Here is a 57671-nt window from a genome sequence, read left to right as displayed (position 1 = left end):
CTAAGGGAAGTGCTATCCTTTAAAGCATTATATGGTGGTTTGCGGAATGAAAATAATCCGAATTTTCAAACCGGATTGTACCGTCTTCCGGTTTACGAAAATGGTGCACAAAGAACTTATGCACTAGGCAACCAGCCCTATATGGAAGGAAGTATTGGCGTAGGTAACATCTTTAAACTATTGAGGGTAGATCTGGTGAAACGCTTCAATTACCTCAATAATCCTGAGGTTTCAGAGTGGGGGATAAGGGCAAGGGTAAAATTTGATTTTTAAGAAATAAGCTATGAAAACTAAATTAAGGGACAGTCTGCAACAAGGCATATATAAGGTAATTAATCCTTTTGTAAAGGGGTTAATTAAAATCGGCTTAACACCTAATGCGGTAACCACCATCGGTCTGATCCTGAATATTGGCGTGGCCGTAATTTTTGTGCTCGGTGCCGAAAAATCGAACCGGGGCGATATGTCTTACATTGGCTGGGGAGGTGCGCTGGTACTTTTTGCTGGTCTTTTTGATATGCTCGATGGTCAGGTAGCACGTTTAGGCAACATGAGCTCGAAATTTGGAGCCCTGTACGATTCCGTACTCGACCGCTACAGCGAAATGATTATGTTTTTAGGCATTTGTTATTACCTTGTTGCACATCATTACTTTCTGAGTTCGCTGTTTGCTTTTATTGCGCTCATCGGTTCTATGATGGTGAGTTATACCCGTGCAAGAGCCGAGGGATTAGGGGTGGAATGTAAGGGAGGTCTAATGCAACGGCCAGAGCGTGTGGTAACTATCGGCGTTTTTGCCATTGCCTGCGGCATTGCCGGTCACTTTATTGGTGGCGATTACAAGGTTTATGCGCCAGGGATTTCTTTCCATGTATTCGAAACCATGTCGATTTTTACCATGCCCATAACGGTAATGGCCGTTTTAACCAATATTACAGCTGTTAAACGTTTACAGGAAGCAAAAAAAGCCCTGGAAGCGCAAGAATTTAACGAAAGAAAAGGAAATAACAAGGCTGCATTAATTGCTGGTTTGGTATTAATGGGAAGTTTAACCGGAGCACTTTCCTTTAGTGCAAGCGCACAGGGCTCAGATCCTTCTCCGATTACTTTTCCTACACCAAAAGATATCAGCAATCAATTGTTTTATTTACAGCGCGATCCGAATACCAATACCATCATTTGTCAATTAAATGTAGATAAACATGGTGTAGTGAATAAGGATCAGCCTGTAAATGTGTTTTGGATGCGTTATGGAGATAAAGGCGAGAAGAAAGAATTGAGTTATATCCAACGCAAATTTGCTTATGGCATCATCAGCAAAAACCTCGGAAATGATCAGTTCGAACTTCGGTTTACCTCGCATAAAAAACTGCCTATGTACCTGAATAAATCTGCTGCAGATAAAAAATACCATGTTTTTGCGACCATCAATAATAAAAAAATGCAGATAGAACGGATATTCCTCCGGATTGAGGGAGGCACCTTTTGGTTTCCGAATGTAAAATATGTAGAAATAAAAGGCTTTGATGCTGCGGAACCTTCAAAAGTGTTAGTTGAAAGGATTAAGGTTTAAGATAGATCGTCATTCCCAACTTGATTGGGAATCGTAATGCCATAAGCTTTAAGATTCCCGCCTGCGCGGGAATGACGACTGTTTCTACTGGAATCCTTCATTTTTGAGCGGGGTCGAAGACATTGTGTTTAGAGTAACAAACCTGTTTGATGAGAAAGATCCTGAAACAAGTTCAGGATGACGATTAAATGATAGCGGGGTCGAAGACCAGTTAAAAAATATGATCAAATGAAAAAGAATTTTGTTTCAAATTCCACCGCATCCATCAGGATGTTTAAGAACGACTTTTTGGAAAGTTTATCAAAAGTTCAATTTTATGTACCGCTGATTGTGTATGTTCCGGTTATAGTTTTTCTTTTTTGGAAAGCATTTTGGGAGATAGAAATGCCCGTTTTAAGTTTTGCAGGGTGGTTTTTGCTCGGTCTTGGCATTTGGACCATTACCGAATATGTGCTGCACCGTTATGTTTTTCATTTCGAACCAGATGCAGAGTGGGGCAAAAAAATCCACTTTATTTTTCATGGGGTACATCACGATTACCCTAATGATGCCAAAAGATTGGTGATGCCACCCTCGGCCAGCATCCCTATGGCTTTGGGTTTTTACTTTCTTTTCGACTGGTTATTGCCTGATACAATGGTTTATCCATTTTTCTCGGGCTTTATAATCGGTTATCTGTTTTACGATATGGTGCATTACGCTCTACACCATGCTAATTTTAAAAGCGGCTTCTGGAAAAAGTTAAAGCAACACCATATGCTTCATCACTATTCTGATTCGACCAAGGGTTATGGAGTAAGCTGGACTTTTTGGGACCATGTTTTTAGGTCTAATTTTGATAAAAAATAACATGCAGCAAGAATTATTGCTTAACAACAGTTTTTATAATATCCGGAATATTTATCTAACGGTTGCGATATCTGTTGGATATCTGTTGTTATCGGTATTACTGGTCGGTTTTAAAACCGATCAGCTGGTACTGATTTTTATCTTTAATACTTTATTCTTTATCTCCAGGGGAACAAGACGCTTTATCCTCGGTTTTTCGATCTTCATCGTATACTGGATCCTGTTTGATTATATGAAAGCCTTTCCAAACTATCTTTTTAATCAGGTGCATATTGGAGATCTGTATACGCTTGAAAAAGAGTTGTTTGGTGTTCATTATCATGGGCTAATACTTACCCCGAATGAGTATTGGAAGATCAACAGTACTGCATTTTTAGATGTATTGACAGGCTTTTTCTATTTAATGTGGGTACCCGTTCCTTTGGCATTTGCTACCTATCTTTTCTTTAAGAATAAAGAACAGTTTGTTCAGTTTTCGCTCACTTTTGTTTGGGTAAATTTATTGGGCTTTGTGGTGTACTATGCTTTCCCGGCAGCGCCACCCTGGTATGTGCAGGAACATGGCTTCGAATTTATCGCCAAAACAGCAGGCAATACTGCCGGATTGGCCCGTTTCGACCATTATTTTGGCATTACGCTTTTTCAAGGGATATATAGCAAAGGCTCTAATGTATTTGCTGCTATGCCATCATTGCACTCCTCATATCCCGTTATTGTGGTTTATTACGGGCTCAAAAACCGCCTGGGAAAAATTAATATTTTCTTTTTTACCGTAATGCTCGGAATCTGGTTTTCGGCAGTTTATACCAGTCATCATTATATGCTTGATGTGCTGGCCGGAATAACCTGTGCATTTCTGGGGATTGTTTCTTTCCGTAGGTTAATGCATTATGCTAGGTTTAAGCGTTTGATAACGAGTTTGATACGTGCTATTGACGGTAAGGCCCAATTATAAAAATAACCGGGTTATATAAAGATCCGCAAATAAGGCCGATTCAGGCAGATTATAATAAAGGAAAAAGGGGAATACCTGTTGCAGTGCGCTTTGGTTTTCCCTTATTTCCGTGTAATGATTGTAAATCTTATTGAAAATACTGTGAAAGATCAGTTAATCTTCCACCAGATACATAAACGTTTCTTGCAGGCGAAGTAACTATAGTCCTGGCATCAGTAATGACAAATAATTTTGATTTTCCGGCTTCAAAATTAATTCCGTTATCAGCAAATGCACTCGTAATCCTGCCTTCATTGGGTTTAAGTGTATAACCTGCTAATACTAACGGAGAGCCTGAATTATAGGGATCATTATTGGTACCTTTTTCTACTATATCAAAGCTGTAAATATAATTCGGGCCAGGTAAGGGTGGAAGTTCTATCGAATTGAATGAGCCACTTTTTGGTAAGGTAAACCTGATCTCAGGCAATACTTTTGAGCCAACCGTTGTGTTTGATGCGGTTTTAAGCCTGGTGTAAAAAATAAGATCTACATCTACATTTTTAAACTGATTTGGGAAAGTGGTTTCAAACTTAGCGGTCAGCATCATATTAGCTGGATTAACAGGAAGATCGAGTTTTACATTATCTACTAATTTAGTGCCGTCAAAAAAGTAACCGATATTTTGTTGGGCTATTGTTGATTCGATTGTTTTGGTTAACAAAATGGCAGTTTCCCCCTTTTTTCTGATCGAAATTTCTCTTGTGGTGCCCTTATCAATAAGGATGGAATAGGGTTTGTTTACGGCACCTGTTGCCGAAAATAATAAATTTCCATCTAGTAAGAACTCGAGTTCGCCGGATAGTGCATAACCCTTAAACTGCAATGAAATGGCATTATTGTATATTTTTTTACCATCGTAAAAAACATTGATGTTTTGATCAAATGGGGTTGCAGTAATCGTTTTGGTCAGTAATATTTCGGCAGTAGCCTTATTTCTGATTTTTAAGGTGGAGTTCTGATCTTGTATAGCAAGCAGGGTTTTTACACTGATGCCACCTGTACCTGCCTTGGTATTGGCTATAATACTGTCTCTATACAGGTATTCCAGGTCAACATCAGTAGTGCCAGTGATGTTTAACTGGACAACTTTAGTGGTTTCCGGCTGGAGAAGTTCTGCTTTGCGACAAGATAAACTTAAAGTCGTAATAGCAGAAATTAAGAAAAGGGTAAAAATTTTTAGTTTCATAAAAAAGGGTATTACAATGAAAAACAGCTCTGTGTTTTTTATAATAAAGAGACCATACCCTTAGGGTATAGCCTCTTTCTGTTAAGAGAGAAAAAATTAGAATACAAGTTTTGACCAACCAGCTGCCCAGCTTGGTAAAGTAACTGTAGCCGGAGAACCTGGTGTGTTGTACCATGGTTGGCTAACACCAAAAGCGCTTGCGTTACTAGCATTAACAACCAATGAGTTACCGCCACCATCAACGTAAGTGCCAGATGCTGTAGTGATTGCGTTAACGAAACCATGAACAGACGTAGTGCTGATACTGGAAACACCTGCAGGAGCATCTGCATCGAAAGCGATACCAGTGTTATAACCAGATACAATTACATCAATTAAGTCAACCTCAGAACCTCTGCGTTCGCGGATACCATTACGGTAACCTAAACCTGAAATACCGCTGGTGTTTTCAGTTCCGAAGATGCTTACGTTAATTAAAGTTGGGTGTGTTTTAGGCGTTAAGCTAAAGGTTGCATCTTCAGCTGGTGCATTGTTATCTGATTCGATACCATTTGAATCGCTGTTACCACCGCTTGTGCTGTGTGTAGAATTTTTGTCAGCAATAGCTACTGCATCAGTCAATGTTCCGGTAAAACCATTATCGAAATCAAACTGATCATCGTCAGAAGCTAAAGCAATTAAATTGCTTGGGCTAACTGTACCACCAAAAAATTCGAATCCATCATCTAAACCATAAGAAACCTGTACGTGATCGATAGTAGTACCGTTACCAACACCACCTAAAGTTAAACCATTAACTTCGATGTTTGGAGCCAGTTGGAAACCTGCATACTCAATACGTACATATTTGAAAGTACCACGGTTATCTTCGTCATTTGTACCTCCGTAGTGGAATTTAGGATCATCTGCTAAACCTTCAATCAGTTTATCGCCAACGTTGATTTTAGCATTACCTAAAATAATTACACCACCTAAATCGCCTGGTTTACCGGTTGTGCTGGCATCACCATCTAAAAGGTAACGGCTGGTAAATACAATTGGGTTTTCAGCCGTACCTGCTGCATTGATGTTACCATCTTTAGCAACAACCAATACACCATTTTGTACACCCGGAGTATTTACCGATGCTTTGATATAAGTACCTGGTTGGATAGTTAGAGTTGCACCGTTTCTAACGGTTACTACACCACTTAATTCATAAACGTTTCCTGCTGTCCAGGTAACAGAGCTGGTAATGTCTCCGCTAACGGCCACAACTGGCAAGGATGATTGTGAATAATCTGCTGCAGAAGTGCTGCGGTTACCGAATGCATCAGCACCACCTTCGTTTTTCTTACAAGCTGTAAATGAAACAGCAACAATTGATAAAAGACCGATTAAGTTTTTGAAATTTTTCATTTTCATTTTTGTTTTTCATAGGATCTTATAGGTAGGATCCATGTTTTTTCAGGTTGATTTTTTCAAAGTCATTCAGGCGAACTGGCCAATTATCCAATGTTTTTAAGGAAATAAAAGCATGTTTATACCTAAATGTTATGTTTTTTTATATCTTAGTAATTCATATCGATTTAACTAAGTAAACCTGTTAGCTACCCTTGGTTTTTAACAGTAATTTTTAAATAATTCAGGTTGATCCTGATAGGCCGTTCTGCTAGAAATGATCGGTTTAAACGAAGGGTTCTGGTACAACCTTTCGTTTTTTTATGGCTATGCAGGAAATAATTTTCCTCCTTTCTTGCTAAATGGTGTAACCTTATTGAAGCTGTTTTTCATGGTCGGGTTTAAAAATTATAGGTAATGGAAGTGCTGTAGGTACGGCCAAATTTTTGCGAAAACATGATTTGGTCTCCATCTTCCAGATTATTGGTAAAACCAGGCTTTAGACGCAATTTATTACTGTAATCAGAGCCCGGCTGGTAATCGGGATTAGCTTCGTAACTCCCTGTATTTCTATAAATCAATGAAGCTTTATTGAGTAAATTACCCGCGTTTAACTTTACTTCGAACCTGTTTTTATAAAACTTATAACTGATCTGCGCATCAATCTGATCGCGTGGGTTTTCATATTCGATGTTATTCAATTCCGGACTAACCAATGTAGTTTTACGCCCCGATTTATTATAGGCCACATTAAAACCAAAATGCTCATCTAAATATTGTAAACCCGCATTAATAAGATAAGGTGCCTGCCCATACATGTTTCTCTTGGCTTTGGAACTTACCGTAATACTCTCACCGTTGGCACCTGTAGCTTCGTAGGTTCCAACAACATTAGCTGTTTGTAGTGTGAGGTTACCGTAAAGTGTTAACCGCGATAATAGGGGATTGCTGGTAAAAAATCCCAGATTTTTCCTTAATTCCAGTTCTACTCCGTAAACCTTGGCTTCATCAGAGTTTTTGATATAATAAAAACCGCCGCCATTCGAAATGCTGTAAACTACTTCAACCGGTTGGTCGAACTTTTTATAAAAGGCACTTGCCGAAATAATTTCCCCCAGGCCCGGAAACCACTCTACTTTAAGGTCGTAATTTTTAATTTGTGTACTGGCCAATCCTTCGTTACCAAACTGGGCATCGAACATTGGGTCGTACCTGAAAAACTGGCTATTATCCATTAATTCGGGTCTTACTACGGCGTTTGAAAAGGCCGCTCTGATGTTAATTTCTTTTGCTGGGCTATATGTAAGGTTAGCTGACGGCAACCAGCGCCATTTTTTTTCATCCGGAAGCACAAAGCTACTTGTCCCCCTAACGTTCAGGTCGTTACGCAGCTCAGTATATTTATAATATTCGGCCCTTAGCCCCCAAACCAGGCGTAATTTTTCTGCAAGGCGGTTGTCGAGCATCACATAACCTGCCTGGGTAATGCTTTTTCCTTTATAGCCATTTAAAAAATAAGGGTTAATAAAATAGTTGTAGCCATTATTGCCAATTTTGGCTGGATCGATTATTTGGCTGATAGGAATGTACTTCAGGCTATCGGGTATTGTTGCGCTGCGAACAAGTGATGCGATTTCCCAGGTTAATGATCCTTCTTTGTGTATGCCAAAATAACCCGTTTTTATGGTGTTATTTAGCGGACCAATTTTAAAAGGCATACTGGCATCGCTACTCCAGGCAAAATGGTGTTCATTATTGCTGTAGTTATGCCGTGAGGTAGGTTTAATATAGCCCTCCCTTTGCCCGCTTGCCTGATAAAAATATTCGTAATCATTACCAAATTGCTGCAAATTCTGCGTAGCAATACTCAGGTCTTTCTCTTTACGGTCTATCGATGTACGCGATAAATTCCATTCGAGCTTTACTTTACCCGCCTGGTGCTGCCCGTTTAGTTTATTCTGTAACAGGTCGGTGTAGGTAGGGTCATCTGCTTCTACAATGGCATTTGGTTTTATACCCTTGGTAAAGAATTCGAATCCATTATCGGCATCGTAACCTATGGTTCTTACCAAATCATTATTATAAATGTGCGTATAGGTATTGCGGAAACTAAACCTGTTTTTATTAAGTTGTAAACCCACATTCAGCATGGCGGCTAGAGTAGTGTTGAACAGGTATTTCGCACCGGAGTTTGGGGTGTTAACATTCCATTCACCTCTTATTTGCTGCTCGATGGTGTTAATGTTCTGATTATTGCGGTAACTTAAAGATGTGGTAAACCCCAGTTTTTTATTATTTGCGGTATCAATCCCGATTATTCTACCCATGGTAAACTGATAATTTTGAGATGGGGCGGTTTTATATTTGTACATCGTAAAATTATCATTGGTAAATTTTTGACTTTGGGCAATCAGCTTTTGCTGATACTGTTCATCTGTTAGGGTATTGTTGGGCGCTGTAGTACGCTCCGTTTGTTCTAAACCAGTCGGAAATTTCCTCCGGCCATCATCAAAGCCGAAATAATCATATTTACCACGTTTATGGCTTAAAAAATCTTTACCGGTACTTTGATCGTTATATGAAGCACCTGCAGTAAAGCCCATGAAGTTTTCGGTAGGTATATCTTTGGTGTTGATCTGTATTAAACCACCACCAAAACTGCTGTTCATATCAGGTGTAACTGTTTTACTAACCACCACGTTATCAACCAAACTTGATGGAATTAAATCAAAGGAGAAGTTACGGGTTTGTGCTTCGGTACTGGGCAGGGTAATTCCATCCAGTTGGGCGGTATTGTAACGTTCGCCTATTCCGCGAACCAAAACCATTTTATTATCTACCGAGCTTACCCCGCTAATGCGTTTCAAACTTTCACCGATATTTTTATCTGGTGTTCTCGAAATCTGTTCAGCACTGATTCCGTTACTGATTTCAGAGGCATTTTTCTGGCGGGCCAGTAAACCCTCAACCGAAGCTTTTTTGTAACTGGCGGTTACCACAACATCCTGCAGGCCTGTTGCATCTGGTTTAAGGGCGATGTTAAGTGGCGTGCTTTTATCGGCTTTTACTTCCACATCGCTAATGCGCTGGGTATTAAAAGAAACATAACTGATTTCTATGGTGTATTTACCCGGATCGGCTACCAAAGTAAAGCTGCCATCGCTGGCCGTTTGTGTGGCTTTACCGGTCTCTATAATTTTTATAGATGCACCAGGCAGGGTTTCGCCTTTTTCGTCAAACACTTTTCCTGCTATTCTTCCCGGTTTCACCGGATCAGGGAGTTTGTAAAGCAATATGGTATGCGTATCAGCAAAGCGGTAGGTTACCCGGGTTCCCGAAAGTATTTTTTTCAGGACCAACTCAAGCGGCATATTTTTTACCTCAAGGCTTATTTTACTGTTTTCGTTAAAAATAGACCGGTTATAATTAATAGAAAAGCCCACTTTTTCTTCTAAAAGACTAAGGGCATCCGAGATGCTTAGTCCGGCTATTTTGATGCTTACATTATTTTCTTCAGACGTTTGCGCAAAGCTTTTAGCCACGGTCTGGTTAAACAAAAAACCGCATAGCAGCAATGTAAATGCTGCCGGCCGGTAACCGAAATTGATAATATATTCTTTTATATATTCATAAAATCCTATTTTCATAGGTTCAAGACGTTTTTTAATTCTCACGGGTTAAAAACTTTTGTTTAGGAGCTGGATTGTTCGAGCAATCCGGCTCCTTATTTGTGTTAAGAGGTTTAATTTATTTTTCATAGGTATAAATCCGATTTACTGCGCTTTTTTAGCGCTATAGCATATGGCTAACTCATCATTGACAGCCCTCCCCCCATACGGTAATTGTTTTGTTCGCAGCGTTTATTTTATATTTCATCTTTTTGCCGCTCATTACGCGGATTTCTTCCATTACTTCGCCAATGCTTTTATTCGTAAATGTGGCATTAAACCTGCATTGATCTAATTTATGGGCCTTTAATTCGAAATGCACGTTGTAATACCTTTCCAGAGATTTGAGCATATTCGGAAGGCTTATATCTTTAAAGGCAAAGCTGTTTTTAATCCACGCATTAACTTCAGTAATGCGCTCGTTACTGATCGCATAATCGCGCGCTTTTAAATGGTATAATAATTTCATTCCGGGGGTAAGGAGCGAAAGTTGTTTTAATTTTCCTTCACTGCTCTCCGAAACCTTTACCTTACCGGTACGTACGGCCACACTGAAAGTCCCGTCTTTTGGATAAGCATAAATGTTAAATGAAGTACCCAAAACCCTGGTCAGCATGTGCCCGCTGTGTACGATAAAAGGACTGGAGGCATCATGTTTTACTTCAAAAAATGCTTCGCCTTCCAACCGGATATTTCTTAAGCTTCCTTTAACAAAGTGCGACGGCCAGGTAAGCTTACTGCCCGCACCGAGGTATACGATAGAGCTATCGGGCAGGATTAACTTTACTTTTTCACCTTTTTGAGTGCTTTTACTTAAAAAGGAAATACCTGTTTGTATAGGTTGCTGTGCTTTCTTATAGGCATACCAGCCAAGCGACGCAGAAATGATGACCACAATTGCTGCGGCATACTTTAGGAGCGGGAAGAGTGACCTGCTTTTTGGCTGGCGTTCTTCTATTTTTTCCCATAGCGCTGCCAGTCCACCAACAGCAGTCGCAGAGTAATCGGATTCACTTGCCTGCTCTGCCCAAGCCTTTTCCATTACATCGTGAAACTCGCTATCGGCGTTTGCCGGATCGGCCAGGTAGTCCATCAGGATTTTTTCTTGCTCCAGACTAGTTTTACCCGCTAAATAATGTTCAAATAGTATTTTAATGTTTTCTTTCACTTTAACGTTTCTGAGCTTTTATGCTGCGCGCTACTGTATATATGCACGAAACTTTGCATACAGCTATTGGAAAGTGAAATTTTTTTTAAAGAAATTATGAAAAACGGAAAATGTATGATGTAAGAGGGAATGAACAGGTAGTTTACAATAGAATAACGCAAAATGAAAACTGTAATAAGTACAGGAAGGCAGGCCACCCGGGCTTGCTAAAAACCTTAATGTGCTTAACTTCTTAATGATGGAAAACGGAAAACGGAAGATGGAAAACGGAAAATGATATCGAGAGGCTTATCTTAACACACCACCTTAACCCATCAACAAAACATGATCAATATAAAAGATAGTATCGTTTCCGGAGAATATGTTCTAAAGTACTTACGCATAATTCCAAGCGATTTTTTAAGGTGATTGTTTACCGTGTTTTTGGAAATGCCCATCAATTGCGATATTTCTTCATGCGTATGGTGGTCATTTCTACTCATCAGGTATATTTTTTTTACCTGGGGAGAAAGGCTTTCTATTGCCTCTTGGGCAATCTGTCTGGTATCTTTGGCATTAAGTTCGTCTTCTATGGCATTAAAAGACTGCTCTTGCTTAAGGTTTTCGTTGCTATAAGCTTTTTCTCTGGCTTTTTTACGGAGTGTGGAGAGGAAATTATTGCGGATCAGGGTATAAAGAAAGGCATCAAAATTTCTTTCCGGATCGATCTTCGACCTGTTTTCCCAGAGCCTCACAAAAACATCCTGGGTAAGTTCTTCCGCTTCTTCTCTGCCCCGGGTGAAATGATAAGCATAACCATATATTTTTTTGTGGTACTGGTGGTAAATTTCATTAAAAGCAGCTGAGTTGCCAGTTTTTACTGCATTGAGGAGTTTTGCATTTTTAAAATCTTCCAACTGTTCCATAAGTACCGGTTATGGGAGGCAAGTTAGTGGTCGCGTTTAAAGTTAATGTTAACAGAATGAAAACCTTTTCTATTATCTTAATCGGTGAGCAATTACAGTACTTTGTTGAGCAGATTGTGCCCTCGAATCCATTAAAATACGGTTGGCCCGGAAACTTTCAGTAGTGAAATTAGTTGACGCAACCGAAGTTTTGATGGCTTTACCTGTTACCGTGTTAATTGCCGCTTTTATCAACGGATCTGCAGCATCACCTGGCTGAAGCAGGGGCAGGCTACTCATTTCGTTGACGGTGATGTCAGGGTTGATCCCTGCACTGTACCCTCCGCTTCCCATCGCATTAAAAAGTTTATAAACGATAGGGTGCATTTCCCAGTTTACCAGTTTAGGTCGCCGGGCATCAAATATCCTAAAAGAAGCTTCATCTTTCCCTCTGGTTTTTTCGCCGATTAATACCACCTGGATAAAAGGTTTAAGATTATTGATCATGACTTCGGATGCCGATGCTGTAGCGGCTGTTGATAAGATATAAACCCGGCTTAGGCCAAGATTTTGTTGGAGGAGCGTATTAAAATTCACGGTGCCATCGAAAGTTGCCGCAATACCAATTGATTCGGTTTTAGTACCTCCGTTTTTATTGCCTCTGTAAGTAATAAATGGTTTATCGAACGATATATTTTTAGCAATCATGGCACATACACCGGCAGCTTCTGCCACTTGGCCACCTGCATTATAACGGAGATCGAGGATAAGTTCAGATATACCTTCAGCTTTAAAATTACTAAAAACAGGAATGAGCGAACTGGCCAAACCCCCATTAAAATCGAGAAAATACAGGTAGCCGATTTTTTTTCCGTCGCTTTCTATTACCTTGCTGATTTCACGCTGGTCGAGTATAATCCCTTTACTTAACTCAACAGTGCGGGTATCTGTCCAGATATTGTTCACCAGCTCAGTTAAACCTAAAGAAAAGCGGTCGCTGCTTAAAATCTCGGTTTGTAAAGCCTGCGCATTGGTGGCGGTTAAAGTTTTGCCGTTAATTTTACTGATGTAATCACCCCGTTTTAAACCAGCCCTTGAGGCCGGAGAATCTTTTAGTACCACTTTAATAACCCCAATAACATTTGTACTGTTTTGGTCGCTTAACACTACATAATCAAAGCCGAAATTTCTATTGCTGGGTACTGTAGTAGTGGGATCGTTAGGAATACTGATATAGGAAAAACGATCGGATAAATTGCGGATGGCATTAAAGAAATCTTTTGGCGGTAAACTAAGGTTGGGATTAGCGGGTAATTGCTCATTCCAATAATAGTAGCGTTTAAGGCTATCGAGTATCCAGGTATTAATGTGCTCATTGCTCCCAATGGGATAATCAGGATTTTTATTGCCCTTTTTGCAGGACGACAGAACGGCAAAAAAAAGAAATACAAAATAAATGAAGTTGTAAATTGTTATTTTTGAGTGGATTATGGGGTTTGTCATCGCCTTTCCTGATTTTACGACAAACTTAAAACTACTATTGTTAACCCGGTATTAATTTTAAAGGTGGATTTTATTTATGGCATCTGGCTTTAAAATCATCAATTTTTAAGCTTAGCAGTGATTATGCCCGGCATATTGTTATTATAACCGGGCATAATTTTTATTTTATGGCACCAAATGCTGCGAAATAGGAGTTTTTGTGCAGGATTTCGGTAGCACTAAATCCAACTTTTTGTAGCAAGGCCAATTGATAGTTTAAAGAACGTGGGGTATCTTCATATTCAATATAGTCTAATACCTTTTGTTTGTATGCTTCACCACCCAATGTTTCAAGGTAGGCCCCATAATGATTTCGAAACAGGTTATCGATCAATACCGAATCGTGCGCAATAAGGTCTGAAATCCAGATACTGCCTCCTGGTTTTAAAGCGCGGTAAACTTTAGTAAAAACGAGTTCCCAATCGGAATCGGTACGTAAATGATGGAAGGTTGCTGCAGCAAGTATAATGTCGAAATGGTTATCGGGCAAATTAAGGTTGCGCATATCATCCTGTATAATTGTTATTTTTCCGGTAGTTTGTGCTGATACCCTGCTCCTGGCACGTTCCAACATCGGTAAACTCAGATCGTTAAGTGTGCAGTTAAGGTTCGGGATCTTACTGAGCATTTTTAGCGTGTAATTGCCTGCGCCACATCCAATATCCAATAGTTCTTTTGCATTGGGGTTAACGCATTCAGCTGCACCTGTACAAAGCTCCATGGTTAGGGGTGCATCTATAGTAGTTTGCTGACCGCTTTCTAAGTTTGAGAAACGTTCAACGTCGTTATCAAACCTGGTTTTGATTTCTTCATTTGTTGCCTTACGCGAATAATCTTTATGCATTGCTTTAATTTTTTTTCGTAAAGTTAGGGCTGTTTATCATATTTGTAAAATATCAATTATTGCATAATTTGATACTTTTTAGGTATTATTAAAATGGAACTAAGACATTTATTATATTTTAAAACCGTTGCAGAGGAGCTTCATTTTACCAAAGCAGCAGCCAAACTTTTTATTTCGCAACCTCCTTTGAGCAGGCAGATTAAAGAACTGGAAGAAGAACTTGGTGCAGAGCTGTTTGTAAGGAATAATAAGCGGGTTACGTTAACAAACGCAGGAAAGTATTTTAAGGCTGAAGTAGCTGCCTTATTTGCCAAACTGGAAGAAAACAAAGAGGTTGTTCGTAAGATCCACGGCGGAGTTAGCGGCGAATTAAAAATCGGCTATATCAGTTCCGTTTACCAATCGCACCTCGCAGAAATTTTAAAGCTAATGCACCGGGAATTTCCTTATCTCAAGACGAGTTTGTTCGAAGTACCTACGCTTACCCAGATTAAAGAGTTAGAACATGGAACTTTAGATGTGGGTATTTTAAGGGCACCTGTTATATCAGAACAATTAAAAGTAGAATCGTTGTTTTTTGATCCTTTTGTGGTGGTTGTTCCTTTAACAGAACAAAAAATTAATAACCAGGATGAACTTGCCGATTTTTTGAAGAAAAGTCCGTTTATCTTCTTTAATAAAGATTTTGCACCCCAATATAACCAGAAACTGATCGAGATCTGTCACCGAATGGGCTTTAGCCCAGACATTACCCATGAGGCCAATAACGTACACTCCATATTACAGTTGGTAGAAGCGGGCCTGGGTGTATCTATTTTACCTTTATCGTTAAAAAGGCAATATGAACAGTTAAAAGTAGCTTTTATCGAATTTGAGGCTATCCCGGTTAACACCGAGGTGGTACTGGCTTATAAAGAATCGAATAAAAATCCTGCATTGGCCTGGTTTATTAAACATTATGCCGCATTAAAAAATAACCTTTGATGATCAACATCAGCTGATTTCTCCTAAAAGGGAATGTCAGTTTTACATATTTCAAAAATACTGCAGAAAAACTGGTGTATTGTTTCTTGAAACGAACATTCTATTGCCTGAAACATCGAATGTAAACACATTGATACGTAATTACACCTTAAAAGGCGGTTAATTTCCGATTTTCTACCTTATCCTTTATAATTTTCACCCTTTTTAAACTTGTAAAAATACAAATTTGCCCAAATCAACAATCAAGAGCCTGTTAAGGCTTAATATAAGAATGTATTATACAAATTTACCTAAACGATGAAGAAGTTATTGCTCGGCATAAGTTTTATAGCTACAGTAATAATGGCTAAGGCACAACAATTAACTGATGAAAAAAAAGCAATGAAAAACCTGCTCGACAAGCAGTTTGAATTTGCACTGAAACAATATCGCGTATTGGCCAAAAATACACCGGCAGACCGTATGCCAAAAACTTATTATGCAAAAACGAATAAGCTGGAAACCAGCGATACCAAGTGGTGGTGCAGCGGTTTCTACCCGGGTTCGCTATTATATATTTACGAATATACGAGGGATTCAGGCACCTTAAAAGAAGCCGAAAAACGCCTGGCCATATTAGAGAAAGAGAAACATTATACCGGAAACCACGATTTAGGTTTTATGATGTTCTGTAGTTTCGGAAATGCCTACCGCATTACGGGGAATGCCAGCTATAAACCCACTATTGATACTGCTGCAGCTTCGCTTGCCACCCGCTACCGTCCGGGTGCTAAAGTAATTCAATCGTGGAACAGCAATAAGCAATGGAAGGGCCCGGTTATTATTGATAATATGATGAACCTGGAGTTGCTTGCCTGGGTGTCTGATCATGGCGGAGATCCGAAATACAAAGAAATAGCTATCAATCATGCCAATGTTTCGCTTAAAAATCATTTCAGGCCAGATTATAGCTCTTACCATGTAGTAGATTACGATATGAATACGGGCACAGTACTTAAAAGGGGGACCGCCCAGGGTGCCTCTGACGAATCGGCCTGGAGCAGGGGGCAGGGTTGGGGATTATACGGCTATACGATGATGTACCGTTTTACCAGGAACCAAAATTACCTTAAACAGGCAAAAAACATCGCTAAATTTATACTCAATAATCCGAACATGCCTGCCGACCAGGTTCCTTATTGGGACTTTAATGCGCCTAACATTCCAGGTGCCTATCGCGATGCCTCCGCCGCTGCGGTTATTGCCTCTGCTTTGTTGGAATTGGGACAATATGCAACAAAAAGTGAACGGAAATTATATGTAAGCGAAGCAAAAAAGATGATTGTTTCACTTTCTTCCTACGCATATTGTGCAAAGCCAGGCGAAAACGGCGGTTTTTTACTCATGCACAGTACAGGCGCTTTACCACTCAAATCAGAAGTCGACGTTCCGCTTAGTTATGCCGATTATTATTATCTCGAAGCACTAATGCGTTATAAAAACTGGTACTTATAATATACAAAAATGGAAAGAAGAAAATTTATAGGAGCCTTGTCGTTAACCGGCTTATTAGGATTATTTAATTCTAACGAAGTTTTATCAGCAACAAAAATCAGTGACGTTGCAAGAGATCAATCAACAAACGACAGGGAATATTGGTATAAGCTGCTATATAAAATTGCCAGCCCCGTTGTTTCCAATTTAGCGAATGGAACACTAATTAAAAATATGCCAGTGGTTACCGCGCCGAAATTCGACTCACGCACACCGGCCGTTTCGTATTTAGAAGCTGTTGGCCGTACCTATGCCGGAATTGCACCATGGCTTGCACTACCTGACGATAACACCGCTGAAGGCGTTTTAAGAAGCAAATTCAGGTTACAGGCCATTCAGGGACTGGATAGCTGCTTTGCAGCCAATAGCCCCGATAAATTAAATTTTAGCAAAGATTATCAGCCCATTGTAGATTCTGCCTACCTGGCGCAAACTTTTTTAAGGGCGCCTAAAGCACTGTGGGAGCCTTTGAAACCCGAAACTAAACGCGAAATTATTGCATCATTTAAATCATTGAGAAACAGAAAGCCTTTTAGAAATAACTGGTTGTTGTTTGGTTCCATTACTGAAGCTTTTTTGTTATCCATAGGTGAACAGTACGATGAAGGCCGCTTAAATGAAGGTGTAGATACATTAAATTCATGGTATAAAGGGGATGGCTGGTATGGAGATGGCGTAAACATGGCTTTCGATTATTACAATTCTTTTGTCATCCACCCGATGATGGTTGATACACTTGCAGTGATGCTTGATAAAAAGCTAATCAAAAAAGAACGGTATGATCTTGCCCTGAAGAGGATGCAGCGTTACGTAGTAGGGCAGGAACGAATGATTTCGCCAGAGGGTACCTACCCGCCAATTGGACGATCCATTACCTATAGAACAGGTGCTTTCCAGGCGTTAAGTCAAATAGCGCTTATGCATAAATTACCAGCCACTATTCAACCTGCACAGGTACGTTCTGCCTTAACCAGGGTTAAACAGAATATCTATAACTTACCCGGAACTTTTGATTCAAAAGGATGGTTACAGCTTGGCTTTTGCGGCCATGACCCTGAAATAGCTGATTATTATACTTCTACAGGCAGTTTGTACATGGCTACCTTATCATTCCTGCCCTTAGGCTTACCAGCTACCGACGAATTTTGGGCAGCACCTCCGGCAGAATGGACATCGAAAAAAGCCTGGGCAGCAAAACCCTTCCCTAAAGATTATCATGTAGATTTTTAACCTTATTTAGAAAGAGCGATACAGCAAGTTAAATCCAGCTGGAAATGCCAGGATATTTGTTTTCATTTTGCGCTTTTTGATTAGAATTTTTACTACGGGATTTGTACTTTTTTTGATAATCGCTGGGCGCCTTTCCTGTCCATCGTTTAAACAAACAGAGACAGAATGCTTGGGCCTCGGTTAAAGCAATCGATCTTGAAAAAATTGGCCAGTTGTTGTCTCCCGAAGTAAATTGGTCGCAGCCTGGCAACAAGGAGATCTCGGGGTTAAAAGGTTCACAGCGGGAGGTATTCGGGATGGTAGGTAAGATGTTCGAGATTTCAGGTAACACCTTAAGGCTGGATGCTTATCATTCAATTTGCTTAAACGGGCAACCTGGCTGCGTGCGTATTGCACTGGATGGCAGAGAAAAACTCGATGTTTACAATACCGATATTTACACAGTTGAGAATGGTAAAATCTGCAATGTAGAAATTTTTTCTGCTGATCAGGCGCAGGAGGATGGTTTCTTGGTAAGCTAAGCAAAATCAGATGGCCGGCAGACTATCAGGTTCCATACCGTTCGGCCTGAAATTATAAAAGTATTAAAGTCATCAGGTATTGGTCATAACCTAAGGCAGCGGCATTGACGCTGCCTTAGAGATATTTCTTTCCCTTTGCCTATGGGTTTATTTTAGCTGATAAATGTTTACAGGCACTTATTGTTTCTTTTTTTGCTTAAAGTTTAACAGCAATTTTATGTCCACTATAATTGAATGATTTGTTAATGGTTTGATGATCAGTGTTTATCCCGTTTTGATTGTTGACCACCACAATGTTAAATTTCCGCTTGCCCAACATGCCTTTAAACTGTCCTTTTCTATCTTCAACAGTAAGTGTTTTTGAGGCATCGTTCCATTTAAAACGGATTTCTGAAAATTCTCCCTTCTCGTAGTTGTAATTGTCGTTTTCATCTTCATACAAAACAAAATCTCCGTTATCGCCAGGGTATATGCGGATATCGAGGTCATTCCATTTCTTTTCTGTTGCGTATTGTACCTTCGGCCCCCAGGGTACAATTGAGCCAGCTTTTACGTAAATTGGTATAATCTCCATCGGTGTTTCACGCTTAACCGTCTGGCCGCCGGTAAAAATTTCACCTGTCCAGAAATCGAACCATTTACTGGCTGATGGGAGGTATATTTCCTGGTTTGCAACACCCTTATCGGTAACCGGTGCAACCAGAAACGAACTTCCATACATATATTCCGAGCTGTTTTCAAAACCGGCAGGATCATTCGGAAATTGCGAGTATAGCGGTCGCATAATCGATCCTGCATGATGCGTTACTGCCCATGCAGTTGCATAAGTATATGGCAGTAAGCGGTAACGGAGGTTGATAAATTTCTCCTGGATATCGAATACCCGATCTCCTTTTTTGCCAAACTGATATATTTCTCTTGGTATATCAGTGCCGTGCGAACGCATCATCGGGGTAAAGGTTGCAAACTGCATCCAGCGGGTATATAACTCCTGAAAATCGGGATTTTTTGCGCCACCCCCCTTCACAAAAGCACCGGCAAAAAAGCCACCAATATCTCCGTTCCAGTAAGGTAAGCCACTTAACGAGAAGTTTAAGGCTGCTGGTATTTGTTTTTTCAGGGTAGGCCAATTGGAACCAACATCACCGCTCCAGGTATTTGCTGCGTATCTTTGCTGACCTGCAAATGCCGACCTTGTTAACAGCAGCACGCGTTTATTGTTACTTACTGCTCTTTGATGGGTATATACACCCCCGGTGTGTTGAAGTGGGAAAGCGTTCTGCACGCTTCGGTAACTGCCCAGAAAAGTAGGCTGATCGAAGTCTTTCTCCTTAACATTAATATGGTCTGGTTCGGTCGAATCGAGCCACCAGGCATCTATACCCAACGAGAATATGCCTTTACTTAAATAGTTCCAGTAAATGTTTCGGGCAGCAGGATTGTATACATCATAAGGTTTGGTATTTGCTTTCGGTGGCCAGGTATCGAAGTTAATCAACATGTTCTTTGAGTTAAATTCTTGGTATTGAGGTGTTTTTGGTGCAAACCCTGGCCACGAAACAATAAAAAGATGGGCATTAAGCTGATGCACACTATCTACCATTGCCTGCGGTTTTGGATAATTAGTCGGGTCAAAACTCATGGCGTTCCAATTATCGTCTTTCCCCCAATATTGCCAGTCTTGTACAATGCCGTCAAGGGGTACTTTTAACGATCTGTATTTTTTTACCACATCAACAAGTTCAAACTGGGTTTTATAACGCTCGCGTGATTGGTTAAAGCCGAATGACCATAATGGCATCATAGGAGATTGTCCTGTAAGTTCGCGCATTTGAGCAACCACGCCATCACCGCCTCCACCAAACATAAAATAATAATCTGCACAGTTTGCCACTTCCGAATCAAATGAAGTTTCTTGTGCGTTATCCGCAAAAATAGTTGGCGAGTAATTGTCCCAAAAAATGCCGTATCCCTTAACCGACTGGAAAAAAGGTACGGCAACTTTCATGTTTTCCTGCTTGAGTGATAATTTCTGTCCTCTTTGGTTCAATTTTCCGTTTTGTTGCTGGCCAAGTCCATAAATAATTTCATCATTGTCCAATAAATAAGCCTGCTTAACCTTGTAGGTTGCATTTCCTGCATCGTTTATTGCAGTAAACTGGGTGCCATAGTCTTTTTCTGTAAATAACTCCTTTCCATTCGGGGCTTCAAATAAAACTTTTCCCGTTTCTAGGTTAACCGTTACAGATATCAATTTACTGCTAATGGTTACATGCTGCTCCTTATTCTTAACATCAAGTTTTAATTGTTCAGGGAGTTTTATAACGGATAGGCTTTCTTTTTTTTGTTGGTTACCTTCCGGCCTTTTAAAAACGCGTACAATAGATGGTGAATAAAAACTTATCTCTACGTCCATTGATTGGATAAGGGCATGGATGCCTTGTGATGTCTTTTGAAAAGACTGGGCATACAGGGAAATGTGGGCGGTTAAAAATAGTATAACAATGGCAGTAAATTTTCTTTTCATATTTAATACAATTTGCCTGGTGATTTTATTTTACCGGACATGGTAAGTAATAGGGGCTGGTATCACCCTTGGTGGTAAATTAATGAGGTTTTTTTTTGCCTTGAAAATCAGGTTGATATAACTTGTTTTGTGTTTGGTTATCAACAGATCAACTATGCGAATGTAATAACACTTGTTAAATAAAAAAATAATCTCGTAAACTTTTTAACGTATTTATGACGTTTATCTTTTGCGAGACTTTCGGTAAATCAGAAATTTATCTAATTTCGTGTAATCAGCTAACCAAAAACAACCTGAGCAACATGTTGTTGCCAAAAACCTTATAAAAAAAATATGACAATGTTGGTCATTAAGTAAACTATTAAATTTCTAATATCGATTATGTTTAACCAAAAAATAAAAATTGCCGTAACCGGGCTTGTATTAACATTCGTGAGTTATTCTATGGCTGTAAAGAGCCAGGTGATGGGCGAAGCAGAAAAAAAATCAATGGAGAAGGGGGCAATCTATCCCTCATTAAAGGGAGGAGGCGAAGGCGTATCGGGTCCCGGTTCCAATCTTCCGCCCGAAAAGATGAAATGGTGGGAAGATCAGAAATTTGGGATGTTTATACATTGGGGTTTATATGCCATCCCCGCCAGTGGCGAGTGGACCATGTTTAATGAAAAAATACCGGCAGATGAATACGCAAAATTAGCTAATCAGTTTAATCCGAAACATTTTAGCGGTGCAGAATGGGCAAAGGTGGCGAAAGAAGCCGGAATGAAATATATGGTAATGGTTGCCAGGCACCACGATGGTTTTGCCCTTTGGAACAGTCCTTCAAGCTATAAGCACTTTAACAGCTGGGAAACGGCCGCTCATCGCGATTTTGTAAAAGAGTATACCGATGCATGCCGTAAGGCAGGTCTTTATGTGGGTATTTATTACTCCCCGCTTGATTGGCGCTTTCCCGGTTATTTTGACCCTAAAGGACTTCCTGAAAATGCAGCACTGCTTAAAAAACAGACTTATGGGCAGGTAGAAGAGCTCATGAAAAACTATGGCAAAGTAGATATTCTGTGGTACGATGGTGGTTGGTTAGCCCATAAGGGTAGTGATGCAGATGCCGCATGGTTCTGGGAACCGCTAAAGCTTAATGCAATGGTACGCCGCTATAATCCTGATGTAGTGATTAACCCCAGATCTGGAATGGTTGGTGATTTCCAGACCGACGAGGGTGGCGGGGATGTTAAAGGGCCTATTATTCCTTTTCCTTGGGAAAAAAACCTGAACCTTAATGAAACAAGCTGGGGCTACAACAAAGCACAGAATTTAATGCCTTTGAAACGGGTTATCGATATGCTGGTGAATACAGTTGACCGTGGTGGAAATATGTTGTTAAATGTTGGGCCAGACCCTGATGGTGTTATTCCACCTACCCACGTAGAGCGGTTGAAAGAAGTAGGCGCATGGTTAGCTAAAAATGGCGAAGGAATATACGGAACACGTCCGGGACCTTTTCAGCCTGTTGATGGTTTATATGGTGCTACACACAAAGGCAATAACATATATATCCATTTGTTGAAAGCTCCTGAAGGATCTACCATTAAATTACCGGCAATTAAGCAGACAGTTACAGCATGTTCTGTACTAAATGGTGAAAAAGTTAAATTTCAGCAGGATGCAACAGGTATCACGCTTGACCTTGCTGGGGTAAAATTAGATCCGGTAGTAAGCACATTGCTATTAAAAACAAAAAACAAATAGCGGTTATGAACATTTTAAATGACCGGATTAAAATGCTGCTTATCGTATTGTTGATAAGCTGTTATAACTTATCTTTTTCGAATGAGGTACATTCATCGATTGATACCCTGTTTAAGGGCAATAATACATTAATCGATACTGATGGAAAGCCGGTTAATGCCCATGGCGCAGGTGTGTTATATCATAAAGGGGTTTATTATCTTTTTGGTGAAGTGAAGAAAGGAAAAACATGGCTTGTTCCGGATCAGCAATGGGAAGATTTCCGGGTTCCGGCCGGAGGTGTTTCATGTTATTCTTCTACAGATCTTAAACATTGGAAAAACAGGGGAGTGGTTTTAAAGCCAACCACAAACAATCCTGATTACGACCTCGATACAGGCAGGGTTATTGAAAGACCCAAGGTGATTTATAACGAACGCACTAAGAAATTTGTGATGTGGATGCACATTGATAAGAATGATTATAGTTATTCAAGGGGAGGAGTGGCGGTAAGTGATAATCCTTTCGGTCCTTATAAATACCTGGGCAGTGTTGCACCTAACCATCAAATGTTAAGGGATATGACTTTGTTTAAAGATGATGATGGGAAGGCTTATCTTATTTATTCGTCTGAAAATAACAACACCATGCATGTTTGTTTGCTAAGTGATGATTATTTGAAGCCAACAAAAACTTATACGCGGATATTGGAAGACAAAGGAAGAGAAAGCCCCGCTATTTTTAAAAATAAAGGCAAATACTTTTTAATTACTTCGGGTTGTACCGGCTGGTCACCTAATGCGGCTTCTTATGCAGTGGCTGATCATATAATGGGCCCATGGACAGTACATGAAAATCCATGTAAAGGACCAAATGCCGAAGTGTCTTTTTTCTCGCAGGGTGCTTTTGTGCTGCCTGTAGCGAACAAACCTGGCACATTTATTTTTATGGCCGATAGGTGGAATAAAACAGACCTGGAGAAATCAAGTTATTTATGGCTTCCGATTCGCATCAGTAACGATAAAATAGAAATCCATAATATATACAAGCGGTAATTGAGAAGTTATTTTCAAACCTGTAACATAGAGATATTGCTTATCAAATGACCATTGCCGAGTTGTTATTTTTTCTCGTTTTTGATACGCCATAATATCCAGTTTTTATTGGAGCAGACCGGATTTAGCGAAATTCCCTTTACACGTAATGTTTGTACCGTATTGGTGTTCAGTAAGCCAAAGGGGCCGTATTCGCTTTCTTTTTTGGTCGCCAAGAGGTAGGATACGTGGTTTACGGGTTGAGCAAGTGCGGCCAAAAAGCTATTTTCTCCCGGGGTCAGAAAAATTTTGGCAGATCCTGTCAATGCAATGATCTGATAGGCATTGGCATCATCTGCTAGTATGCCGTCATTAGAGCTGATCCTTTTAATGTAACTCGATAGTATTTCATCATCGTCTCTTTCAAGCGGCTTTTGCTTTATTATGGATACCAGTGCACCCAGGTATTTTTTTTCTTCCGGCACATGGCTTGAATTCATGGTAAGGTATGCGGTAACAAGCTGTAAAATGATAATCGAGAGATAAAAATGTTTACTGAACCTAAGTGTTCTGGTACTTTTTGCGTTTGCTATAAGCGCCCAGCAAAGGCATATAAAAGCAGTGTAAAAATGAATGGGAATATAAACACTGGGATATTTTATCTTTAAGAATTCCATGAAGAAGAAAAGGGAAAAAACCACAAAGATATTGCGGTTGATGCTCTTGAAAATACCCAGGCAGAACAGTAACAGGGGTGCAAACAGTAGTATCCTTACGGTTAATAAAAAATGTACTTCAGGAAATATGCGCCCAAGTTTGCTATCCGCTAAATTATTGAGGTTATCTGTCTGATCTATAATTGCGCTATAATTTGCATAAGGACTGTTTAAATAATAATCGGCATCTCCTGTGTAGGTCTGGTTCAGCATTCTGAATATCAATATCGCGGTTATTGGAAGAGCAAATATAATGAGGTATACGGCCAGGGTTTTATTAACCAGTTTACGTCTTATTGAATTGGTATTGAGTGCGATAGCGATCTTGTCCATTGGGTCGTTGTTTGCCACTATCATGGATTGAAGAGCTACAAAAAAAATAATGGGAAGGATGAACAGCATCAGCCACGAAAATTTGAACGAAGAGAAAATAAGCAGTGTGAAATAGATACTGGCCACAGAAATATGGTAAGAGGTATTGGTACGGAAATACCTGAAAATGCTCATTACAAAAAGATAGAAGAAGATGAGCACCATGTACGAACTTTTTCCCGATACAGCGAAAAAAATGAATGCTGGATGGAACATAAAGGTAATAAGGATGCCCAAAAACAACCAATTCCGGTACTGGTGTGCCCTGATCGAAGTTGTAACAATGAAGAAAAGCACAGAAGTACCTAATGCGGAGGCAAGAACCGGAGAAAATCCCATGCCCAGAAAAGAGAAAATCCAAGATAAAATGAAAGGCAACTGTGGAAAAGTAAGCCCGACAAGCTTGATCCCATCCACATCGCCCTCGTGCAGGAGAGCAGATTTTTCGGTAAAAAAAAGTGCTTCTTTACTGTGCACCCCTCCCGAATAAAGCAGGTAAGCGATATAAAGATAATATCCGAACAATAAGAACGATATCAGGCATATGGATTTATTTGGTTTTGCGCTCATATACTCTCCGGTTTTGTATCCCTGCTCATCTGCACCTTACTTAGGCCATGATCTGTTTTTTCCCAATAAAAAGGTTTGGTAATCAGCTGCCAAAGGCCTTTATAAGCAGCAATGGAGTGCATTAACCAGTAAAATGGATTGAGAATGGAAAACAGAATGAGTTCATAATATCTTCGTTTAAAAACAGCGATCATATTAACATAGATAATGAGTATGTTACCAATGGCCAGGTTGAATATCGAAATGTAAAGTACCCAATCAGGAAATATGGTACGGATATCTTCAAGATCGAATACCAGGTAGCAGATAAAAAGCAGGAGCAGTAATGGGTAGACAAGGAAAGTAACAGGCGTTGCGCCGATAAAAAAATTAAAGCCTAAAAAGCCCTTCCAGCCTATTTTTTCTATCAGTTTTGACGGGTTGCGCATATGTACCAGATAGGTTTGCATGTAACCTTTTATCCACCTGGAACGCTGCCTGATCCAGTTGAAAGGTTCGTTGTTGGCTTCCTCATAAGTTGTAGAGTTTACCAGTGCAATCTTGTAACCTTTTGCAAAAGCCCTTATGCCAAGGTCGGCATCTTCAGTAACGTTAAAAGGGTCCCAACCACCAAGTTCCATCAGGCTGTCGAACTTAAAGTGGTTGCTGGTACCACCTAACGGAACAGGAATATCAAGGGTGCTTAGGCCAGGCAGCATGTAATCAAACCAATACGAATATTCGAGGGTAAACATCCGTGTAAGAAAGTTTTCATTCCTGTTAAAATAATTCAGTGCACACTGTATGCAGATATAGTTTTCGGGTAGCTTCCTGAACATGGTCACCACTTTTCTGAGCTGGTCCTGGTCTGGTACATCTTCTGCATCATATATCGTAAGGTATTCCCCACGCGAAAAATACAGGCCATAGTTACAGGCTTTAGGCTTTGTTTTTGGCATGTGAAAGGGAACAACAACCACTTCGAAAATAGCCGGAAAATCAAGATCTCTTACCGCATTTAATGTTTTGTCGTCATCTTCTTCTATCAGGAGCTTAATATCAAGTTTTTCTCTGGGGTAATCCAACGACTGCAGGTTCCAGATCAGTTTTTTGATCAGCTTATCTTCCCTGTAAACGGGTAACTGGATGGTAAAAACAGGCAGGTCTTCTTTTTTTACCTTTTTCAGCTCTTTTTTGCTCACTGCCTGGAAAAGCTCGAGCTTTGAGCCGGTAAGGGCGAGAAAGAGCTTAAAAGCAATGGCTACTAAAAAAAAGCTGCTCATTAGTATGTTGATGATGATGGTGGTATTGATAAAGCTGAGAAAGAGCGAAGCTGTAACCAGTGCAATAACCAAAAAGATAATAATAAGCTGAGTTTTGGTAAAGGTAACAAGTGCCGAGCTTTCCGGATCCCTGTTGAGCAATTCGAATACCGCTTTTTTAACATACTTTTCGCCCAATAGCTTATGTCCGAGCCAAAGGATATCCAGATCGGAAGCAAGCAGTACTTTTACGGGGTAACCATATTTTTCTTCGATCAAAAGAAGATCAGCCGTTGCAGTAGGATCAGCAACGGCAACAACCAGGTAATGGTCTTCTATTCGCAAAGGCAGGATCAGGTCGCGGTCAACCGTTTTCAGGTCCATCCGCATCATTACCTCCAGGTCCGTTTCTTCCAACCGAACATCTTTAAAATCATAGCCCTCTTCCAACAGGCATTTTTGGTAGTCTTTCCGGCTGATGTACCCAAAATTAAGAAGGATCTTTACCAGCGATAATCCACTGGTTTCTCCAAATGAAGCAATCCGCACGACATCATCCTGCGTTATATACCCATGTTCAGACAGTATTCCTATAATATAACGCTGTTGTTTTTTGCTCATGTTAAAAGCGTATAATCCCGGTAACTGTAACCCCCTGGCCAATGCCTGAGTTCCTGTTGAATATATCGTGGAAAAGGCCTGCAAATATCCAGTTTTCGCCAGTAATGCGCTGCCCGAAGCTGATATTGGCTTTTATAAAGGTAAATTCGGTATTCGAAGCAGGATTTTCGGGATTAAACTGGTTAGATCGTAAAGAACTGATCCCGTTTATCTCACCCATAAGCTGATTGTTCTTACCCAGATGCAAGCCTGACGTAGCAATGTAGCTCAGCTGGCCTACGTTACCGAAGGTATTGCCGAAATATTGCCTGTAACCGGCCTCTACATTAAAATAAGCTGCCGGAGTGCTCCCGCTAAAAAGTAGTTTAAGTTCGGAACCAAACTGGCCATAACCCGTGCTTGGATTGCCATTTTTGCCATACAGCGGAATGGCCGCGAGTGCTTGCGCTGAAAGAAAATACTTTTTCTGGTTAAATTCCAAGAGGTTGTATTTTAACCCTATTTCTACATCGGAAAGTGCAGTATTGCTGTTTCGCTGTGTATTATCTTTAAACTGGGCAGAAGTTAACGGAAGTTTTGCTACCAGGTCGAGATGGTCGGTAATGCCGTATTCCAGGTAAAGCTGAGAAGTAAAAGAACTGTATTTTCCCCCATTGGCATAACTGTATTTCTGCCCGTTAAGGTCGCGGTACTGTTTGGCCACGAAATAACTTAAATAAGGAGCAAGTAGTGCTTTGCCCTTTCGCATCGGAAAACCACTCGCTATAGCATGCTGTACCATAAAAAATGGGATAATTATTGCGAAAATAAATTTTATAGCTTTGGTATTCATGGTGATATGTTATTGGGTTACAATCTTTTGTGATTTACTTACTTTTGAACGGACATACAGGTAGGCCAAGAAAATCAGGAACAGCACGCCTGCAAGCAGAATCAATTTATATTTGAGCCAAAACGTTTGCCAGCGACCATTGCCATCGCCCTGGTAAACAATATTGTTGCTGTTCCTTTCAAGGTTGAACACCAGGTGACTGTTTTTGCTGTTAATCAATGTGTTTCCGGAAAGCAGGTTCAACTGTTCATTTAAATCCAGGATGCTGTTTTCCAAAAGCCCCGCGGCGGCATCATTTGGCAGAGCGGTAACCGAAAGCACCACTGGATAATTCAGATCTTTAAATATCTGAGAAATTGCTGAAGCTTCTGGTGAGGAAAGTTTGTATATCGCATTACCAGGTTGTTCCCCATAAATGGTAAAATCAGTCTTATACTGTAAGGGCATCTCCTGAAAACTATGGAGCAACTGGTCCTGTCTATCACTTATTAATACAATGTTGTGTCCTTTATACTTAGCCGCGTTGTTACTGAAATCTATAACAGGGCGGTATACAATCTCATTACTGGGGTGATCGTTCAACTGGTAGACTAATTCACAGATTGATTTTACAGCATGAGAAAGCATGTTTTTTGCCACCAATATGGCCGTTCCCTGTTGAAAAACATCAGGATAACTGTAAAAACTGAGTTGCTTTTCTTCCAGGTTATCAGATACTTCCAGATAAGATTTTGAAGCATCAACCTGTCCGATAAAATGCCTAAAATTTCCCTGACAAACTCCATTAACCGGATAAAAAACAAATTCTGTTCTGAGCACATTGAATTTTTTGATCTGGTAGCGGTTAGCTGTCGCGCTTACCTGTAATGTACCAGATTCATTCAATTGCCTGCTTGTAAGCAGGATATCATTTAAATAGACATTAAAATAACCCCTGTCGTATCGGCCAATGCCAGAAAACCTGATCTCAAACTGGCAGTTAAGTGCAGCCGGAAGTGTGCTGAATACCGATGTTTTAAAGCGGTAATCGTGGTTTAAGCTTCCCACTCCCGTCATCAAATTGTTATTGTCTTCAAGATCTGAAAGATTCAACCTGTTTTTTTTCTCTAATTCCTTATAACCTGCTTTGTTAATTGTTAATACATCCTGAAAGGTACTTCCCAAAATTCCCGGGGTTAACAGTGCATCAGTAGCTTTACTCATGCCGGCAACGTCTGCTGCGGTTACAAACAGGATCTGCCTGAGCGATCCAGCCTTTGTGGTGTCGGTTTCTTTATTCAGATAGAGAATACCCTGACCTTTTTTCGGGGAGATATTAAGTTTAGAACCAAATTTAGGCTTAAGCTTATGCGCCAGCCCGATAGCAATAAAATTATCAAGGTCTTGCGGCATTTGCGAAATCGGGTAAAGGTCGATGCGGTCGGTAGTGCTCCTTAACAGTTTGGCATAGGTTAATGCAACCGTCTGCAGTTCTGAAGCCGAAATATTGTTGGGGTAAACAATTGCTTTTTTACTGAAAAGGGTATTGGAAAGATTTACGGTAGAAGGGCCATATTGCTTGTTTTTTGCCCAATATACGGTAGAGCTTGGCAAAATGTTTAGCCATAAACCAGCGTTATTGTCATCCTGGCATACATCGTTACCAATAATGAGCTGTGATTTGACGGTAATTTTTAAAAAATCAGAAACATCCTTGCTGTTTTTGCGTATAGGCACCACAATCCTGTTAGTACTATCTGTTTGGAAATTACTGCTCAGGGCAGGTAGATCATTAACCAGTACATGGATAAATGATTTTGCGGTGTTCAGTACCTTTGAAGCCTGAAAATCCATTATAAGGGTACTCTTATCAAGCTGTTGGTTGGGCAGTATGCGGATATAATAAATATACTGTCCTTCAGTCCCCCTTATTAGCTGGGATTGAAATCCGTAAGATTCGAACGATTTTTGGGCAAAACCTACCATGGAGCAAATAGACAGTGCGAAAAAGATCAGTAGTTGTTTCATATGGGATAAAATTCGAAAAATATTATAAGTTAAAAGACAGGACATAACAGATATGAGCCTGGCATTTGTGGTAAACGAGTTCGCCTCCCATTTTTTCGGCAAGCAACCTGGCAACGTAAAAACCAGGACCAAGGCCTTGCTGAAGGCTTTGTGCTGTAGGCACCGCAGATTCCCATTCGTTTACCACACGATCTGCTTCCATACCGGGTGGTATGCAGTTAATGATGAGGTAAAGTTTGCTGTTAATTTCCTTCATCCGGCAATCAATAAGGTCGTTTTTGTGGCGGAACTTAAAACAGTTTGCAAAAAGGTTAAACAGGATCTGATCGGTATAAAGCTGATCCAGCTGAACCATTGGCCATTTTTTTTGAGGATCAATACTAAAGTTTATGTCAGGGTACCCAAACCCGTCAACCATGCAACTGGCTACTGCCTGCGTACTGGCAAGAAGGTCGACTTTTTTTAGAGATAATACAATATCACTTGACAGGTCAGAATGATCATCAGGAAAAAGTTCAGCAAGCTGTTCCAGCCTGAGTATATTTTCGTTGATGGTTTCTATATGACGCAGGTTTTGATGTTCGTTTGTAAAATCTCTCATGGCATTGGCCGATAAATTGATCGAACCGATAAAACTCAGGATATCTTTCCGCACAAAGGCCATAAAACTATCCTGCTGCATAACCAGGTTGGTTAGCCTCGAATTCGATATTTCAACCTGCTCATTTTTATCTACAAGTTCTTCATGTAGCAGATTGAGCTTGGCCGTTGTATTTTTCACACGCAGATCATTTAGAGTATTTTTTCTGATAATACTGTATCTGGCTACCGGAATAAAACAGGAGAAAAAAAAAGTGATGATAAACAATCCGGCACCTTGAGTAATATAAGTTTCCACGCTAACCGCATTAAAGAGGTGGTAGCCTACAGCCAGAAATATGAGCGTTAAGAAGAAATGACCGAATGAGTTTGCAGGATGCCAGAAAACGGCCAGGTTGAAAAGCATCGATAAACTCGCAAAAACCATAAAAAATATTGGTGCTATATCGAATGGTACAATGTTGCAGACGATGGAGGCGTTTAGCGATACCAGGAGGCATGTGGTATGCAATGCGGAATATGGAGGTTTTCCAAGCCTCACCGAAATGTCGTAAACGGCATATATTAGCATCACAATGATGATTTTGGTGAGAAAAAGTGTCTGGTAAATAGGATAAGCGTAAATATAATCCAGTATGCCAAGTAAGGGATACAGGAATATAACCGTCCAGATAATGATATTGGCGTAATATGTCGATTTTTTTGTTAATTGCTTTTCATATACAGCATCACTGACATAAATGGCGGCGGGAGTACCTGTTCTGGTTGGCATATTAATAGTAGCAGGGGATGAATTTTAAACATAACAAAAAAAACGAATTGAAACAAAAAATATACATACTATTGCTTTTAGCCGTTTTTTGGCAGTTCGGCCATGCACAAAAACACCGTTTGTCCCATTTGCAGACAGGCCAGCTGGGGCACGGCATTAATGTATCCTGGCTTGAACAGTATTGGAATCCCCAGGTATTGTATCGTGATAAATTAACTGATAGCGACTTTCGCCTGATTAGTCGTTTGGGGTTTAAAACCATCCGACTGCCCGTTGCTTTTCAGCAGTTTTATATCCAGGGTAGTGATGTACAGAAAACTAAACTGCTTTCTGATATAGATGCGGTGATCAGAAAATCCATCCGATACCACATTAAATTGGTGCTGGTTAATCATTATGGAAACCTCAGGGCAGACCACCTGCAGTATGATACAGAACAATTGCTGGCGCTTTGGACATTTCTTGAAAAACGTTACCGGAAAATCAGTAGCAACAGCCTTTATTTTGAGCTGCTGAACGAACCGGTGATCAGTGACCAGCAGTGGCTCCCGGTTGCTCAGAAGTTGATCGTGCGTATAAGGGAGATGTCGCCTGAGAGGACAATTATTGTGGGGGCTTCAAACTACAACAGTATTTACGAACTGAGTAGGATAGCCCCTTTACCGCTTAAAAATATCATCTACACCTTTCATTTTTACGAACCCTTTTTATTTACCCACCAAGGGGCCGATTGGGTCGGGAAACAGGCATCTACCACAGGCATCCCTTTTCCTTATCTTGACCAGCAGATGCCCCCTTTGGCCTCATCTGCCAGGGGCACGGCCGGAGAGGCAAATTATAAAAATTATCATAATGAGGGAAAGGCGGGAGCCATACATGACAAGTTGCTGATCATCAAGAAATGGTCAGATAGCCATCATGTACCTATATTATGCAGTGAGTATGGTGTATACCGGAAATTTGCATCCGAACAGAGTATTTGCAATTATTTAACCGTTGTTAAAAACGAACTCGATCGGCTGTCTATTCCCTGGATGATCTGGGAATATGATGAAAATTTCTCCATTTTTCAGGGTAAGCCAGGTATGGGAACATTGAGCCCCTGTATGTTAGAGCTGTTCAGAAAGTAATGTTAAGGCGCCTGTTTTAATGTTTTTTTCTTGAAAACTTGGTTTCTGGGACAACAATTTTTAAACTTATTCGGGAGAAACTGAAAACCAAAAATTGATGTAGAAGTACTGGAGAGCATGATTGATAAATATGGGAGCTATTAAGAACGATCAGAACGCCATATAAAATAAAAACGAGACAATCAGGTTAAAACTGATTGTCTCGTGAAGTGCTCCCGACGAGGCAGTTAACGAACTTTTTTATTGAGGATTTAAAGCGAATTGCAGATTTGAAGATTCCTAGGAATGAGTCGAAAAATTGATGTCAAATTTTAGAGTTCGATGTATTTATAAATATTTACTGAGTAGGTTCGAGCCTCATCAACCACCGGCAAACGGAAAGTTGTCGAATGATTTATTCTCAAGTCCAAGCAATAATTGATTCGGATCCTGGGCTAACGTCACGTGAAATAATTACTTTTAAGTATTGATTTTTAGACCTCTTGAGGTAAAATGCAATTACAGGAAACAGTAATGATGCCGGGCCTTAGGATTATGTGATATCGTTTATGCTGCTTAATAGTCATCAGAATGTTTATGGTGAGATTTTATTGGATAAACATCTTTGCAGGGAAGTGGTTTATTATAAGGGCAACCAGATCGGAACGATTAGTTAAGTCATTTTAGTGGCCAAGACTGACGATTCTCGTGGTCAGCTAGTGGTTATTTTTCAATTGCCAAGTGACGATGAATTTCTGTTCATCAATTTCTTGTTTTCCATTTTCGGTATGTAGGAAACGGTGGTTACTTAAGGCAATGGCACCATATCCAGGAATGGGGTAGACCTCAAAGCTTTGTTTTTCTAGTTCTCTTTTTAGGTTGGAGGTTTTATTGCGTTCAAACAGGCTTTTAAAGTTTTCAATGGTCTTTTGAAAACCGGTCATCCCGCCACCATCATTGTAGAACTCCAGGTGGGATGAAAAGAAAGTGATTAAGGTTTTGATATCCTGGCAATTGAAGGGATCAAAGAGCAGGCTGTCCTGTTGGAGGATGGTTTTCGCTAATGCCTGGTCTTTTGGTGTATACCTGTGCTGGGCTTGTGTGCTGCAGGTTATAGATATGATTAAGGCAAGAGTGAATAAGCTAATTTTTAACATGGTATGTTTTATATATGATTCGTTGATATATTGACATGCAAAGTATGGTTTTGTTATAAGAAGAGTTATGCCATTATCTTGTCCTCATATTCTCTAATTGGGACGAACATCGTACTGTAAAAAGAAAGAGAACCAAGTTTGGATGGTTATGTGCATCCGGAATATATTTTCTGATAAACCTCCATCATTAGAAATAGTATGTGAAATGGAAGAACAAATGGAACATAATGATGATTGCACGTGGAATGATTGAAAAATAAAATTAAAGCAATTACCCACCTTTTTTATATTCTTATAACGGCCCATACCCTTGATTTTTATGTTTAGTTACCAGGGAAGTATCATAATAGCTATTATTCTCTATTGGTTTGAAAAATGATTAGAAATAAACATCCAAAGCGCAAAATGAATAATATATTTATGCTGTAAATTTTTATCTATTCTAATAGCTTATAGCCTTTGCCACTGATATTTAGAATCTGGATTGCCGGGTCATACTTCAAGTACTTGCGGAGGCGGGTAATATAAACATCCATTGTACACGAATGGAACAGACTATCATCTCCCCAGATCTTTAATAGTGCAAATCTCCTATCCAACAGTCTATTTTTATGTTCTAATAGCAAACATAATGTAGCCTATCGTTTTTCACTAAAAAAAGAAGAGATTACTAAGTTCTGAAGAAGCCAATTTTAACTTCGATAAAGGCCATAAAGCTTTTGTTCCTACGTGCGCGATTAAGGGGAAATAATTTATTAGCAATGTACAAACTATGAGGCCGTTTATATAGCCAAAGCTGATATAAGGATAAATCTATTTCAAATTGTCGGATCCTTTAGATAAAAATAGGTTAATCAAGATGAATGGTACAGCAGCCATTAAGGAATGCTGATTCATTTTAGAAAGTAACTCCAAGATTTAGCGATGCTCCATATGGATTTATATCTAGATCATTTAAACTCATCTTGTATCCTTTGAAACCAAGACCCATTAATGCTTTCATTTTTGGTGTTAAATTAAATTTTGCCCCAAACCGAAATAGGTATAAAATCCAGATTCCCGAACCACTCTGGTGCAGGCGGAAGAAATTTGAAAGCATGTAATTATGCTGGCTAAACAGATATCCAATATTCCGATTTTGGTGTGGTTCTTCATAGATGCAGACTTTAGTAAATATTTAGATGTTTAAGAGTTTACCGGAGCATTTTTTAAGTATAAAGTATGATCGCAAATCAATTGAATGCTAAAGAGAAAAGCTGGAAATAAACCTTATGACTTTAGGTAAATATCTGTCACTTGTTCTCATTTGTCTATTTGGTTGTTGGCTTATTTGTATTCTTTTAAATACGTTATTAATGTCTTTATTTAAAAATAATTTAATTCTTTAATAAAATTTGTTCTCCTTGGTTTTAGTAAACAATCTCCTTAAACAAAATATTGGAAGAAAGCCACAAGAAATATAAGTGGCTTGTACTTATTTCATCCAAGCTCTTCCTATTAGATGAATTTCGTAGAAACATCCTCAGATATTCTGCCTCATTTTTATCACTGTAATATTTTTGCCATTTCCAAGAAGCTCAGTAGCCTGGCAACAAAAGAAATTACCTAAATAGTGAAATATATTCGGGTTCCTGGAAAAAGTAATCCGAATCTGTCAACAAAATGGCTTCCGGATAGCACACTATTTAATATCGCTTTGAAATGAAGAATATGTTCATTATTTTTGATTGTTCATGAATCATGAACATGTTGATATGAGTGAACAAAGGATACTTTATGCAGGACTGGAAAGGCTAAACGAATTGACTGGCCTCAATTATGATGTGCTTAAAACTGAAGCGCTTATAGAAGAGCATATTGTTGATGCACTGGTTTCTATCGGTTCAGGCAGGCAAAAGAGCCTCTTTAATGTGGAAGTACGACATGAACTGCGCAGCAGCCAGCTTCCGACGATTTTGCATTCTCTTGATTTGTTGAATGGTTATGCACCGCTCATTATAAGCCAGTATATTCCCAAGCCATTAAAACAGGAGCTCAAAGAACAAGGGATAAATTACTTGGAAGTGGCGGGAAATGCTTCTATCAGTACTGGGGATTTATTTGTTTACATCAACGACCAGGCTGTAACCGAGACGAGACTGCCCGTGGAGGGGAAGTTATGGAACCCTACCGGTCTGAAATTTATATTTGCCATTCTGCAGTTTCCTGGTCTGATCAACCAGCCTTACCGCCGGATTGCCAATCATGCCGGCATAGCGCTTGGTACGGTGGGAGCGCTGATTACGGAAATGGAGAATGAAGGTTATTTAAAATCAGCTGGTGCAGGATCAGCAAGGCCTTTTAAATTTTTGGAACAGCGGGACCGCCTATTGCAGAAATGGTGTGAGCTGTTCAGTACAAACCTTCGTCCAAAACTTCTTAAGGGGACTTACAGGTTTATCGATCAGGCTAACTACCAAAATTGGAGAAGTATAGAGCAGAAGGATTTTTTGTGGGGAGGGGAAAATGCCGGGGCATTGTTGACCGACTACCTTTCGCCTGAAAGGTTTACCATTTATACCGAGCTCAGTGTCTCAAAACTGATGAAGGAACTTAAGCTGGTTCCCGACAGGGACGGCAAGATCGAGATATTGGAACAGTTCTGGGAAAATGAATATGAGCCGGCCGAAATTGTTCGAACGGTTCCTTTTCTATTGGCTTACGCTGAATTAATTACTAGCTTTGATAGCCGTTGCCAGGAGACGGCCGAACGCATCAAAGTAAGGTACCTTGACAAATAATCCATTGCACCAGCCAGCGCTTATTTCCATGTTAAAGGACATGGAGGGTATTCTCGCGTCATTTGAAGTAGATTTTTATATCGTGGGTGCGATAGCGCGCGACTTCCATCTTTCAGCAAAGGACGGAACCGACTCGATAAGAAAAACAGATGATGTTGATCTGGCGATCATGTTGGATGATGCAGGCCAATTCAACATGATCAAAGATACTTTGCTTGCTTCTGGAAATTTTACCGCCGATGCCACTGAGCACATCAAACTGTATTATAAAGGTGCTTTGGAAGTGGACCTGATTCCTTTTGGAAAGATCGAATCCGCAAATGGCTATGTTTATCTCCAGCCACCCAATATATTCACCCTAAATATGCCTGGCTTTAAGGAAATTTATCCTTTTGTTCAGGAAGTGAGCTTCGCAGAAGGCCTTTCGGTAAAAGTATGTTCAGTTGAAGGCATCGTGATCCTTAAGCTAATTGCCTATAACGACCGTCCTTCACGTACAAAGGATATCAGCGATATCGAACACATTATCAGGGTTTATTTTGAGCTTAGCGATGAGGATATCTATGAGGGCCATTTCGATGTGATGGAACTATATCCGGTCGAAAGGGGAGATTACCTACAACTGGTTTCTGCCAGGGTAATCGGGAGGAAAATGCAGGTCATTTTAAAGGAATCTGATGAACTCCGCACCTTGATTACATCCATTCTAAAAAAGCGTTATGAAGATTGGGCAGTAGCAATACTGACTGGACTGGGCGATTAAAATCGGTAAAGGTTTAACGCGGGGTAGCTCGTTCGTTATCACTGAAAAGTTGAAGCCAAGTCGCTCATTCCCGTCTAAAATAGTCACTCATTTCGCTCCAAAATGTGCACTGATTACCGCCTAAAGTGTGTGTTCGACTGATTTATAGCGTTTTTAAACTTGTTTTACCGCTTATAGGATCTTCTGTCAACAGGATAGCAAAACGTACTGCAGATGTATGGATACTTTATTAACGGGGGGTACACGACATAGAAATGGTGGTTTTGTTTAAGATTTTAATAATATCTCTTTGTTGTATGGGCAACTGGCGGGCTATCCGCTCATACGCCTGCAGGCCTTATTCACTGGCAGGTATCCGCTTTTATCCCTGTTGCAAAGGAAAAAAATGTTTTGACAATGAGTTAGATCGAAAAGGAGTCGAACTTAGTGCTGTAATGGGTAGTAAATTAGTGTTTTGAATTCTAGTCGTTTAGTTTTAATGCCAAAAACTCACCTTTGATTAATTCTCATTTCTGTCATTAAAGGATTCTTAGGCTTAATGCTTATTGGGTAGGGTTAATCGGCGGAAAATCGGCCCTGTATGAACATTGCGAAGCCATAGTAAATTTCGAGAAAGTGATTAGAAACAAGGTTGAAGGGCAATATCGAAAAAAGAAGGCTTATAGGAAATAGTGAGTGATAACTAACTACGCTATATTACTTGGGAAATCCAATCCAGTTGACCCCATTCTGCCAAATCTATAATCGCAAGATAATTAATGATTTAACTCCAATTTAATTGATGGCGGTATGGGATCAACGGGGTGTGGTTTGTCCATAGATGCCGATTTGATAGAAGTAAAGGAATAAAAAAGTACAAAATAATATTGGAGATATCTTCAAGTTGTAGAAGCCCATTAAAAAATTATTAATATTGCCCTAGCGAATATAGCCTTATTCCCTGTTCATGAAGCTTAGATGATTTCCAATGAATCATAAATTAATCCCAGCATATTAATTTGGGAAGAAATATTAACAATAAATTGGACTCACTAACGATTTATAGTATTTGTCCGTTTTCGTTGAGTTATCAACTGATTCAATCATTATCATAGACATCATATTCACTACTGGAAAGTACCTCGAATTTTGTGTAAAATTCGCCCCGATGGCAAAACATGTAGGTAACCTGACTGGTCCTTAAGCCTGTTCCCGGTATATGCCAGTCAGATTCACATATTATCTCCATCAATTGGTCTCCAGTAAGATTGCATATCTCTTCATTTTGCACATTAATCAGTATACAGTTGTTTTTACCTGCGGTCACCGGCCATCTGCGCTGACCGAAATATTCGGCTAGGAGCAAGGCCTTCGTCTTAACATATTCGCTTGACTCATTTATTTCCATGTAAACAATTTAATGAAAAGCCGATAAATATGATAGGAGGAAATTACCAAAAGAAAGTTGAGCATGGACTATTTTCTGCAATCTGATGGGGACAGAGGAGATACTGGATATTTTGCATCAATAATATATTTAGGGCAATGATATATTATTTTACACTAGATGTCATTGCTAAATCAAATATAGTTCATGAATATAAAATGTCAAGTCTATATTTTTTATGAATCAAATCATTGGCATCAGGATAAAGAATGTATAAAACAACAAAAGCCCCTTATAGGGGCTTTCTTGCTTTATAAAAGAATATACTAGAACAATCCATTATAAATCGTTGGGTTAGTGATTAAACTAGCTAGTACATTGCTTGCTACATCACCTCCAAAGCTTTTGATTTTATCGATTAGTCTTGGCGTAGCCTTTGTAATATCTTTTTCTTCTTCGACTATTTCAGCAAGTTCTTTGTATTGCTTACCTGTTAAAGACTCCTTAAAAGCTTCTTTAAGGATTTCTAGGTTTAATGTTTGCGTTTGAGTGTTATTGTTGTGATTGTTAATGTTTATTGATTTGTCTACTTTCATATCGTTTTTTGTAGGTACACCGAAATTTTCTGTTTCTAAAATCATATTATCTAGGATACCGTAACAGGTTTCTTTGACATTGCTAATTTGATAGCCCATGACACCATCTCCTAGATGCTCAATCATTCCAACTGATTTCTTTGCGCCTAGCAATTGATGATAATATGATGAATTTTCAAAATATCTACTTATAAAACGTTCAAGTAAATTTATTTGATTGTGAATTTGCCTAATATCGTCTGAATTTAGTTTTTCACGTATTCCTTTTAATTGTGTAGTAAGTTCTTCTTTCATAGAGCGATTTATTTTTTGTCGTTTTTAGGTAGTGGGACTTTCATTAATGCCCCTAATAACTGATCAAATGAAGGTTCTTTCTTTTCTTCTTCTACGATGTCCTTTTCGCCTGTAAGTGCTTTTAACGCAATATGCGATAATTCCTGCAATAATTCTTTTGCTTTAAATTTAAGACTTTCAGTCTGAGCATTCGAAGCAAGTGAAGTAAGGATATCAGGTATTTCCTTTAAATAAAGGCCATTATTCCATTTTCTTTTAGAGTTCCAGTATTTAATGGGTTTAATATCTTTAACCTCATTAACAGTAACGTTTAAAAGCTTTAGTATGCTTGGATAGGCAATAAGAACGGCATTACTTTCTAATACAGCATAATTGATTTTTACACCATTGAAAACAAATGTATCTTCATGTACAGCTACCAAATCTTTATCTTCTTTAGGCATCATTTCTTATTGCAATTAACTCTGAATATTTTAATCTACCTGCAATATTACCTAAAACATAATTAAATCTATGTGATGTTGAATTATGCCTAGTATTAAATCTTAAAACTTCTTCATTTACATAACTCTGCAAATGAAATTTGCTAACCCAATGGTAGTTAGAATCGATCATACGCTTTAGGTGTGACCAGAAGTTTTCTATACCATTTGTAGAAGCCATTTGATTAACAAATTCTTTCGCTCCATGATTCACCCTGCCATGAATATATTTTTCATGAAGCTTATTATAAGCTAACCATTCATCTGTATAAACCGTAGCACCAAGTGGAACCATGCTTTCAATCATTGGCTGAATAGTGCCCATAGAAACATTATCTACAACTTTAGCATAAACATTGCCATTACGTTCTCTCATTCCAACTACAGGTTTCTTAGATGAAGTATTTCGACCTTGTGTTTTACCAGTCTTTTTACTTTTATGTTTGTTTGGTTCTTTACCACCAACATAGGTTTCATCAACCTCAACATGATCCGTAAATTCTGCCTGAAAATCAGGATGCTCAAAAGCATAACGTAATCTATGAAGAATAAACCATGCTGTTTTCTGAGTTACATCTATATCTTTTGCTAATTGATGTGATGAAATGCCTTTTTTATGAGAAGAAAACACATACAAAGCAAGAAACCACTTTTGTAAAGGTATTTTGGTATTATCAAAAATGGTTTGAGTTTTTACATTGAAATATTTACCTGTGTTTTTGCACTTGTATTTATTACCCGCACAGTTATAAACTTTAGATTCAGAATCAAAAGGCGAGACTACATTATCATTCCATCTAATTTTTTCAAGATGGTTGATACATGATTGTTCATCAGGGAATTTCTGTAGCAGATCGATTATACTTTTAAACTCTGGAATCATAGTGTAAATATGGTATTAAAATTTGATATTTACAAATTTTAAGAAGTTAATTACACTATTTATAAATGTTTTCTCTTACTATATATTTATGGATATGGAAAATAAACACGAGAAGTCTAGCCTTGTAAATCTAATATTAGACAACCAAGCTACCGATTATATACAGACGATAATGTATTACGTTAATTCAGAAAAATATTCCGATTCAGAAAAAGTTGAATTATCAAGAGAAAAATTTAGAAAGTTCCTTCTGGATAGAAACTATCTAATTCAGGAACTTGCGAATATGGATATTTTAGAACTAAAAAAGCTTTTAGGTTTGTAGTGATTCCATTCTCCAATTCATCTTGGGATAGCAAGTTATATTTTTCTGCAATAATTTTGTTGACAATAGTGTCTAATTGATTATTGAATATATAAATTCTTGAATATTCTGAAAAAGAAATGTTATTAGGAAATAACTCAAAGCTCAGTTCCCATTTTTCCGTGTTGTATCCAAGAAAATTGTATTCCCTCAGTCTTATACTTTCAATAGAATCCTTAATTACATTTGCTTTGACTACAGATTTCAAATAAGAGTTCATTTATTCTTCCAATAGTTTATATGGTTCAATTCCTAGTTTTTGGGCAATATCGAATATAATTGATACACTAGGATTTACTATTCCTCGCTCCATCCTGCTTATTTGACTATAGTCTACATCTAGCTCATTCGCCAGCTCTTGAATAGTCATTTTACGTTCCTTCCTGTACTTCCTTATATTCTTAGCTAAGGTCTGAATACCCACTTCATTACGCCTATGTTTTCCATCCTTAACCATACCCACAAGAAAAGGAATAAATACATTTTGATATAGGGATTAAAATCCCTATTATTGTTTCTTAAAATTAATCCATATCATGAGAAAAATTCTATTACCTGCAATCTTATTCATTTCGGCAGCTGCGTGCACCAATCTAACCCAAAATCAATCTAAAAGTTCATCAAATACAATGGACACAACCAAGAGGGTCAATCCCATTGACACTCTTAAAACATTAAACGAGGTTAAGCTTGCTCTTTTGGATGCAAGGAATGAAAAGGCACAACTTTTATTGGGAAAACCAGACTCAAAGGGAAGGATTATGATGGGGCACTTCTATTATATGGTGTATTTCGATAAAATTAAAGATGGTAATTCGATTAAACACTTATTGCTTTTAATCAATGGTAAATCAGGTATATCTGACGAATCGCCTATCTATAAAATAATTGCATTAAATGACGGAGAGACAGAATATGGAGCAGGAAATCAATTTCAAAATATCAAGGTTTCCAGAAAAGGTCTAAGTAGTAATAGCAGAGAATTTATTAGTACAGACGGTTTTGTAGAATGGTATAAGATTATCTAAATAGAAGAAACATAAATATGAATAATCAAAAAAAAGGAAGAGCGATTTCGCTCACTCTGTTACTGATTATTGCTGTAACAGGTATAGTGTACTGGTTACAGTCAGGATCAGATTGTATTAGAACTGTAGATGGTGCAGTACATTGTAAATGCGACTTTAAGTCCAGTTCAGAATGGAATAAGTATAAGGAGGATACGCATGGTACATGGGAGGCGGTTGTATTTGATGATGGTTATGATCCCTGTAAGAAATAAGCTCCTTTATGGCGTATTTGGAACGGGTTGTTGAGCATTTTCTAAAGCGTAATCTTCATCATTTTTCTTATCTAGCCCATCAGCGACTTTATTACAAATGTTTGCAGTTACACGAGAAATAATAGTCAATATAACTAAATAGAGGAATGTAATACCATACCCATAATATCTGATATCGCCAAAACGAATAAATATACTTACAATTGCTGTAATTAAACCAGTGATTATCCAAGAGACTGAGCTTGCAAAGCCACAAGCAAGTCTGGTAGACAATCCTCTTGTTATAGAGTCGATAGCTTGGTGAGTAATATTATATTTATCGAATATTTTTTGTTCAAGCAAACTCCTAGTTACACGCTTAAGAGAACTGCCAAGACCAATAGTTGTAAATAGACTCATAAGCAAAAAGGGGCATCCTATCGAGAAACAAAGCAGTATTAGCTTTATTGTATCAAGAGACTGAAACATATTGGTGTCAAAGAAAAATATGGTTAGAAAAGTAGGACAAAATGAACTGGCAAAATTAAGACCCACCGTGATAATCTTGTCATCTTTTAGATTAAGAAGAAAGTTAGAAATTGAATCGAGCATTATATATTTTTAGTATCTAAGGTTTGAAATATCCAAGATAATGAAAATTCAGTTTATAGTCTTAAGCTTTTCTATCATGTATAAGTGACAAGTATAAAATAACTATCTTTATTAATACAACTTTGTTCTAATTCTCGACCTAACTAATATGGGGATATATCTAAAATTCGGCTCTGAAAATAATATGAATGACTTACTTAAAAACGGGACTATATATTGTAATCCGATAAGTTATTTTACAAACAAAGAAATAAAGGAAAATCCTGATGGAAGATATGATTTTAATGAGCTTGTTACCAAAATGGAATACCGAAAGGAGGGATATTTACATGTTAGCCCCTTAAATGACCCAAGTAAGGTTTACAAATTTGAATTGAAACATTCCCATTATAAAGAACATATTACAAATCCAATTGGCAATCTCTTTTGCCTCTTTAATTATGAACCAAACAATTATAAGCCTAAGAAGTGGTATATTTTAGATGAACGTTTGGAACAATTTGGCACTCATTATGTACTGATTAGAAATAATGTGGAATTTGCAAAAAGAATAAAAATGCATTAAATGAGAACTCTATTGAATTTGATACTGGATTAGTTTCATACCTAGATTTTTCGAAGTTCACAGGAGAAAAGAATCTATTTCAAAAAGGATTAGAATACAGCTACCAGAATGAAGTGAGAATTTTGATGTATACAGGCCTAAACATTCCTTATAAATTCTCTATAGGAAACATTGAGGATATTGCTACAATGTTTCAAAGTGAATATCGAAAATTTCTACATGTTGGAGGTGACTTCAATTAAATATTGAATAGAAACATTAATCTTAAAATATGACAGACGAGGAAAGTAGAAAACTTGGTATCATGACTGAAAAAGAAATGGATGATATGGATAAACGATTTGAGAGAATGGAGGAATCTGGGATAGCTGATACACAAAAGTATTTTGATAGAATCCATGATAAATTATTCTCCTTAAATAGCTTATTAATTGGAGGTTATTTTGCATTAATTGCAATCAGAAAAGATGTTCCTAATTGGAGTATTATAGTACCTCTTATTAATTCAGGTTTTCTACTTTTGATTGATTACAGAATGATGGTCAGAGCAAGAATACAAGCTTCAATTACCACCGTAGATGGAAAACAAAGAGAGAGGTTCGGAACTATTATCCGTAATACCAATTTATTCTCACTGTTATCAATCTACTCANGGGGCAGTCATAAATTAATTGAGAATCATTACTTAAACTAGTTTAGCCTAGCGCAATGTGCACATCTAGGTTTACCACCAGTTCCTGATCTTAAATTCTCTTTTTCAATGTTATTACCTTCTGTACATTTACTGTTGTCATGGTAAACATTTTGTTTAATCGAATGAAATGCAGCTACTTTTGCCATAATGATTTATTTAATAAATGAGCTGTAAAAAACTCAATTAAATACCATTATTTCTTACGGTTAACCGTAGCACTAAAAATAATTATAGACTTGACATTTTATATTCATGAACTATATTTGTTATTATGGCAATTTTTGGTGTAATATCACGAACGATAGTGAAGTGTAAACTGATATATCATTGCCATATTTAGTTTTTCAAATGTTGGTTTTCAGGGCTGTTGCAATCCATTAATAAAGTGCAATAAAATATTCGCTATGAAATCCGGCGGTCTTTAAGGTCACCTCGTTAAAAACTGTTTCTCGATCTCTATTAGTTGTAGGTTTCATAGCTATACTTATCAAAAAATCAAGTCCCTAATGCAAACGTTACGCTTTTGATTTTCTGACAGGGATGGATATAGTAAGATGAAACATGCCTTCATGTTCTAAGGACTCTATTTCTGCTCTAGTCCCATAAAAGTCTCTAATCCGCTCCCGAAGATTTTTTAGTCCGGTTTTCAAAGTGAGAGATTTTTTCTTCTCACATATCAGATTTTTGGATTCAATCGTTAAAGTATTATTTGACTGGTAAATAGTAAGTACGCCACAATTATTAACGTCGGACAAGTCTCCATGTTTGTACATATTTTCGGTTACCGTGAGTAAAAGCAGGGGGATTAATTTAATTTCCGAAATATTATGATCTACTTTTATTTCAATATTGAATTCATCGCCTTTAAGAACTCTTAAAATGTTTACCAGGTCGTAAACCTGACTGATCTCTTCACTTAGTAAAACCATTTCAGTATTTTGGCTTGTCTCTATAGCATATCTCATTAATGAGGTTAACGATATGACTACTTCACCAGCTATTTTATCACTTTTCCTAATCCTGCGATGAATAAAAGTTAGTACATTAAATAAGAAATGTGGATTTACTTGTGCACGTAGATGTGCATTTTGTGCAAGTAATAAGTTCTTTTCCGCGGTTTCTTTCTTAACAATTTGTTGTAATCTATCTTGTTCTATCTCTTCCGCTTTTTTTCGTTCATTTAGATATTGCCTTAAAAACCAATAACCCGTAGACACTATAATAAAAAAAATAGAGCGATAAGTTGCACTTGCAATAAACTTATGGTTAATCCCAAAGAATGTCCTTATGGATGATTGATTATAGTCCGTAAACAGATGATTTAATGTCGCTAGAAACGGTATATATATTGCAATCTCCAACAAAATCAGCAGAAGAAAAAATAATAGATACAAGTGCTTGCTCGCGAATTTTTTCATCATCCAATAATGAAAATAGAAAAGTGAAATATTAAGGGCATAATGAACTATATAATTCTCTGCTTTACCAAATCTTCCAGCAAATATTCCTGTAAGACCCGCCTCATACATAATGTAGATTGTCCAAAATATCAAATGCAAACGATTTGACTTAAACCAGTACCATACAGATTCGATCATCCTAATATTATGCCTTTCCATATCATATTATATACTGTTCGTCAATTCTGATTGACTTAATTTATACAAGCGTTTATGTTTCCTAAAAATAGACGCTATGAAAAACCCAAAAATTAAAAAAAAGACACTTTTCATTTTTAAATCAATTAGGGAAACGAAGAATTCAATATCCGACCCGACAACTGATACCCTGACACATACTGTCACGGGACATTCGATTTTAAATTGACGTTTGAGCCCATTATGACTATTTGTTTATAGTGGGCTTTAACGTTTTGTTGCTTAAAAAATCATGGAATATTTTTCGAAAATTCTCACCAATTGCAAACTTAGCTCCATTGCTCATTGTCAATATGTTTCCTTCGATCGAATTTATATGGTTTTTGGAAATTAAAAAACTTCTGTGCAATTGCATAAAGTTGTCATCCTTACCAAAAATTGCCTTGGCATCCTTAAGCTTAAGATGCGTGACCAAATTAAGTTCTTTGGTGTAGATTCTAACATAGTTTGCGAGACTCTCTATCGCAACAATATCTTTGAATCTGACCTTTACCAATTTCAAATCTTCATTTTTGCTCTTAATGAATAAATACTCTCCATCGGGAGCTACTAAGGAATCAGTGGGGCTTAAAAATTTCTCAATTGTCGCGAAAAATTTTGAATAATTAAATGGTTTAAGCAAAAACGCGTCTGCACTTACCTCAAAAGCATTCAGCGCATATTTTGCATGGCTTGTTGTGAAAATCAACTTTTTGGTCTTAGACCTTATTAATCTTGATAAGTCGATTCCATTAATATTGGGCATATCAACATCCATAAAAATTAAGTCGAAATTTTCATTTTTCTTTATAAAACTAAGCGCTTCAATAGGGTTGGTAAATGACATAACCAGGTCGAGTTCTGGGGTATTTAAAATATATTCGCATATTTCTTCAACAGCTTCAAATTCATCATCTATAACTATACATCTCAAATTCATAATTTTTATGTTTTTGTATACTGCCTCAAGTGTAATATAAACCAATGGTTTTTAATCTTGACCGAAAACCTCCAGACGCAATTAAGTGATCAGGTAAAGAAGCCAAGTGAAAAGAAATGAAGCACATCTGTAGAACAAAATCAATAGCATTTGATGTTAAAGAGTAGCCATAACAAAATTAGGCGCAAGACAATTTCTTGAGAGTGAAATCTGATCACGTAGTTTCTTTGTATTATCCTTTCTTCTGTTTAGATGGTCGCCTTTTTATTCTTTTTGTCCTAGAAACCAACCTTTTGGTCCCAGATCCCTTACCTTATGTCAAAATTATTTTGTTTGTGACTTGTAATATATGAAATTGATAACTAAATATAAATATTATTTTTTAATAGGTTTTATTTGCGATAAATTAACTGAGCAATGCAGCAATATTACCCTGCTCGGCTATTTTGTTGAGTTTATGACGATGGTGAATCTTATAAATAGCTTTTCGATGGCAAATTCCTTTTAAAATGAGGTGTTTTTTATTTATTAATATTAACAAGAGCATGTTTTTTAGTTTTTTGTCGATACCAATTATGATATATGTCCAGCTGTATTAAGAGCTTTTTGTTAATTGTTTTAATCTGTTTTTTTGGACTGGTGGCGTTTGGACAGCAAAACTTAAAACTGAATCTAAAATTGATAAGTAAAGATGACAATACGCCACTAACGTTTGCTAAGATTTCATTAGTCAACGCCCAAGGAAATGCAGAGTTCTTAGGTCTATCTGATACAGAGGGAAAATATACTTTTGTTGTTCCTGAGGCATTCAATGGCAAACTTAGATTGACCACATTTCCCATTGGTTATGAAGGTTACACATCTCCAGTACTCATTTTTACTAAAGACTATATTAATGACACTGTTTACCTGATTAAAAAAGCAATTGCTCTTAACGAAGTGAAAATTGTGCAGCAACAAATAATTAAAGATGGTGAAAAACTAATATACAGACCAAAGCTTGATCAATTTTCCGCGTCTACCTCAAGTGTTGAGCTTTTCTCAAAATTACCAGGAATATCACTGGTAGGGGGCAAGCTGAAATTAAATGGTAAAGAAGGTACCCTTATTCTCATTGATGGTAGGGGAGAACTGGCGAGTCAGGCACAACAACTGGAAATACTAACAGCCCTAAGTTCTGATAAAATTGAAAAAATAGAAGTGATTTCAACTGCCTCTTCAAGATATGATGCCAATATAACTTCAATTATTAATGTGATAACAAAAAAGGAAAAGGGTAACTCGACTTTGCGGGGAAACTTCTCTCAACCACTATATATGAACAATAAAACTTTTGGAAATGAGTTTCTCTCTGGTGGTGCCTCTACTAATCTGAACTTTAAAGTTAGGAATGTAAGGGCATCACTGTTATTTAATATAAACAATACCCGTAGGCTTGAGGATTCAGATTATAAAAACGTAGTATATGATGTATTAAGCTATAATTATACAACCAATTCAAAAAGCTTGCGTTTTGTCGTTAGTCCAAACCTTACTTTAGATTATGATATAAACACTCGATCTAGCATTGGTGTAAATGCAGATATCTCAATTGTTCCTTCTTTAAAAAGAACGACAATCGAAAACTATAATTTCTTAAATTATCAGTCAAACCATCTAGATTCTGTTGTTAGGGTTGATAACGACTATAACAATAAACGTAGCGCAATTCAGCTTAGTGGGAATTACAAATATCTCTTAAATAAGAGTAAAAGCACGAATCTTTATTTGAATTTTATTTATTCTTATAACCCATATTCTATTTCAAACCACCTGAAAAAGCTTTCCAGCGTTGGTGGTAGCGGCGAGATCATAAACAATTTCAATAGTTACACAGATATTGTAAATGTTTCACTGATAATTGCAGATCTTGTTAAATCAAAAAAAATCTCTACAGAATTTGGTTTAAAATCAAATACACTGGACAATAATACAAACCAGGTTTTTAAAGCTCAAGATACCAAATTCAACTACAGTGAACAATTAAGCAGCGCATTCTTTAGCTCCCGCTTTAAGTTTGGTAAATATCTTATAGTAGTTGGAGTTAGAGGGGAGCTCTTAAATTCCAATTCTTTGTTCAGTGAGAATAATAATAGTCAAGAATTGGGCCAGAATTACTTTAAAATATATCCTAATCTCCTGCTCCAAAAAAGTTTCGATAACAACTTAACAGCGAGCATTGGCTATACAAAAAAAATAAGGAGGCCATTTTTGAATGACTTGAATCCTTCCAGTCGAATAAGTAGTTTTGCTACCAGCTTCGCTGGTCGTATTGACTATAAACCAATTTTTTCAGATATAATTGAGGCTCAGCTTCGCTATAAGGAATTGGGGCTTACATTCTATTATGACCAATCTTCAACTAGGCCTGTATTTTTACCAACAGAAGATCCATTTACATATAAGGTTACCAACTTAAATAAGCTCCATAAATTTGCGATCTCTGCTGATAAGGGATTTAAGGTTTCTTCCTTTCTCAGTGGAAATATTGTCGCGAATTATTCTTATTCAAAACATGAAGCAAGTGACATTATTTACTTTAGAAATGGTTTTAATGTGTTTGAAATCACTGGTTCAGGTGATTTTATTCTTGGTAAAAAGACAAAATTACAGGTAGAAATTTATTATACCGCTAAAATGTATACAGAATATACCGTATACAGAGCACTGTTGTCTAATACACTTACTTTGCGACAATTGCTTCTCAAGGATAAATGGAGCATGAACATAAGTTTGAATGATCCATTTGGTCTTGAGAAAAACAAATCTGACAGTTTCTTTGATAGCCAGTTCTCGACTGGGAAAGCACTAAGCAATCAAAGGGTGTTTTCCCTACAGATGGTATACAATTTTCCTTTCGGCCAAAAGTTCAAAAATCAGAACTATAAGAAAAAAATCGATGGTGAAATCAGGGATCAACAATGAAAAACCAAGCTCTAATATTAATATGAAACGGAAATTATTTACAAATGAATCAAGTTTAAATTTAAAAAAACAATTTTATAATACATTGATAGGCGCTTCTACTCTCGCCGTAATTTTATTGAGCATAACTTTATTGGTCTCATGTGGAAATTCCAATCATAGCGAAAAACCAGAAGATATTATCAATAAATGGGTCGGCAAAGAAATCAAGTTCCCTCAGATTAATACCTGTGCAGTTTTAGGGAAATACAAGCCTTGTGGGATTAGTATACCAAAACCTTATAAAATTCTAATTTATACAGATTCTATCGGATGTACAAGTTGTGATCTCAGAATAGATGTATGGAAAATGTTAATTAAGGAGGCAGATACTGTAATCAGCGATAAGGTGGATTTCGTTTTTTATTTTAATCCAAAAAAGAACGAAGATCTCTCAGATTTATTTAAACGTGAAAATTTTAAAAATATGGTATACATGGATACCAAGGATGAATTAAACAAGATTAACCATTTTCCAAAAACTATGGAATATCAATGTTTCTTGCTTGATGGCCATAATAAGATTCTGGCGGTTGGAAACCCAACTCTAAATGGCAACGTTTGGGAGTTATATAAGAAAACTATTAATGACAATATCCAGTCTGAAAATTAATGTATTGAAATACACCATTTAAACAAAATAAACATAGTAAAAAAGGAGGTTCAATCAACGTATTTGCAAGTTTATGAATTTATAGAAATTCCATCTGTTGAAATGATAAATACAGAGTAACCGATTTGAAAACAATAAAACAATTATTATGAAAAAACGTCTTTTTGCAGCAATTGGTGCTACTGGTGTAGCTACTATGCTAATCTTTACCTTAACTTTTAGCTCTGATACTTCAAACGCTTCTCAGTTATCTAAAAACAATCTTGCTGCCTTTAAAAATGTAGCAGAATTCGGCAAATGTACTGGGCCGAAGCCTCAGGGTGGGAACTGTGAAAGCAGTAATGACCATAAGTGTTCGGATAATGACAACTGTAGTTCATCAACAGAAGAAACAAATTAAAAGTAATAGGAAGTCAGTAATTTCTATTACTGACTTCTGAATGTTTTGTTAAGGAGGTCATTCTCATTCTCTTGCTCTATGACAGTTAGTAATTAAAAATATTTTTAAACTAAATTGATAACATTATGAAAAAGCAGTTTTTATCAATTATTGACATTAGCAGTATAATAGTCATGTTGATTTTTATAATATCATTGAATCCAGAACAATCAAAGGCTTCGCAACAGTTTCAAAAGAATCTTATTGCTTTACAAAACAAAGTCGATAAACCCACGTGTAGTGGGCCGAAAGTTTTGCCTGGTAATAATTGTGCTAGTATAAATAGTCATTCGTGTACAGATGACATTTGCGATTCATCATCAATAGAGGAGATAAAGTAATAGGAAGTCAGCATTTCAATTGCAGACTTCTTAATGTTTGGTTCATTTTAACATTTTTAAGACTGTTAGTGACTAAAAAATATTGGGAAATAAATTAGTAATCTTATGAAAAATAAACTATTATCAATTATTGGCAGTACCAGTGTGATTATCATGCTAATTTTTACCATATCATTAAATTCAGAAGAATCAAACGCTTCACGACTATCTCAAAACAATCTTATCGCTTTACAAAAAAAAGTCGGTGAACATAAATGTGGTGGGCCGAAAATGATGTACGAGTGTCAGAACACAAATGATCTGCAGTGTTCAGATGAATATGGTTGCAGTATTATCTCGGATATTGAAGACATAAAATAAACTTAAACGGGTCTAATAAAATATTACCTCCTTCTAAATTCACTCATTAACCTAGTTCGCTACTTATGAAGAAATCTTTTCTCTTACTATTTATTACCATTCTATTTCTTGCTAGCTGTGTTCAGAAATCGAAAGAACAAAAATTAAATATCCCTACTACTGAGATCAATATTTCAGCTTTTAAAGAAACCGTTTTTGAACATTTGCCAGAAAACATTGTTGCAAATAAACGATATGTCAATTTAGAAATGAAAGGTGGTGATAATTACATCGGTTTAATTGATAAGATTTTATTCAAAAACAATATATTCTATGTTTTAGATGTAAGGATGAAATCTTTAGTTGCTTTCGATGGAGCGGGAAATTATATCGGCAAAATAGGTAAACTCAATCAAGACTATCTGAATATCGCAGATTTTGATGTTGACGAAAACGGAACGATTTATATAGTCGACGGTAAGGCTGATAATTTCTTGATTTATTCGAGAGAATTCTCTTTGGTTAGAACAATTAAATCCCCTTTTGAAATTGATGTTGTTCAGCGGCTGCCTAATGGAGAATTTTTACTCGGGCTGTCTTCATGGAATAAAAAAAATAACGCTAATGATAAAATAATCAGGGTCGATAAAAATTTGGCTGTTTTGGAGAAGTCGTTAACTTATGATCAGTTTATCGATGATAATTTTTGGATCTCTAGGTATAGATTCATAAAAAGCAATGATTCAGTGTTTTATAATAGGCCAATTGACAATGAGGTTTTTGTTTTTAGTCTGGATGGACGGTTAAGAAAAGCATATTATTTCAACTTTGGATTAATGAATGTCCCAGATGCTGATAAAACTGAAATTGACAGCAAGATTTCCAAATATAATAAATACCGAATGTTAACTAATTTTACATTTGTTAACGGGAAGTACGGGTTTGGAAAGATTTGGGACAAAAGAAAATTTAAGTTTTTTTTCTTGGACATTGTTCAGAAAAGAATTTATTTAGAAGATTTATCGACATCTAATGAATTAACGAATCTTGCTGATTTTGACGGTAAGCATCTTGTTTCATATATATCCGCGGCACAATTTGATGATAAAGGACTTTCGAAATTACCTATCCAAGCAAGAGAGCATTTAACCAGCGGAGGATTTGTTATCTGTGATATAGAGCTTGAATAGGTTACATCTTATTTGATATTTTGCTTGCTAAAGTTTTAATACGACACCTAGGATCCTTTGCTAAAGTGTGTATGTAAAACTTATTTTCCTTTTTGTGTACTGATACGCATTATTTTTGTCCTGCATGGCCATTTCGTCAATATAGCGGTTTACCAGAACTTTGTAGTTGTCGAACAACGCTTTTCTGGATGTCATCTGGATTTTGATGAACATCCAGGATTCATCGTTCGTAAAATGGTAGCATAGTTCGACATAAATCTGTGCCCTAAGCTGCAGTGCCCTAAAATCCCGCATGCCCATCTTTATTGCCTTTTCTATCTGTGTTTTTGCTTTGGTTAGGTTTTCTAAAGTACCTTTAGTGTGTTGATAGGGCTCTGCCAACATCTGGTTGTGCGTATAGTGTATCAGCGCGCGATAGAAAAGACTGGTTGTATAGTCAGGGTTCCTGATGAGGTTTTTGTTCAGGCTATCTGCCACCTTTGCATATTTCCCCTTGGACGGCACATTCAGCAGGTTATTTTCAACGGTAACAAGTAGGTCGTTTACAGCTTTTGTCTGCGGAAGCTGTCCCCAAGAGGATAGGAAGCTAAATAAGACAACTATAAAGATAATTTTTGTAGTTAGTATTTTCATATGATGATAGATTTTGATACAGTTATACAAGGCTATAAATGGTTGGTTTTGTTAAAGGGCCATCAATCGATCCTCGCTTTGATTTCAATTTCAAAGTATTGCTCCCTAATGCCGTAAAGCATTTTTGCACCGCTTCCATATGCGATTTCCAACCTTTGGCGTACGTTTTCCAATCCCTTGTGCATGCTGGTTGCCCTGCTTTTTCTTTTCGGTAGGTTTCGTGATTGTATGGTAAGGAATTCGCCGCAGTGACTAATTGACAACTTGGCGGGATGTTGCGGATCAAAAAAGATTCCATGTTTAAAAATGTTTTCTGCAAGGGTTACAAGTACAAGGGGAATGAACTTTATATTTTCTATGCCGTCTCCGGTTTCGAAAGTAAGGCTAAGTTTCTCCTCAAACCGTGTACTTTGAAGCATGATCAGGCTTTTTACCTGGGTTATCTCTTCTTTCAAGGGGATAGTAGACTCTGTGAATTCACAGTCTATACTATAACGTATGATGTCGGATAAGGTCATTACTGCTTCAGCTGCTTTTGGGGAGCTGGCTAATATGTCCTGATAGATAAAACTAAGTGTGTTGAAGAGTAAGTGGGGTTAATCTGTGCCTTTAGGTAGGAATTTCTAGACTACTCAAGTTTTGCCTCCATTTCCCTTTTGGAAAGCTCGATCTGAAAACTGTCTTTTTCTGCTGCCTCTCTGGTCTTCACCTCTTTGAGATGAACGAGAAATAGATAGTAAAAGGCTGCATTTCCCATAAAGAGCGCGGCCCGATATAGCACACCAAGAACATATTTATGACCCATCTCGAGTTCTTGAACAGCCTTCCAGGATTGGTGCTTCAGAATCCTGGTATCTACAATGTAATTTATAAGTAGATAACACAGAAAGGTAAAGCCGGCAAGGAGTGGAAATTTCCATACCCAGAAAAATGCATTTCTGAATATTATGGGATACGCCCAGTGTGCGCAAAAATAAAAGAGCAGGATATTCAAGATATAATGGATAATGTAGCTTTCAGTATTACCGAACCGGCCAGTAGAAAAGCCGACGATAAATATCTCACACAGGATAAAACCTGTCCAACCGATCAGGTGGATCTTTTGCTTTTTAATAAAATTTAGAATAATGTTCGTCACGGCTATAGTCGTATTGGTCATCACTGAATTATCCCCGGTGTAATAACTTTTTTTTTGGCGTTTTTCTACCCCTAGTTTCAGGAAATAAACTATGAAACATCAGCAGAAAAGGCTGAAGAAAAAAACAGTTTTTATCTTCAGCAAGGCAGGAGACCGAAATCTCCAGAGCACTGATCCAACTGTGACAAGTCTCACCATTACTGTTACAGGGACACATATCATTGTAGACCGTTAAATTGTAAGATCTGTTATATCCGGCCGGTTAACAAAGTCTTTTCTTCTAAAAACTTCAAAAGGCCACTTTTATAAGTGCCTCCCATCTGTACCTGGGGTTGAGTTAATATGTTTGATTAATAGCGAGTTGCGTAAAATAAAAACGAGACAATCAGATTAAAAACTGATTGTCTCGTTTGTGCTCCCGACGAGATTCGAACTCATATCGATGGTACCGGAAACCATAATTCTATCCATTGAACTACGGGAGCAGGGCTGCAAATATAGAAAATCATAAGCTAAATTTTTCTTGTTTTCTAAAAATATCTTCCATGATCAGATAAGATCTCAGCGTTTAAGAGAATTGTTATATTTACGATTTTACTTTAAAGTTAATTTACATATCCCTTCTTCATTTTAACCTTGTGTTTTTTATATTAAGAAATGATTAATTCATTATCCAAACATTAAGGTATGCTGGGTTTATGCAGTCATATTTTTTAAATTCGGCTGTTCAATACACGGTTTTTGGATGCTTAGGTTGGCTTTTTAGGAAATAAAAATGCACCTTTGCGAACTGTTAATAAAGGTTTAGGCATGTCATAAATAAAATTTTGCGTATGGAAGAAATGGTTGTGGAAGAAATTCAGGAACTGCTTGAAAAAGAGAATGATAGGGCTTTGAAGCAATGTCTCGATCAACTGAATATTTCGGATGTTGAAGAACTGATTGATGAACTTCCACAACATGCAGCAAAATTTATAGAAACCCTATCCCTTAACAGGGCCGTAAACGTATTCAGGATACTCGATTTTCCTACCCAGGAGCGTATTATTAAAAAACTTTCGGGCAACAAACTTAATCAGATCATCAAAGATCTGCCACCGGATGATCGTACTGCACTTTTTAGTGAGTTAAAAGGCGATGTGGTGAAAAAGATGATTACCCTTTTGCCACCTGAAGAACGTAAAGAGTCTTTAGCGCTTTTAGGCTATAAAGAAGACAGTATCGGCCGTTTAATGACACCCGATTATATTGCCGTAAAACCAGAATGGTCTATTACGCGTGTTTTGGCACACATCAGGCGTTACGGTAAAAATTCCGAAACCATTGACGTAGTTTATGTCATCAACAAAGATGGCGTTCTGTTGGATGATATCAGGATCCGTGAGGTTTTATTGGCCGATCCGGAGGCCATCATCGGCGAACTGACCGACAAGCGTTTTATTGCACTTAAGGCGAACGATCCGCAGGAAGATGCGATCAACATCTTCAGGATGAATAACCGTGTAGCTTTACCCGTAGTGGATGAAAATAACATCCTGTTGGGTATAGTTACCGTAGATGATATTTTATGGATCGCCAACGAAGAATATACCGAAGATATGCACAAAATTGGGGGTACCGAAGCCCTTGATGAGCCCTATCTTGATATTCCGATCCTTAAACTGGTAAAAAAACGGGCAGGCTGGCTGATCGTACTGTTTTTAGGCGAGATGTTAACCGCAACCGCTATGCAGCATTTCGAAATTGAGCTCGAAAAAGCCGTGGTGTTATCGCTGTTTATTCCATTGATTATGAGCAGTGGTGGTAATAGCGGTTCACAGGCCTCTACATTGATTATTCAGGCCATGGCCCTGGGCGAAGTAACCATAGCAGAGTGGTGGCGCGTAATGCGCCGCGAGCTCGTATCAGGGATCTTGCTTGGCATTATTTTAGGTACAATCGGTTTTACCCGCATTGTGACCTGGCAGGAACTGCATCTTTACAATTACGGGCCGTACTGGTTTCTAATTGCCACAACCATATTTTTTACCCTGGTTGGTATCGTATTGTGGGGCAGTTTAATCGGTTCCATGATGCCTATTATTTTGAAAAAACTGAGACTCGATCCGGCCACCTCATCAGCGCCATTTGTAGCCACTATGGTGGATGTAACCGGAATTGTAATCTACTTTAGTGTTGCCGTATTAATTTTAAAAGGCGTATTACTTTAAACCTGAACATGCAAAAGAAAATTACCACACTTTTTACCGATATCGGCGGTGTTCTATTAACCAATGGCTGGGACAGGCAGGCAAGGGGCGAGGCAGCTGTGTTGTTTAACCTTGATTCTGTTGATCTCGAAGAGCGTCATCACCTCACTTTCGATACCTACGAGGTGGGTAAACTCACACTTGATGAATACCTGGAGCGGATCGTTTTCTTCGAAGAACGTCAGTTTACCTACGATGATTTTAAGGAATTCATGTTCAAAAAATCACTCCCTTATCCCGAAATGATCGAGCTCATCTGCCAGCTTAAAAAGAAATATAACCTCAAAGTAGCCGTAATCAGCAACGAGGGCAGGGAATTGAATCAGTATCGCATCAATACTTTTAAACTGAACGAATTTGTTGATTTTTTTGTCTCATCAAGTTTCGTACATTTCCGCAAGCCCGATGCTGACATTTTTAAAGTAGCCATTGATATTTCGCAAAGTGATGTGGAAACCAGTTTATATATCGATGATAGGATGTTATTTGTGCAGGTTGCAGAGCAATTAGGCTTGAAAGGCATACATCATACCGATTACGAAGATACCAAAGCGCAGTTGGCTACTTACGGCTTAGAGGTTTAGTATTTTGAGTTGATAACTTTTTGGACAACAGCGTCATTAAAGTTGTAAATTCCAGATAAAAAATGCTTTTTGGAAAGCAGAGGCAGTAGATCTGTTAAAGTTTGCTCCCGCTTTTCATTACAAGTCCTCGCTACGTGGACTGCCCCCAAAAAGTTGGACAAACTTATTAATTATTTAAGACTTGTGCCCGGTATTCAACCGGGCTCATTCCATTTAAGTTCAATCTTATCCTTTTATTGTTATAATAACTAATATACTCA

Annotated in this window: 47 protein-coding genes, 1 tRNA gene and 1 pseudogene (1 of these 49 running past the window's edge); 22 read left to right on the top strand and 27 right to left on the bottom strand. The window is 37.9% G+C overall.

Annotated features, from left to right (window positions below; all coding sequences use genetic code 11):
• From ACFSR6_RS00245 to ACFSR6_RS00230, 4 genes are all read left to right on the top strand, one after another.
• Positions 1 to 273, top strand: the 3' end of a protein-coding gene (locus ACFSR6_RS00245) for a DUF5686 and carboxypeptidase-like regulatory domain-containing protein (RefSeq protein ID WP_379073592.1). It extends 2271 nt beyond the left edge of the window; only the last 273 of its 2544 coding nucleotides appear in the window; the start codon falls outside the window, past its left edge; it ends in the stop codon at positions 271 to 273.
• A 10-nt stretch (positions 274 to 283) separates the two neighbouring features.
• Positions 284 to 1573 (top strand): DUF4833 domain-containing protein, encoded by a 1290-nt coding sequence (locus tag ACFSR6_RS00240; RefSeq protein ID WP_379073590.1) that lies wholly within the window; start codon positions 284 to 286, stop codon positions 1571 to 1573.
• Between the two features lie 228 nt (positions 1574 to 1801).
• Positions 1802 to 2422 carry a sterol desaturase family protein gene (locus ACFSR6_RS00235; protein WP_379073588.1) on the top strand — a complete coding sequence of 207 codons (621 nt, stop codon included), beginning with the start codon at positions 1802 to 1804 and terminating at the stop codon, positions 2420 to 2422.
• Position 2423: 1 nt separating this feature from the next.
• Positions 2424 to 3377 carry a phosphatase PAP2 family protein gene (locus tag ACFSR6_RS00230; protein WP_379073586.1) on the top strand — a complete coding sequence of 318 codons (954 nt, stop codon included), beginning with the start codon at positions 2424 to 2426 and terminating at the stop codon, positions 3375 to 3377.
• Positions 3378 to 3504: 127 nt separating this feature from the next.
• On the opposite strand, the gene ACFSR6_RS00225 is transcribed toward ACFSR6_RS00230, so the two are convergent.
• The 7 genes from ACFSR6_RS00225 to ACFSR6_RS00195 form a co-directional block, all read right to left on the bottom strand.
• Entirely contained in the window at positions 3505 to 4605 is a 1101-nt protein-coding gene (locus tag ACFSR6_RS00225) for a hypothetical protein (protein WP_379073584.1), read from the bottom strand.
• Positions 4606 to 4701: 96 nt separating this feature from the next.
• Positions 4702 to 6003, bottom strand: coding sequence for a hypothetical protein (locus tag ACFSR6_RS00220; RefSeq protein WP_379073583.1), 1302 nt, complete (start codon positions 6001 to 6003; stop codon positions 4702 to 4704).
• 383 nt (positions 6004 to 6386) lie between these two features.
• On the bottom strand, positions 6387 to 9632 hold the full coding sequence (locus ACFSR6_RS00215; RefSeq protein ID WP_379073581.1) for a TonB-dependent receptor: 3246 nt from the start codon (positions 9630 to 9632) through the stop codon (positions 6387 to 6389).
• Positions 9633 to 9798: 166 nt separating this feature from the next.
• Entirely contained in the window at positions 9799 to 10821 is a 1023-nt protein-coding gene (locus ACFSR6_RS00210) for a FecR family protein (RefSeq protein ID WP_379073579.1), read from the bottom strand.
• Between the two features lie 314 nt (positions 10822 to 11135).
• A complete protein-coding gene (locus ACFSR6_RS00205) occupies positions 11136 to 11726 on the bottom strand; it encodes an RNA polymerase sigma factor (protein ID WP_379073577.1) in 591 nt (196 codons plus the stop codon).
• A 72-nt stretch (positions 11727 to 11798) separates the two neighbouring features.
• A complete protein-coding gene (locus tag ACFSR6_RS00200; RefSeq protein ID WP_379073575.1) occupies positions 11799 to 13208 on the bottom strand; it encodes a S41 family peptidase in 1410 nt (469 codons plus the stop codon).
• A gap of 160 nt (positions 13209 to 13368) precedes the next feature.
• The gene (locus tag ACFSR6_RS00195) at positions 13369 to 14091 is read right to left on the bottom strand and encodes a class I SAM-dependent methyltransferase (protein WP_379073574.1); all 723 of its coding nucleotides are present in this window, start codon (positions 14089 to 14091) and stop codon (positions 13369 to 13371) included.
• A 93-nt stretch (positions 14092 to 14184) separates the two neighbouring features.
• Here ACFSR6_RS00195 and ACFSR6_RS00190 point away from each other — a divergent pair, with 93 nt between their 5' ends.
• The 4 genes from ACFSR6_RS00190 (at position 14185) to ACFSR6_RS00175 (ending at position 18359) form a co-directional block, all read left to right on the top strand.
• On the top strand, positions 14185 to 15075 hold the full coding sequence (locus ACFSR6_RS00190; protein WP_379073572.1) for a LysR family transcriptional regulator: 891 nt from the start codon (positions 14185 to 14187) through the stop codon (positions 15073 to 15075).
• A 297-nt stretch (positions 15076 to 15372) separates the two neighbouring features.
• A complete protein-coding gene (locus ACFSR6_RS00185) occupies positions 15373 to 16569 on the top strand; it encodes a glycoside hydrolase family 88 protein (RefSeq protein WP_379073571.1) in 1197 nt (398 codons plus the stop codon).
• A 9-nt stretch (positions 16570 to 16578) separates the two neighbouring features.
• On the top strand, positions 16579 to 17838 hold the full coding sequence (locus ACFSR6_RS00180) for a DUF2264 domain-containing protein (protein WP_379073569.1): 1260 nt from the start codon (positions 16579 to 16581) through the stop codon (positions 17836 to 17838).
• A gap of 215 nt (positions 17839 to 18053) precedes the next feature.
• Positions 18054 to 18359 (top strand): nuclear transport factor 2-like protein, encoded by a 306-nt coding sequence (locus ACFSR6_RS00175; RefSeq protein ID WP_379073568.1) that lies wholly within the window; start codon positions 18054 to 18056, stop codon positions 18357 to 18359.
• Positions 18360 to 18555: 196 nt separating this feature from the next.
• Here ACFSR6_RS00175 and ACFSR6_RS00170 read toward each other — a convergent pair whose 3' ends face one another.
• Positions 18556 to 20886: a glycoside hydrolase family 31 protein gene (locus ACFSR6_RS00170; protein ID WP_379073566.1), complete on the bottom strand. Its 2331-nt coding sequence runs from the start codon at positions 20884 to 20886 to the stop codon at positions 18556 to 18558.
• A 381-nt stretch (positions 20887 to 21267) separates the two neighbouring features.
• On the opposite strand from ACFSR6_RS00170, the gene ACFSR6_RS00165 reads away from it, so the two are divergent.
• Together ACFSR6_RS00165 and ACFSR6_RS00160 are read left to right on the top strand one after the other, a co-directional pair.
• Entirely contained in the window at positions 21268 to 22635 is a 1368-nt protein-coding gene (locus ACFSR6_RS00165) for an alpha-L-fucosidase (RefSeq protein WP_379073565.1), read from the top strand.
• Between the two features lie 5 nt (positions 22636 to 22640).
• Entirely contained in the window at positions 22641 to 23669 is a 1029-nt protein-coding gene (locus ACFSR6_RS00160) for a glycoside hydrolase family 43 protein (protein WP_379073563.1), read from the top strand.
• 65 nt (positions 23670 to 23734) lie between these two features.
• Here ACFSR6_RS00160 and ACFSR6_RS00155 read toward each other — a convergent pair whose 3' ends face one another.
• The 5 genes from ACFSR6_RS00155 to ACFSR6_RS00135 are packed head-to-tail and all read right to left on the bottom strand — an operon-like array spanning position 23735 to position 31379.
• Entirely contained in the window at positions 23735 to 25306 is a 1572-nt protein-coding gene (locus tag ACFSR6_RS00155; RefSeq protein ID WP_379073561.1) for a hypothetical protein, read from the bottom strand.
• Positions 25303 to 27168, bottom strand: coding sequence for a glycosyltransferase family 2 protein (locus tag ACFSR6_RS00150; RefSeq protein ID WP_379073559.1), 1866 nt, complete (start codon positions 27166 to 27168; stop codon positions 25303 to 25305). Before ACFSR6_RS00150 ends, ACFSR6_RS00155 begins: the two co-directional genes overlap by 4 nt.
• 1 nt (position 27169) lies before the next feature.
• Positions 27170 to 28000 (bottom strand): hypothetical protein, encoded by an 831-nt coding sequence (locus tag ACFSR6_RS00145; protein WP_379073557.1) that lies wholly within the window; start codon positions 27998 to 28000, stop codon positions 27170 to 27172.
• Positions 28001 to 28009: 9 nt separating this feature from the next.
• Positions 28010 to 30007, bottom strand: a complete 1998-nt coding sequence (locus tag ACFSR6_RS00140) for a cellulose biosynthesis cyclic di-GMP-binding regulatory protein BcsB (protein WP_379073555.1) — start codon at positions 30005 to 30007, stop codon at positions 28010 to 28012.
• A 22-nt stretch (positions 30008 to 30029) separates the two neighbouring features.
• Positions 30030 to 31379, bottom strand: coding sequence for a sensor histidine kinase (locus ACFSR6_RS00135; RefSeq protein ID WP_379073553.1), 1350 nt, complete (start codon positions 31377 to 31379; stop codon positions 30030 to 30032).
• Between the two features lie 17 nt (positions 31380 to 31396).
• Here ACFSR6_RS00135 and ACFSR6_RS00130 point away from each other — a divergent pair, with 17 nt between their 5' ends.
• On the top strand, positions 31397 to 32509 hold the full coding sequence (locus ACFSR6_RS00130; RefSeq protein WP_379073551.1) for a glycoside hydrolase family 5 protein: 1113 nt from the start codon (positions 31397 to 31399) through the stop codon (positions 32507 to 32509).
• Positions 32510 to 33204: 695 nt separating this feature from the next.
• Here the strand turns inward: ACFSR6_RS00130 and ACFSR6_RS00125 are convergent.
• Together ACFSR6_RS00125 and ACFSR6_RS00120 are read right to left on the bottom strand one after the other, a co-directional pair.
• Entirely contained in the window at positions 33205 to 33645 is a 441-nt protein-coding gene (locus ACFSR6_RS00125) for a nuclear transport factor 2 family protein (protein WP_379073549.1), read from the bottom strand.
• A gap of 437 nt (positions 33646 to 34082) precedes the next feature.
• A complete protein-coding gene (locus ACFSR6_RS00120) occupies positions 34083 to 34271 on the bottom strand; it encodes a winged helix-turn-helix domain-containing protein (RefSeq protein WP_379073547.1) in 189 nt (62 codons plus the stop codon).
• A 1128-nt stretch (positions 34272 to 35399) separates the two neighbouring features.
• On the opposite strand from ACFSR6_RS00120, the gene ACFSR6_RS00115 reads away from it, so the two are divergent.
• Positions 35400 to 36425, top strand: coding sequence for a type IV toxin-antitoxin system AbiEi family antitoxin (locus ACFSR6_RS00115; protein ID WP_379073545.1), 1026 nt, complete (start codon positions 35400 to 35402; stop codon positions 36423 to 36425).
• Positions 36415 to 37188: a hypothetical protein gene (locus ACFSR6_RS00110; protein ID WP_379073653.1), complete on the top strand. Its 774-nt coding sequence runs from the start codon at positions 36415 to 36417 to the stop codon at positions 37186 to 37188. The genes ACFSR6_RS00115 and ACFSR6_RS00110 overlap by 11 nt, the downstream gene beginning before the upstream one ends.
• Positions 37189 to 38880: 1692 nt before the next feature.
• Here ACFSR6_RS00110 and ACFSR6_RS00105 read toward each other — a convergent pair.
• The 5 genes from ACFSR6_RS00105 to ACFSR6_RS00085 form a co-directional block, all read right to left on the bottom strand.
• Positions 38881 to 39444, bottom strand: a complete 564-nt coding sequence (locus ACFSR6_RS00105) for a hypothetical protein (protein ID WP_379073543.1) — start codon at positions 39442 to 39444, stop codon at positions 38881 to 38883.
• Between the two features lie 8 nt (positions 39445 to 39452).
• On the bottom strand, positions 39453 to 39890 hold the full coding sequence (locus tag ACFSR6_RS00100; protein WP_379073541.1) for a hypothetical protein: 438 nt from the start codon (positions 39888 to 39890) through the stop codon (positions 39453 to 39455).
• Positions 39880 to 40809, bottom strand: a complete 930-nt coding sequence (locus ACFSR6_RS00095) for an IS1595 family transposase (protein WP_379073539.1) — start codon at positions 40807 to 40809, stop codon at positions 39880 to 39882. Before ACFSR6_RS00095 ends, ACFSR6_RS00100 begins: the two co-directional genes overlap by 11 nt.
• A gap of 236 nt (positions 40810 to 41045) precedes the next feature.
• Positions 41046 to 41381, bottom strand: coding sequence for a hypothetical protein (locus ACFSR6_RS00090; protein ID WP_379073538.1), 336 nt, complete (start codon positions 41379 to 41381; stop codon positions 41046 to 41048).
• A gap of 12 nt (positions 41382 to 41393) precedes the next feature.
• The gene (locus tag ACFSR6_RS00085) at positions 41394 to 41630 is read right to left on the bottom strand and encodes a helix-turn-helix domain-containing protein (protein ID WP_379073536.1); all 237 of its coding nucleotides are present in this window, start codon (positions 41628 to 41630) and stop codon (positions 41394 to 41396) included.
• Positions 41631 to 41709: 79 nt separating this feature from the next.
• On the opposite strand from ACFSR6_RS00085, the gene ACFSR6_RS00080 reads away from it, so the two are divergent.
• On the top strand, positions 41710 to 42201 hold the full coding sequence (locus tag ACFSR6_RS00080; protein ID WP_379073534.1) for a hypothetical protein: 492 nt from the start codon (positions 41710 to 41712) through the stop codon (positions 42199 to 42201).
• A 260-nt stretch (positions 42202 to 42461) separates the two neighbouring features.
• On the opposite strand, the gene ACFSR6_RS00075 is transcribed toward ACFSR6_RS00080, so the two are convergent.
• On the bottom strand, positions 42462 to 43046 hold the full coding sequence (locus ACFSR6_RS00075) for a hypothetical protein (protein ID WP_379073532.1): 585 nt from the start codon (positions 43044 to 43046) through the stop codon (positions 42462 to 42464).
• Between the two features lie 184 nt (positions 43047 to 43230).
• Here ACFSR6_RS00075 and ACFSR6_RS00070 point away from each other — a divergent pair, with 184 nt between their 5' ends.
• Positions 43231 to 43611: a hypothetical protein gene (locus ACFSR6_RS00070; protein WP_379073530.1), complete on the top strand. Its 381-nt coding sequence runs from the start codon at positions 43231 to 43233 to the stop codon at positions 43609 to 43611.
• 1209 nt (positions 43612 to 44820) lie between these two features.
• Here ACFSR6_RS00070 and ACFSR6_RS00065 read toward each other — a convergent pair.
• Together ACFSR6_RS00065 and ACFSR6_RS00060 are read right to left on the bottom strand one after the other, a co-directional pair.
• Positions 44821 to 45924, bottom strand: coding sequence for a sensor histidine kinase (locus ACFSR6_RS00065; RefSeq protein WP_379073528.1), 1104 nt, complete (start codon positions 45922 to 45924; stop codon positions 44821 to 44823).
• 226 nt (positions 45925 to 46150) lie between these two features.
• Entirely contained in the window at positions 46151 to 46882 is a 732-nt protein-coding gene (locus ACFSR6_RS00060; protein ID WP_379073526.1) for a LytR/AlgR family response regulator transcription factor, read from the bottom strand.
• Positions 46883 to 47464: 582 nt separating this feature from the next.
• Between ACFSR6_RS00060 and ACFSR6_RS00055 the strand changes: the two genes are divergently transcribed.
• The 5 genes from ACFSR6_RS00055 to ACFSR6_RS00035 all read left to right on the top strand — a co-directional run bounded on the left by ACFSR6_RS00055 (position 47465) and on the right by ACFSR6_RS00035 (position 52807).
• The gene (locus tag ACFSR6_RS00055) at positions 47465 to 49846 is read left to right on the top strand and encodes an outer membrane beta-barrel protein (protein ID WP_379073525.1); all 2382 of its coding nucleotides are present in this window, start codon (positions 47465 to 47467) and stop codon (positions 49844 to 49846) included.
• 22 nt (positions 49847 to 49868) lie between these two features.
• Positions 49869 to 50498, top strand: a complete 630-nt coding sequence (locus ACFSR6_RS00050) for a hypothetical protein (RefSeq protein ID WP_379073523.1) — start codon at positions 49869 to 49871, stop codon at positions 50496 to 50498.
• Positions 50499 to 50646: 148 nt separating this feature from the next.
• The gene (locus ACFSR6_RS00045) at positions 50647 to 50898 is read left to right on the top strand and encodes a hypothetical protein (protein WP_379073521.1); all 252 of its coding nucleotides are present in this window, start codon (positions 50647 to 50649) and stop codon (positions 50896 to 50898) included.
• 485 nt (positions 50899 to 51383) lie between these two features.
• The gene (locus ACFSR6_RS00040) at positions 51384 to 51638 is read left to right on the top strand and encodes a hypothetical protein (RefSeq protein WP_379073520.1); all 255 of its coding nucleotides are present in this window, start codon (positions 51384 to 51386) and stop codon (positions 51636 to 51638) included.
• Positions 51639 to 51703: 65 nt separating this feature from the next.
• Entirely contained in the window at positions 51704 to 52807 is a 1104-nt protein-coding gene (locus ACFSR6_RS00035; protein ID WP_379073519.1) for a 6-bladed beta-propeller, read from the top strand.
• Between the two features lie 60 nt (positions 52808 to 52867).
• Here the strand turns inward: ACFSR6_RS00035 and ACFSR6_RS00030 are convergent, their stop codons facing one another.
• The 3 genes and pseudogenes from ACFSR6_RS00030 to ACFSR6_RS00020 all read right to left on the bottom strand — a co-directional run bounded on the left by ACFSR6_RS00030 (position 52868) and on the right by ACFSR6_RS00020 (position 55063).
• Positions 52868 to 53440 (bottom strand): hypothetical protein, encoded by a 573-nt coding sequence (locus tag ACFSR6_RS00030; RefSeq protein ID WP_379073517.1) that lies wholly within the window; start codon positions 53438 to 53440, stop codon positions 52868 to 52870.
• Between the two features lie 62 nt (positions 53441 to 53502).
• A pseudogene (locus tag ACFSR6_RS00025) lies at positions 53503 to 54024 on the bottom strand (histidine kinase); the annotation flags it as partial.
• Between the two features lie 967 nt (positions 54025 to 54991).
• A tRNA-Arg gene (locus ACFSR6_RS00020) sits at positions 54992 to 55063 on the bottom strand.
• Positions 55064 to 55411: 348 nt separating this feature from the next.
• On the opposite strand from ACFSR6_RS00020, the gene mgtE reads away from it, so the two are divergent.
• Both mgtE and ACFSR6_RS00010 read left to right on the top strand, forming a co-directional pair.
• Positions 55412 to 56788 carry a magnesium transporter gene (gene mgtE / locus ACFSR6_RS00015; RefSeq protein ID WP_379073515.1) on the top strand — a complete coding sequence of 459 codons (1377 nt, stop codon included), beginning with the start codon at positions 55412 to 55414 and terminating at the stop codon, positions 56786 to 56788.
• Positions 56789 to 56796: 8 nt separating this feature from the next.
• On the top strand, positions 56797 to 57411 hold the full coding sequence (locus ACFSR6_RS00010) for an HAD hydrolase-like protein (RefSeq protein WP_379073513.1): 615 nt from the start codon (positions 56797 to 56799) through the stop codon (positions 57409 to 57411).
• Positions 57412 to 57577: 166 nt separating this feature from the next.
• Here the strand turns inward: ACFSR6_RS00010 and ACFSR6_RS00005 are convergent.
• On the bottom strand, positions 57578 to 57671 hold a 94-nt coding region (locus ACFSR6_RS00005), incomplete at its 5' end, for an IS3 family transposase (RefSeq protein WP_379073649.1).

This window comes from Pedobacter vanadiisoli, from assembly GCF_042684385.1.
Taxonomy (GTDB): Bacteria; Bacteroidota; Bacteroidia; order Sphingobacteriales; family Sphingobacteriaceae; genus Pedobacter; species Pedobacter vanadiisoli.
This window is presented reverse-complemented; position numbering and strand designations above follow the sequence as displayed.

Bases quoted from the DNA above. Each gene is read 5' to 3' on its own strand.
- ACFSR6_RS00240 (WP_379073590.1), top strand. From the start codon at position 284: ATGAAAACTAAATTAAGGGACAGTCTGCAACAAGGCATATATAAGGTA.
- ACFSR6_RS00235 (WP_379073588.1), top strand. From the start codon at position 1,802: ATGAAAAAGAATTTTGTTTCAAATTCCACCGCATCCATCAGGATGTTT.
- ACFSR6_RS00230 (WP_379073586.1), top strand. From the start codon at position 2,424: ATGCAGCAAGAATTATTGCTTAACAACAGTTTTTATAATATCCGGAAT.
- ACFSR6_RS00225 (WP_379073584.1), bottom strand. From the start codon at position 4,605: ATGAAACTAAAAATTTTTACCCTTTTCTTAATTTCTGCTATTACGACT.
- ACFSR6_RS00220 (WP_379073583.1), bottom strand. From the start codon at position 6,003: ATGAAAAATTTCAAAAACTTAATCGGTCTTTTATCAATTGTTGCTGTT.
- ACFSR6_RS00215 (WP_379073581.1), bottom strand. From the start codon at position 9,632: ATGAAAATAGGATTTTATGAATATATAAAAGAATATATTATCAATTTC.
- ACFSR6_RS00205 (WP_379073577.1), bottom strand. From the start codon at position 11,726: ATGGAACAGTTGGAAGATTTTAAAAATGCAAAACTCCTCAATGCAGTA.
- ACFSR6_RS00200 (WP_379073575.1), bottom strand. From the start codon at position 13,208: ATGACAAACCCCATAATCCACTCAAAAATAACAATTTACAACTTCATT.
- ACFSR6_RS00195 (WP_379073574.1), bottom strand. From the start codon at position 14,091: ATGCATAAAGATTATTCGCGTAAGGCAACAAATGAAGAAATCAAAACC.
- ACFSR6_RS00190 (WP_379073572.1), top strand. From the start codon at position 14,185: ATGGAACTAAGACATTTATTATATTTTAAAACCGTTGCAGAGGAGCTT.
- ACFSR6_RS00185 (WP_379073571.1), top strand. From the start codon at position 15,373: ATGAAGAAGTTATTGCTCGGCATAAGTTTTATAGCTACAGTAATAATG.
- ACFSR6_RS00180 (WP_379073569.1), top strand. From the start codon at position 16,579: ATGGAAAGAAGAAAATTTATAGGAGCCTTGTCGTTAACCGGCTTATTA.
- ACFSR6_RS00170 (WP_379073566.1), bottom strand. From the start codon at position 20,886: ATGAAAAGAAAATTTACTGCCATTGTTATACTATTTTTAACCGCCCAC.
- ACFSR6_RS00165 (WP_379073565.1), top strand. From the start codon at position 21,268: ATGTTTAACCAAAAAATAAAAATTGCCGTAACCGGGCTTGTATTAACA.
- ACFSR6_RS00160 (WP_379073563.1), top strand. From the start codon at position 22,641: ATGAACATTTTAAATGACCGGATTAAAATGCTGCTTATCGTATTGTTG.
- ACFSR6_RS00155 (WP_379073561.1), bottom strand. From the start codon at position 25,306: ATGAGCGCAAAACCAAATAAATCCATATGCCTGATATCGTTCTTATTG.
- ACFSR6_RS00150 (WP_379073559.1), bottom strand. From the start codon at position 27,168: ATGAGCAAAAAACAACAGCGTTATATTATAGGAATACTGTCTGAACAT.
- ACFSR6_RS00145 (WP_379073557.1), bottom strand. From the start codon at position 28,000: ATGAATACCAAAGCTATAAAATTTATTTTCGCAATAATTATCCCATTT.
- ACFSR6_RS00140 (WP_379073555.1), bottom strand. From the start codon at position 30,007: ATGAAACAACTACTGATCTTTTTCGCACTGTCTATTTGCTCCATGGTA.
- ACFSR6_RS00135 (WP_379073553.1), bottom strand. From the start codon at position 31,379: ATGCCAACCAGAACAGGTACTCCCGCCGCCATTTATGTCAGTGATGCT.
- ACFSR6_RS00130 (WP_379073551.1), top strand. From the start codon at position 31,397: ATGAATTTTAAACATAACAAAAAAAACGAATTGAAACAAAAAATATAC.
- ACFSR6_RS00125 (WP_379073549.1), bottom strand. From the start codon at position 33,645: ATGTTAAAAATTAGCTTATTCACTCTTGCCTTAATCATATCTATAACC.
- ACFSR6_RS00115 (WP_379073545.1), top strand. From the start codon at position 35,400: ATGAGTGAACAAAGGATACTTTATGCAGGACTGGAAAGGCTAAACGAA.
- ACFSR6_RS00105 (WP_379073543.1), bottom strand. From the start codon at position 39,444: ATGAAAGAAGAACTTACTACACAATTAAAAGGAATACGTGAAAAACTA.
- ACFSR6_RS00100 (WP_379073541.1), bottom strand. From the start codon at position 39,890: ATGATGCCTAAAGAAGATAAAGATTTGGTAGCTGTACATGAAGATACA.
- ACFSR6_RS00095 (WP_379073539.1), bottom strand. From the start codon at position 40,809: ATGATTCCAGAGTTTAAAAGTATAATCGATCTGCTACAGAAATTCCCT.
- ACFSR6_RS00085 (WP_379073536.1), bottom strand. From the start codon at position 41,630: ATGGTTAAGGATGGAAAACATAGGCGTAATGAAGTGGGTATTCAGACC.
- ACFSR6_RS00080 (WP_379073534.1), top strand. From the start codon at position 41,710: ATGAGAAAAATTCTATTACCTGCAATCTTATTCATTTCGGCAGCTGCG.
- ACFSR6_RS00075 (WP_379073532.1), bottom strand. From the start codon at position 43,046: ATGCTCGATTCAATTTCTAACTTTCTTCTTAATCTAAAAGATGACAAG.
- ACFSR6_RS00070 (WP_379073530.1), top strand. From the start codon at position 43,231: ATGAATGACTTACTTAAAAACGGGACTATATATTGTAATCCGATAAGT.
- ACFSR6_RS00065 (WP_379073528.1), bottom strand. From the start codon at position 45,924: ATGGAAAGGCATAATATTAGGATGATCGAATCTGTATGGTACTGGTTT.
- ACFSR6_RS00060 (WP_379073526.1), bottom strand. From the start codon at position 46,882: ATGAATTTGAGATGTATAGTTATAGATGATGAATTTGAAGCTGTTGAA.
- ACFSR6_RS00055 (WP_379073525.1), top strand. From the start codon at position 47,465: ATGTCCAGCTGTATTAAGAGCTTTTTGTTAATTGTTTTAATCTGTTTT.
- ACFSR6_RS00050 (WP_379073523.1), top strand. From the start codon at position 49,869: ATGAAACGGAAATTATTTACAAATGAATCAAGTTTAAATTTAAAAAAA.
- ACFSR6_RS00045 (WP_379073521.1), top strand. From the start codon at position 50,647: ATGAAAAAACGTCTTTTTGCAGCAATTGGTGCTACTGGTGTAGCTACT.
- ACFSR6_RS00040 (WP_379073520.1), top strand. From the start codon at position 51,384: ATGAAAAATAAACTATTATCAATTATTGGCAGTACCAGTGTGATTATC.
- ACFSR6_RS00035 (WP_379073519.1), top strand. From the start codon at position 51,704: ATGAAGAAATCTTTTCTCTTACTATTTATTACCATTCTATTTCTTGCT.
- ACFSR6_RS00030 (WP_379073517.1), bottom strand. From the start codon at position 53,440: ATGAAAATACTAACTACAAAAATTATCTTTATAGTTGTCTTATTTAGC.
- mgtE (WP_379073515.1), top strand. From the start codon at position 55,412: ATGGAAGAAATGGTTGTGGAAGAAATTCAGGAACTGCTTGAAAAAGAG.
- ACFSR6_RS00010 (WP_379073513.1), top strand. From the start codon at position 56,797: ATGCAAAAGAAAATTACCACACTTTTTACCGATATCGGCGGTGTTCTA.